Source organism: Streptomyces sp. NPDC096132 (assembly GCF_044763345.1).
In the GTDB taxonomy this organism is placed as follows: Bacteria; Actinomycetota; Actinomycetes; order Streptomycetales; family Streptomycetaceae; genus Streptomyces.
The window spans coordinates 97681-150611 of sequence record NZ_JBIWGA010000024.1; the positions used below are offsets into that span (position 1 = coordinate 97681).

Below are 52931 nucleotides of genomic sequence, written 5' to 3' on the forward strand. Positions count from 1 at the left end.
ACTCCCACCGGATCACGGCAGCTCCCACCGGCCGGCGCAGCGACTCCCACCGGATCACGGCAGCTCCCACCGGCCGGCGCAGCGACTCCCACCGGATCACGGCAGCTCCCACCGGCCGGCGCAGCGACTCCCACCGGATCGCGGCAGCTCGCGCCGAGCTGCGGCCGCGCTCGCGCCGGACGGTCGCAGCTCCTGCCCGGCCGCGGCCGCGCCTGCCGGACCACCGCGGCTCGTGCCTGACACGCCGAAGGGGCGGCCGCCCCCGTGCGGGGAGTCGTGTCAGACCTTCAGTGTCCTGATCGATGTCGGCGCGTGGTCCGGCTCGGTGGCGAGTTCCTCGAACTCCACGATGTTGGCTATGTCGTTGGTGACGCTCATCGAGATGTTGGTGACCCGTTCCAGGACGGCCTCGACGACGACCGGCACCCGGAACTCCGCCGCGAGCTTCCTGGCCTGCTCGAAGGCGGCGCCGAGTTCGTTCGGGTCGGTCACGCGGATCGCCTTGCAGCCGAGGCCCTCGGCGACCTTCACATGGTCGACGCCGTAGACGCCCAGCTCCGGCGAGTTGATGTTCTCGAACTCCAGGTTGACCTGGAAGTCGATGTCGAAGGCCCGCTGCGCCTGGCGGATCAGGCCCAGGTAGGCGTTGTTGACGAGGACATGGACGTACGGGATCTTGTGCTGCGCACCGACGGCCAGCTCCTCGATCATGAACTGGAAGTCGTAGTCACCGGAGAGGGCGACGACCTGCGCCTCCGGGTCGGCCTTGGCGACGCCGAGCGCCGCCGGGACCGTCCAGCCCAGGGGGCCCGCCTGGCCGCAGTTGATCCAGTGGCGCGGCCGGTGGACGTGCAGGAGCTGGGCGCCGGCGATCTGCGAGAGGCCGATGGTGGTGACGTACCGGGTCTCGGGGCCGAAGGCCTTGTTCATCTCCTCGTACACGCGCTGCGGCTTGATGGGGATGTCGTCGAAGTGCGTACGGCGCTGGAGGGTGGCCCGCTTGTCCTGTGCGGCGGCCGCCCACGCGGAGCGGTCGGGGAGCGTGCCCGCCGCCTTCCGCTCCCTCGCGGCCTCCACGAACAGCTCCAGTGCCGCCCGGGCGTCGGACGCGAAGCCGTAGTCGGGGGCGAAGATCCTGCCGATCTGGGTGGGCTCGATGTCGACGTGGACGAAGGTGCGGCCCTTCGTGTAGACGTCGAGGCGGCCGGTGTGGCGGTTGGCCCAGCGGTTGCCGATGCCGAGGACGAAGTCCGACTCCAGGAAGGTCGCGTTGCCGTAGCGGTGCGAGGTCTGCAGACCGACCATGCCGGCGTTCAGTTCGTGGTCGTCGGGGATGGCGCCCCAGCCCATCAGCGTCGGGACGACCGGAGTGCCCGTCAGCTCGGCGAACTCGACGAGGAGTGCGCAGGCGTCGGCGTTGACGACCCCGCCGCCCGCCACGATCAGCGGGCGCTCGGCGGCGTTCAGCATGCCGAGCGCCTTCTCGATCTGGGCGCGGGTCGCGGCCGGCCGGTAGACGGGCAGCGGCTCGTACGTGTCCGGGTCGAACTCGATCTCCGTCAGCTGGACGTCGACCGGCAGGTCGATCAGCACCGGGCCCGGCCGGCCGGAGCGCATCAGATGGAAGGCCTGCTGGAAGACACCAGGGACCTGGGCCGCCTCCAGCACGGTGACCGCCATCTTGGTCACCGGCCCCGCGATCGAGGCGATGTCGACGGCCTGGAAATCCTCCTTGTGGATCACCGCGGTCGGGGCCTGGCCCGTGATGCACAGGATCGGGATCGAGTCGCCGATGGCCGAGTACAGACCGGTGATCATGTCGGTGCCGGCCGGACCCGACGTGCCGATGCAGACGCCGATGTTGCCGGGGTGGGTGCGGGTGTAGCCCTCGGCCATGTGCGAGGCGCCCTCGACATGGCGGGCGAGGGTGTGCTGGATGCCGCCGGATGCCTTGAGCGCCGCGTAGAACGGGTTGATCGCCGCGCCGGGGACACCGAACGCGGCGCTGACGCCCTCGCGCCTGAGGATCTCAACTGCCGCGCGGGCAGCGGTCATTCGAGCCATCGAGTACTCCTGCTTCGGCTGTCGGAATCGCTCTCCCGTCGCGCCCCGCGGTGAGAACCGATCTGTGCCCAACTTTCCGTATAGTGGAAATTCTTTTCTGCTATCTGGAAGCAATGTAAGTGGGTGCGTGAACGTCGTCAAGAGACGGACAAGCGGGGGCCGAAGGAGGACGATGGGGCCATGTCCGAGAGCGTGCCGGTGCGCTGCCCGGCCTGCCGGAGCGAGCGCCACTTCACCGCGCCGTCCTACCCGTGCGCGTGCGGCGCCCCCGTCGCGGCGGTGCTCGACGCGGGGGCGGCGCCGACGGCCGTCGTGCACCGCGCCTGGGACGAGGACTGGGTCACCCTGCGCTGCGGCTCCTGCGGCCGCCACGGCCAGTGGCCGCACCCGGAGTTGGGCTGCCCCTGCGGGACGGTGCTACGGCTCCCGCTGACCGAGCCGCCGGGACCCGGGCGCGCACCGGACACCTCCGCGAAGCCGGGCACGGAACCCGCGCCGGTGTCCGGCCGCCGCGCCTTCCGTTCCGTGGCCATCCGTACCGCGCTCGACGCGGTCACCGCCGCTGCGCTGTATCTGCGCTGGCTGGGCTACGGGGACGTCCGGCGGGCCGATCAGCGGCCCACCGCCGGCATCGGTCTCGCCGCCCGTGGGCTGCTGGCGCAGGTGGACCCGAGTGTGTGTCCGGCCGCGCTGCGGGACGTGGAGTGTCTGTGGCTGACGGCGATGACCCGGTCCGCCGACTGCGTGTACTTCTCCCTCGCCGGGTACGGCGACGACGCCCGCGCCGGCGCCGACCGGCTGCGCGTCCCGCTCTTCGTGCTGGACCTCACGGGCACCCCGCAGCCGGTGAACGCGGCGGCCGCCGCCCTCGACGCCAGGGGCGCCTGAGGCGGCGGCCGACGGCGCTCAGACGCCGTACCTCTCCCGCAGTTCGATCTTGCGCACCTTCCCGGAGACCGTCATCGGGAACGCCTCCAGGACCTGGAGCCGGCTGGGGATCTTGTAGTGCGCGAGCCGCCCCTCGCAGTAGGTGCGCAACTCCCCCAGCGTCAGCGGGTCCGCCGCGTCGCACGGGATCACACAGGCGAGGACCTCCTCGCCGTAGCGCTCGTGCGGGACGCCGACGACCTGGACGTCCTGGATCTTCGGGTGGCCGTAGAGGAACTCCTCGATCTCGCGCGGGTAGATGTTCTCCCCGCCCCGGATGATCATGTCCTTGATACGGCCGACGATCTCCAGATAGCCGTCCTCGCGCATCACCGCCAGGTCCCCGGTGTGCATCCAGCGGCCCGCGTCGATGGCCTCGGCGGTCTTCTCCGGCTCGTTCCAGTATCCGAGCATCACGCTGTAGCCGCGGGTGCACAGCTCCCCCGCGCCACCGCGCGGTCGGGTCGCGCCGGTCACCGGGTCGACGACCTTCACCTCGATGTGCGGCAGGACCCGGCCAACCGTGCCCGTGCGGTGCTCCAGGTCGTCGTCGCGGCGCGTCTGGGTGGAGACGGGCGAGGTCTCGGTCATGCCGTAACAGATCGACACCTCGTGGGTGCGGTAGGCCGGGTTGATGTTCACCATGATCGCGCCGATGCGGGCGGTGGCGTACTGGACCAGGACCCTCCCCCACTGCCTTAAGGGCGTGGGAGGTGCCCCCACGGACAGTTGACCGCCCAGATGCCCACCCGGTCGCCCTTGGCGACCCCGCTCGCGAGCAGCGCGTACGCCAGCTCGTCGACGTCGGCGGCGAAGCGGGCGTAGGTCCAGCGCCGTCCCGAGGGCACGTCGACCAGCGCCTCGCGGTCCGGCCAGGCGGCGACGGCCCTGTCCAGGTTGGCCCCGATCGTGTCGCCGAGCAGGGCGGTACCGCTCGTCCCGTGCGTGTAGGAGCCGCTCGTCCCGTGCGTGTACGAGCCGCCCGTCACCGGAAGTCCTCCTCGCGGTACTCGTCGGCCGAGCCCGCCGCCGTCGCCTCGCGCAGCTCGATCCGGCGGATCTTGCCACTGACGGTCTTGGGGAGCGGGGCGAACTCCAGGCGGCGGATGCGCTTGTACGGGGCGAGGACCCCACGGGAGTGCTCGAACAGCACCTTCGCCGTGTCCGGGCCCGGCTCCCAGCCCTCCGCCAGGACGATGTACGCCTTGGGCACGGCCAGGCGCAGCTCGTCCGGTGCGGGGACGACGGCCGCCTCGGCCACGGCCTCGTGCTCCAGCAGGGCGCTCTCCAGCTCGAACGGGCTGATCTTGTAGTCGGAGGCCTTGAAGACGTCGTCGGCGCGTCCGACGTAGGTGATGTAGCCGTCGGCGTCGCGGGCGCCGATGTCGCCGGTGCGGTAGTAGCCGCCGGCCATCGCCTCCGCCGTACGGTCGGGGTCACCGTGGTAGCCGGTCATCAGGCCCACCGGCCGCACCGACAGGTCCAGCGCGATCTCTCCCTCGGCCGCGCCGGGCGCGCCCGAGACCGGGTCGAGGAGCTCCACCCGGTAACCGGGGCTCGGCCGGCCCATGGAACCGGTCTTCAGTTCCTGTCCGGGGCTGTTGGCGACCTGCACGGCCGTCTCCGTCTGTCCGAAGCCGTCCCGGATCGTCACCCCCCAGGCCCGCCGGACCTGCTCGATGACCTCGGGGTTCAGCGGCTCACCGGCCGCCACGACCTCCCTCGGCGGGGTGCGCAGCTCGGTGAGGTCGGCCTGGATCAGCATCCGCCACACCGTCGGCGGGGCGCAGAAGGAGGTGACGCCCGCACGGTCCATCTCCGTCATCAGCCGGGCCGCGTCGAAGCGCGTGTAGTTGTGGATGAAGACGGTCGCCTCCGCGTTCCACGGGGCGAACAGGTTCGACCAGGCGTGCTTGGCCCAGCCCGGCGAGGAGATGTTCAGGTGCACGTCACCCGGCTTCAGCCCGATCCAGTACATCGTCGCCAGATGCCCGATCGGGTACGAGGTGTGGGTCTGCTCGACCAGCTTGGGGCGGGCGGTCGTACCGGAGGTGAAGTACAGCATCAGGGGGTCGTCGGCGAGGGTGGGGCCGTCGGGGGTGAAGTCCGCGGGGGCGTCGTACGCGGTCTCGTAGGGCTGCCAGCCCTCGGGCGCGCCGCCGACGGCGATCCGGGTGTAGTCGCCCGGGACCTCGTCGAACTTGCCGGTGTCCTCGGACCGCACCAGGACGTGGCGGACCCGGCCGCGCTCGACCCGGTCGCGCAGGTCGGCGGGGCCGAGCAGCGGGGTGGCCGGGATGACGACGGCGCGCAGCTTCATCGCGGCCAGGGCGGTCTCCCACAGCTCGGCCTGGTTGCCGAGCATGACGAGGATCCGGTCCTCGGCGGCCACCCCGCGCCCGCGCAGCCAGTTCGCGACCCGGTCGGAGCGCTCGGACAGCTCGGCGAAGGTCAGCCGGGTCTCGGAACCGTCCTCCTCCACGATGTGCAGGGCGGTGCGCCCGTTGCCCTCGGCGATGACGTCGAACCAGTCGAGGGCCCAGTTGAAGTGCTCCGGGCGGGGCCACTCGAAGCCTTCACAGGCGGCCTCGTAGTCCTCACGGTGTTCCAGCAGGAAGTCCCGGGCTCTGCGGAACAGCTCCGTCGCCGTCGTCATCTGCGTCGTCCTCCTCGGTGCCGGACCATTGCCGGGCGGCTCTCTGACATCGTGTAATCCGTGATGCAGGTCTCACTACCCCCGAACGGGGGGAGTGCGGCGCCCAGAGGGGGCTGTGTGGAGCATCCCCTGGAAAACACCAGCCACGCGGAAAGGGCGAGGACGTGGCAGCAGACCCTGACGGGAGGGCGGAGATTCGCGGTGCGCCGGCGCGACTGCGGCGGACGACGGGGCTGCCGGTCGCCTTCGGCGGCCTGGTCGAGCCGGGGCGGGCCCGGATGCGGATCAGCGAGTTCAGCGGTGCGGCCACGCTCGCGCTCAGCGGGCTCGCGGTGACCTCCGGGAACGGGCTCGGCGGGAAGGCGGTCGCGCTGGCCCGCCCGTGCGCCGTGACCGACTACGCCCTCTCCCGCCAGATCAGCCACGAGTACGACGCGGCCGTCGCCGAGGAGGGGCTGCGCTCGATCCTGGCGATCCCCGTGGTGGTACGGCGCCGGGTGCGCGGTGTGCTGTACGGCGCCCTGCGCACCGCCCAGCCTTTGGGTGACCGCACTCTGAACGCGGCCGTGGACGTGGCACGGGACGTGGAGCAGGCGCTGGTCGTCGAGGACGAGGCACGCGGGCTGCTGTCGGCGGCCCCGCCGCGGCCCGCCCCCGACGCGGGTCCCGGCCCCGGCTGGGAACAGGTGCGCGAGGCGCACGCGGCCCTGCGGGCGCTGGCCCCGAGGATCGGTGACCCGGCCCTGCGCGCGGAGCTGCTGGACGCCTGCGGCATGCTGACCCCGCGCCCCGGCGACCAGCGGATCACGCTCGCGCCGCGTGAGCTGGACGTCCTGGCCTGTGTGGCGGCGGGGGCGACGAACGCGGCGGCGGCCATGGGGGTCCCCCCATGCCCTTGAGGCTATGGGGGAGGCTGGGGCTGGGCCCGGAGACCGTCAAGGGGTACCTGCGGTCGGCGATGCGCAGGCTGGGCGCGCACACCCGTGGTGAGGCGGTGGCGGCGGCCCGTCGGGCGGGGTTGCTGCCGTAAGCGGACGCGGGACTGTTCCTGTCGGTAACAAGGCCGTGGAAGAGTGCTCCCACACCCCTCGCGACACCCGGCGCCGAGGGCGGACGGTCCGTTCGGATCAAGCCAGGAAGGAGTCCCCACGACAACTACCCATTCATCCGCCGCAGCAGTGAATTTCCCTATGCGTCACGTTGTTATATCCCTCACCACGCCGTCCCTCCGAATTTCAAAGCCCCGTTGCCTAGAATTTGGCCCGAACACGACACTTGGAGGGGAGCGGTGACCGTGCGACGGGACTTCAAGGAGCCTGCCAGATGCCGCCCCGACCTGGTCATCGGCAGGTCGGAGCTGTTCACCTCCGCGCGTGACCAGCTGGCCCGCGGCGGCAGTGTGCTGCTCCACGGCCCCGCCGGAATAGGAAAGTCGACCGTGCTGCGGGCATTGGCCGCGGATTACGGCGACGCGGCGCGCACCGTGTTGCGCTGCTCGGCGACCGAGTCCGAATCCCACCTCCCCTTCCTGGCCCTCGCCGACCTCTTCGGTCTGGTCCTGGACGAGATCTCGGACAAGCTGCCGACGGCCCAGCGCACGGCCCTGGAGTCGGCGCTCACCGGCCGCGGCGAGTCCACCCTGCAGCGCGACGGGCTCGCCCTGCGCCTGGCCGTACTGTCCGCCCTGCGCGCCCTCGCCGCGTCCGGCCCCGTCCTGCTCGTCGCCGACGACCTCCAGTGGCTGGACTCGGCCAGCGCCGAACTGCTCGGATTCGCCGCCCGCCGCCTCGGCGACACCCCCGTCCAGCTGCTGTGCGCGGTCCGCACCGAGGGCCAGGAGTACGACCGCCATCTACGCGCGTCCCCTCCGGACACCCTCGCCGTCCGGCTGAACCCGCTCTCGCGCGCCCAGGTCTCCGCGCTGCTCGACCACCGCGGCTACACCGACCTGCCCCGCTCCACGGTCCGGGAGATACACCGCACCAGCGGCGGCAACCCGCTGTTCGCCCTGGAGCTGGGCCGCGCGCTCGGCGAGAACCCGACCCCGCCGCGCCCCGGCGAGCCGCTGCCGGTGCCGACCTCGCTGCGCGCCCTGGTGCTCAGCCGCCTCGACATGCTCTCCGACGACGCCCGCCGCACCCTGCTGGTGGCCAGCGCGGGCGCCCGCCCCACCCTGGCCCTGCTGCACGCGGCCGGCCGGGAGAACGCCGAGGCCGAGACCGCCCGGGCCGCCGAACTCGGGCTGCTCGCGACCGAGCCCGAGGGTCCCGCCGTACGGTTCGCGCATCCGCTGATCTCGGCCGCGCTGTACGCGGAGGCGCCCGCGCAGGAGCGGAGGGCCGCGCACGCCGCGCTGTCCACGGCCGCCTCCGACCCGATCGAACGGGCCCGCAACCTCGCCCTGGCGACCACCGGCACCGATCCGGAGGTGGCCGCCCGGCTCGCCGAGGCCGCCGCCCTCGCCCGCGACCGCGGCGCCCCCTCCGTCGCCGCCTCGCTCGGACTGCTCGCCGCCCGGCACACCCCGCCGGACGGCACCCCTCCCCCGGACGAGCACCGCCTCCAGGCCGCCGAGGACGCGATCACGGCCGGTGAGGTCGACCTCGCGCGGGACATCGCGCGCGAGGTGCTGACCCGGGCCACCGTGCCCGCCGACCGGATCCGCGCCTGGGAGGTGGTGATCGAGGCCGCCGGGCAGGCCCTCGGCGACGTCGACGCCGTCTTCCCGCAGGCCCTCGCCGACGCCGGCGACGACCCCCGGCTGCTCGCCCTGGTCCACTACCACCTCGCCTGGCGCAAGCTGATCGTCGAGGGCGACTTCTCCGAGGCCCGGCAGGAGGCCGCGCACGCGGCGGAGCTGGCCGCACGCGGCGGCGACCGGCGCACCGAGCTGATGGCGCTGTCCTTCCAGGCCTCCACCGAGACCCTGATGGGCCATCCGAACGCGCCCACCACCATCAAGCGGGCCCTGAAGGAGCCTCAGGACCCGTATGTGGCGTGCCATCACAACGGCGTCGGCGCCGCCCGCTTCCGCTGGCTGCTGATGAGCGACCAGCTGCCCGAGGCCCGCACCACCATCACCGCGCTGCTGCGCGAGGTGCGCCGGCGCGGCATGGTCGAGAGCGAGGTGCACTTCCAGCGCTTCCTCGCCGAGGTCGAACTGCGCTCCGGGCACTGCGGGCGCGCCCTCGACCTGTCCCGCGAGAGCCTCCGGCTGGCCCGCGACTCCGGCATCGGCCTCGGCGCGTCCGCGATGCTCGCCTCGCTCGCCGAGGCCTCCGGCGGTGACGTGGACCGGGCCCTGGCCCTGGCCCGGGAGGCGGCGGAACGCGCCGAGGAGGACGGCGACCAGATGTACCTCTCGCGCGCCCTGGCCGCACTGGGCCACGCCCAGCTGGTGGCCGGGGACGCGGCGGGCGCGGTCGGCTCGCTGCGCCGGGTACGGGAGCTGGAGGTGGGCCTGCGCATCACCGACCCGGCGCGCGGCCGCTGGCACGGCGACCTCGCCGAGGCCCTGGTCCGGGTGGGCGAACCGGGCGAGGCGCAGGACGTCATCGACGTCGCCCGTGAGCACGCGCTGCGGCTCGGCCGGGAGAGCGTGCTCGCCGTACTGGACCGGGCGGAGGCCCTCGTCCGGGCGGCGCAGGGCGACCACGAGGGGGCGCTGGCCCGGCTGACGTCCGTTCAGGACCGGCTCGCCAAGCTGGGGTACGGCCTGGAGGAGGCGCGGGCGGCGTTCGCGCTGGCCCGGCTGCGCACCGGACGGCCCGGTCCGACCTCGTACGACGAGGCGGCGCGGCTGTTCCGGCGGTGCCGGGCTTTGCCCTGGCTGCGGCAGGTGGACGCGGCGGCCGCGGAGGGTGCCGCCGAGCCGGTGCCGGTGCTGCCGCAGGCTCCCGCCTCCGACGCCCTCGAGGGTCTCGCGTCGATGGAGCGTCAGGTCGCCGCGCTGGTGATGGAGGGCGCGACCAACCGGGAGATCGCCGCACGGCTGTTCATCAGCGTCAAGACGGTCGAGGCGACCCTGACCCGGGTCTACCGGAAGCTGGGGATCCGCTCCCGGGTGGACATCGTCCGACTGGCGGCGGGGCGTCACGCGAAGTGAGCCACGCGGGGGTTAACTGCCGTACGCGGGTTGACGGAGGGCCCCCGCGGGTTGACCGAGGGTTTTCCCTGCCCCAACGCCCCTAGGGGGTTCCCTCATTGGGAGGAGGGTGTTCCGGCCCCTAGCGTTTGGGATGTGCCGCTCGCCCGGGCACACGGGGGTCGGTCCCGCGACCCCCGTGCACCACCCCCCACACCCGCGCGACCCCCCACCGGCAAATCCCCCACGAGGAGACGCATGTTCGGGCTCAACCGCGCCAAGAAGGCCGCAGCCGTCGTCGCTGCCACTGCGGCCGCCGCGGCCACCGCACTGCTCAGCGCCCCCACCGCTGTCGCAGCCCCCCAGCCGATCGTCGGCGGCACGACCACGACCACGACCGCCTACCCGTTCATGATGCAGATCACGGACGCCTCGCAGAACCAGTTCTGCGGCGGCACCCTCGTCTCGGCGACCAAGGTGGTCACGGCGGCCCACTGTATGGTCGGCGAGACCACGAGCAGCGTGCGAGTCGTCGGCGGCCGCACCTACCTGAACGGCACCAACGGCACGGTCAGCCGGGTGAGCAAGATCTGGATCAACCCGGACTACACGGACGCCACCAACGGCGACGACGTGGCCGTCCTGACCCTGGCGACCTCGATGCCGTACACCACGGCCTCGTACGTCTCCTCGTCCCAGACCAGCGTGTACGCGGCCGGCACCACGGCCCGCGTCCTCGGCTGGGGCACCACCTCGGAGAACGGCAGCTCCTCCAACCAGCTGCGGACCGCGACCGTCCCGATCGTGTCCGACTCCAGCTGCCGCAGCTCCTACGGTTCGAGCTTCGTTGCGACCGACATGGTTTGCGCCGGATACACGTCCGGTGGCGTAGACACCTGCCAGGGCGACAGCGGCGGTCCCCTGCTCATCGGGGGCGTCCTGGCAGGGATCACTTCTTGGGGCGAGGGCTGCGCGGAGGCCGGTTACCCGGGTGTGTACACCCGGCTGACCACCTTCTCCAGCCTCGTCACCGCGCAGGTCAACTCGTAGTGACCGCGTGACCAGGAATTCCTGAGCACCCCTCAGGTGATCGACCAGGGGGCGCTGCGAGCCTCCACGAGCGGCCCGCAGCGCCCCCTTTCCATGCCCGCGAACAGGTCATCGCGGTCACCGCGGTCACCGCGGTCACCGCGGCCCTACGACGGTCCCGAACCGGATGTCGTACGGCGTCCCCGGGTGCATCGCGCGCAGCATCCGCTCCGCCTCCTCGGTCACGTCCTCCCGCTGCCCCTTGGCCAGCCGATCGAAGGACTCGACGACCAGGACGTCCCCCTCCAGCTTCCACACACCCGCCAGGAAGCCGTCGACGAGGAGGGTCCGGTAGGCCTGGTTGCCCTGCCAGCTGCGGCCCCGGTGCCGGGGCGGCACGACCCGGCTGCGGTCGGCGTGGGAGAGCAGAAGGTTGTCGAACTCGGGGAGGAAGCGGGGCGGGGCCGGGGTGTCGGGGTCCGGGCGGGGGGCGTCCGGCAGGTCGAACAGCTCGGTGCCCTGCTCGTCCCGGAAGGTGAGGAGCCTGGGGCGCAGCCGCTCGAAGACCTCGCGCAGCCGGGTGAGTCCGGCCCAGGTCTGCATGTCCTTGACGGAGGCCGGGCCGAAGGCGGCGAGGTAGCGCAGGGCGACGTCGTCCGGGGCGGGAGCCGGTGCGGCGGGCCGGCCGAGCCAGTGCTCGGCCGTCGTGAGCGCGACCTGTCCGCTCCTCCCCCACAGTCCGCGCGGGGTCACCTGGACGAGCGGCAGCCGACAGCGGGCGGCGACGGCCAGGGACTGCGGGTCGGCTTCGGGCCACTCCGCGGACAGGGCCTCGCGCAGCTGCTTCATGGTGCGCGGCTCGGCCTCCACGAGCTCCCGGGCGAGGGCGGCGAGCCGGTCGAGGTCGACCCCGGCGAGCCCGTCGCGGAAGTTCGTCAGCTCACGGTCGCGGGCGGGCTGGACCAGCGGGCGCAGAGTGAGGCAGTCGTCGGCGGTGTGGGTGTGGATGGTGGACCGCATGGTGACGATCCGCACCACCTCACGATCCGCCATCGGCGCCGACAACTGCTCGGGCACGAACCCGTCGAGGCGCGCGGCGAGCGCGTAGTACGGCGGCTTGACGTTCTGCGCCTGAAGCCCGAGCAGGTGCTCCACCGCCGCCTTCACCGACACCACGGCGGGCCGCAGGAGCAACTGCCGGTCGAGGGTCGCTCGGTTCAGAACGCGGTCGGAGAGCACGGGACCGCCTGCGGACGTCGTCTTCGTCATGCACGGCAAGCTAGCGGGGGTTGCGGACAGGGGCCGTCCGCAACGCAGAGGGGGCCCGCCCGGGCCCTGGGGAGGCTGCCAGGGATGCCGTATGCCCGGTATATCCTGCCCCGTGATCACGCGGACGTAGGGTCGACGCCGAGACCGAGAGGCAGCCGCGATGTCCGATCGCTCCCGTTCCCGGAAGTCCGTCTGGCGACGCACCGTGCCCCCGCCGGAGTCGCCCCGGCCCAGCACGTCGGCGTCGGCGGCGCCGGAGCCGGCGGAGAACGGTGAGGTCGCGAGTGTCGTCCAGGCGGTGCTCTACCGCGACGGCGTCCGGGTCTATGCCCCGGCCGGGCTGGCGGAGACGTACCGTGCGCTGCGCGAGCAGCCGGCCGGTATGGCGTGGATCGGGCTGGCTCGCCCCACCGAGGGGGAACTGCACTCCCTGGCCGCCGAGTTCGACCTGCATCCGCTGGCCGTCGAGGACGCGAAGGAGGCCCACCAGCGGCCCAAACTGGAACGTTACGGCGACACCCTCTTCGTCGTGCTCCGGGCCGCCCGCTATCTCGACGCCCCCGAGGAGATCGACTTCGGCGAGCTGCACGTGTTCGTCGGCCCCGACTTCGTCATCACGGTCCGCCACGGCGCGGCTCCGGACCTGTCGGCGGTCCGCACCCGCATGGAGGAGACCCCGGAACTGCTGAAGCTCGGCCCGGAGGCGGTCCTCTACGCGATCCTGGACGCGGTCGTCGACGGCTATGTCCCGGTCGTGTCGGGCGTCCAGAACGACATCGACGAAATCGAGACGGAGGTGTTCCGCGGCGACCCGGAGGTCTCCCGCCGCATCTACGAACTCTCCCGCGAGATGGTCGAGTTCCAGCGCGCGACCCGCCCCCTGGTCGGCATGCTGCACGGCCTGATGGCCGGCTTCTCCAAGTACGGCACGGACGAGGAGCTCCAGCGCTACCTCCGCGACGTCGCCGACCACGTCACCCACACCAGCGAACGCGTCGACGGCTTCCGCCAGGCCCTCTCCGAGATCCTCACCGTGAACGCGACCCTGGTCACCCAGCAGCAGAACGCGGAGATGCGGGCGCTCGCGGAGGCGGGGTTCGAGCAGAACGAGGAGATCAAGAAGATCTCGTCCTGGGCGGCGATCCTGTTCGCCCCGACCCTGGTCGGGACGATCTACGGGATGAACTTCAGCCACATGCCGGAGTTGCACTGGGTGCTCGGTTACCCCTTCGCGATCGTTCTGATGGCGGTGGTGTGCACCAGTCTGTACGTCGTCTTCAAACGGCGGCATTGGCTCTGACCAGGACCTTTGGACCCTCGAGCGAGTAGCGCTCAGGAAGCGTCCGCGGTGGCCGTCCGAGGCGCCTGCCGGGACCGGGCCCGGGCCGTCAGCGGGAGTCCTTCGAAGGTCTGATCGGCGACGCGCTCCAGCGCGACCACGTCGAACCCGGCCCTGGCCAGTACTTCCATGCCCCGGTTGACCGCCATGAGCAGGTGACTGATTCCCCGGACGTCCGCCTCGGGATCGAGGTCGCCCTGCCGCTGCGCAGCCTGTACGCACCCGGTCAGCGATCCCTCGATCCTCCCGAGGGCCCGCTCGACACGCGCACTGGCCTGCGGATCATGCTCGGCTCCCTCGACGACGAAGCCGGTCACCATGCAGCCGAGCCGGTCGGGGTCGTCGTGCACGACTCGCGCCGACATCACGAGGTACGCGTGCAGCCGTTCCAGAGCGGTGTCCTCGGGGCCTTCGAGTACGGCTGCCCACGCGGCCTCGATCCGGTCGCAGTACGCCTCCAGCGTCCGCAGGTACAGCCGGCTCTTGTCGCCGAAGGCGGCGTAGAGGCTGCCGCGGCCCAGCCCGCCGGCCTTGGCGATGTCGTCAACGCTGGTACCGGCGTATCCGGTACGGCGGAACTGTCGCTCGACGGCCTGTACGACCTCGTCCTTGTCGAATCCCGGTGGGCGCCCCATGACGGCCAGCCTACAGGCCGCACCACCATTCTTGACATTCCGTTCCAGAACTTCCTACGGTTCCTGACAGAACGGTCCAGAACTCTGGTGTCCGTCACTCACGGCATCCCGCGAATCCCGCAGAACGGATGAGACGCATGTCCTCGCAAGATCAAATGGCCCCTCCGCCGACCCAGAGGGGAGGCGGAGGCACACCCTCGAACGCCCGTCCGGCTCTCATCCTCGCCGTGCTGGCCATGGCGAGCTTCCTCGGCCAACTCGACGTGTGGATCACCAACGTCGGCCTGCCGAACATCGGGCAGGGCGTCGGCTCGACCTCCTTGTCGGACCTGAGCTGGGTCCTCAACGGCTACGCGATCGTCTTCGCCGCCCTCCTCGTCCCCGCGGGGCGCCTCGCCGACCGCTTCGGGCGGAAGAACGGCTTCCTGCTCGGCATGGGCGTCTTCGTGGCGGCGAGCCTCGGCGCGGCCCTGTCCGGCGACGTATGGGTGCTGGTCGTCTTCCGCGCCCTCCAGGCGGTGGGCGCCGCCCTGCTGACCCCGGCCAGCCTCGGCCTGGTGCTGACGAGCGCTCCCGCGGACAAGGTGGAGCGGTACGTCAAGATCTGGTTCACCGCGGGCTCGCTGTCCGGGGTGTGCGGACCGATTTTCGGCGGGCTGCTGGTCCAGGCCTCCTGGCGGTGGCTGTTCCTGGTGAACATTCCCGTCGGGCTGCTCGCCATCGCGATGGCCGCCCGGCTCGTGGCCCATGTCAGGGACGAACAAGACGCCCGCATCCCCGACATGCTCGGCGGCGTCCTGTTGATCGTCATGGTCGGCGCCCTGGCTCTCGGCGTGGTGAAGGCGCCCGACTGGGGCTGGTCCGACACCCGCGTCGTCACGTCCCTGGTCGTGGCAGTGGTCGGGCTGACGGCGTTCCTGCTCCGCTCGTCACGGCACCGGGTCCCCGTGGTCGACCTTTCTCTCTTCCGCGACCGGATCTTCGCCTCGGCGAACCTCGCCGGCATGCTGCAACTGGCCTCGTTCGCAAGCCTTTTGCTGTCGACGATCCTCTGGCTGCAGACCCACTGGCACTACTCCGCCATCAAGACCGGCTGCGCCAGCCTTCCCGGCCCCGTCGGCTTCGCGCTGGCTGCCACCGCCAGTGAAACCCTCCAGCGCCGATTCCGGATCCCGGCCGGCGTCATCGCGGCGGCCGGCAGCGCGATCGCCTCGGCCGGCATCCTTCTCTTCGCCGTACTCCTGCACGACGACCCGAACTACGCTTCCGGAGTCCTCCCGTGCTGGCTGCTCTTCGGGTTCGGCGCCGGCCTGGCGCTCCCGACCGTCGTCTCTTCCGCGACGGTCGGCCTGCGCCCCGAACAGGCCGCCACGGGCAGTGCCATCGTGACCATGTCGACCCAGATCGGCTCGGTCGTCGGCATCAGCATCCTGGTCGCCATGCTCGGCACCGCCTCCGGTGGAGCCTCGCTGGAGACCTACCGTCACGCCTGGCTGGTCACGATGGCCCTCATGGCCGCCGCGGCTGTCGTGTCCCTGGCCGTATCGCAGAAGAGGGCGGTGGCAGTCCGATGACGGCACCCGTTCCGGCTCAGGCTTCCCGCGCCGCGGCCCCCGGCAGTGGGCGGGCCCGATGGCTCGGCCTTCTGGTGGTCTGTCTCGGCGTCATGATGGCCTTCGTCGACGTCACCTCCACCATCTCGGCCCTGGGCGACATACAAACCGACCTGCACGTCACGGCGAGCACACTGGTGTGGATCACCAGCGCGTACAGCCTCGCTGTCGTGAGCTTCGTGATGTCCGCCGGGACCTTCGGCGACCTCGTGGGGCGTCGACGCGTGTTCAGCCTGGGGGCCGCCGTCTTCCTGGCCGGCAGTCTGGTCGCCGTTTTCGCCGACAGCGCCGGCATGCTCATCACCGCACAGGCGATCGCGGGCCTCGGCGGCTCAGCCGTGTTGCCGACGAGCCTGGCGATCGTCAGTGCCACCTTCACCGACCCGCACGAGCGCACCGCCGCGATCGGCATCTGGGCCGCGTGCTCCGGAGTGGGCCTGGCCGTCGGCCCGATCCTCGCCGGAGCCCTGCTCGAACATTTCTCCTGGCACGCCGTCTACATCGCCAACATCGTCATCGCCGCCGCGGCCCTCCTCCTGGCCCCGGTCTTCGTGGCCGAGTCCAGGCACCCCACCCGCAAGCTCGATCTCGCGGGCCTCGTCCTGGGCACGGTGATGACGGCCTCGGCCACCTACGCGATCATTCAGGGGGGCGCCACCGGATACACCGAGGCGCCGATCATCACCATGTACGTGGTCTTCGCCGTGTCACTGTTCCTGTTCGTACGCGTGGAACTCCGGCACCCCGACCCCATGCTGGACCTGAGGCTCTTTCGGAGCGCGTCCTTCTCGGCCGTCATGGGCGTGGCTGCCGTCAGCGTTTTCGGACTGGTCGGTGTCGCCCTGCTCAGCGTGCTCTACATGGAACGTGTGGGACAGACCGGTCCCCTCGACGTCGGCGTGCGCCTGCTGCCGCTGTTCGGAACGTTCCTCCTGGTCACCGTGGTGGCCGCCCGGGTGCTGGTACGCCGGGTCGGACTCACGCTCCTGATCACTGCGGGCCTGGTCCTCATCGGAGCCGGATCTCTCGCGCTGCTCGCGACCGACGCCTCGGGGGGTTACGGGGCGATGTGGCCCGGGCTGCTCGTGGCGGGCATCGGCGCGGGGCTGCTGACGGCGCCCTCGACGGCCGCCGCGGTCAACAGTGTCCCGCCACAACAGGAGGGCATGGCGGCGGCAGCGGTGAACATGGCTCGCCAGCTGGGAACGGTGCTCGGCCCCAGCGTGCTCGGCACCGTCGTCACCAGGCGCTTCCCCCGGAACCTGCGTGACCGTCTCGTCGAGGCGGGCATCCCCTCGCCACAGGCCGACAGGATCGTGGAGGGCGCGTCACACGGCGGCGGCGCGGCAGACCTCCCCGCATCCCTGGCCCGCGTGGTGGGAACGGCGGCACCGAGGGCGTTCACCGATGCCGTGCACTTGGGCAACGTCATGGGCGGGGTCGTACTGATCGTCATGGCCGTGCCTGCGGCGCTGTTCGTCCGCCACAAGGTGCACAGCCCCCGGACGTCCCCAACAACGTCGCCCCGAACAGCTGGTGTTGATCACTGACCGCCTCCATCAACCCGGCCTCGCAAGCGAACTGAGTACCGGTCACATGGAGGGCCGGACCAGCGGGCGACGCCATGATCCACCGTCAGGCCGCTTGAGGCCGGACTGAAACCGTACGCCTGACGCCCCGTGTCGGCGTGCGCGCGAAAGAGAGTCACCGCCATGGCCAAATTCCTGCTCAGCATCCACGTGCTGGCGGCGATCCTGCTCATCGGACCGGTCACCATCGCGGCGAGCCTGTTCCCGCGTTACGCACGCCAGGCGCTGGCCGACGGACCCGGGCAGCAGTCGGCCGAGGGGGCGGTCCGGCTGCTGCACCGGATCTGCCGGGTCTACGCCGTGGCCGGCATCTCCGTGCCGGCCTTCGGTATCGGCACCGCCCAGGTCATGGGTGTGATGGGCAGCGCCTGGCTCATCGCCTCCACGGCTCTGACAGCGGTGGCCGCCGTCCTGCTGGGCATCGCGGTGCTCGGCACCCAGGACGACGTGGTCACCCGGCTCGACAAGCCCGACCGGACGTCGACCGCCGCGGATTCGCTGATCGCCCGACTGCCCCATCTGTCCATGATCACCGGCCTGTTCGCCCTCGCCTGGCTGATCGTGGTGGTGCTGATGATCGTCCGCCCGGGCTCGACGACAGGTGCGTAACGGATCAGCCATCGCGGTGAACTCCGCGCACCACGGTGGCTGTTGACGTGTCTAAGATGCGCCCGTGCACCAGAGTGGACTCTCGGGTTCCGTAGAAGGCCCGCGGCGACTCGCTGATCCCCACCGCGCGCAAGCCGCGCCCGGGGGCCTGGCGAGCCGCTGGAGCGCGGGGTGGCTCAAAAGGCACCCGTGGGCGGTCGGCCACGAGTGGATCCAGCGTGAAAATCTTGAGCACAAATTACACACATCCCCTCTTCTTCATACTGGCCCCGATGGTCTAGATTGACCGTGCTTCAGCCGTTCGGACACACGGTCGATCGCTAATGATCTATAGGTTCGGTGCCACGGAAAGCCAGCTTTCGCGTCCCCGGCGCCGGACGTGGGGGTGATCAACTCTTCGGGCCCGAGAGGGCGCTTCGGGTGCGGGGAGCACCCGAGGTGACGGGTTCCCACGGACACCTCGAGAGTCCGGCAGGACATGCAAGTCCGCTGCCGCCGGGATGAGTTGTTCAAGTAACTCTCAAGTAGCTATCAAACAGACGGAATTGGCATGCGCGGGGAGGCGGGGGCCTCCCGAGGGGAGGAGCAGCGCGGCACGCGGAGGGGGCGGGGGCCTCCCGAGGGGAGGAACAGTGCGGGGGGCGGGGGCCTCCCGGGGGGAGGAACAGTGTGGGGCGAACACGTCGAACCACTGGGGACCTGGGGGGGTTCTGTGCAGCAAGGGGGATTCGTCGACCCGTATCCGTCAGCGCGCGGGCATCTGGCGAACGGGGCGATCAGCCGGCCCGCGACCGACTGGGAGCAGCGGTACCGCCGTACCGTGATCATCAGCGACACCGCTGCCACCGCCTTCGTGGTGATGGGGATCGGCAACTTCTTCGGGGCCCGGGACGCGGCCAACTGGCACGAGAAGTGGATCATTCTCGCCTTCGGCACCCAGCTGCTGGTGCTGGGGACGCTTGCGGTGAGCCGGTCGTGGGCTCCGGCCGTGCTCGGCCAGGGTGCCGAGGAATTCCGCAGGCTCGGACGCTCACTGTTCATGGCGACCGTCGTACTGGCGCTCGGCGGGATCGCCCTCACCTCGCGCAACATCAAGCTCTGGATCTTCGTCGCGATCCCCACGATGGCGATCGTCACCATGATCGAGCGGTATCTTCTCCGGCTCTCGCTGCACAAACAGCGGAAGGAAGGCCGGTGTCTGAGACCGGTGCTCGCTGCCGGGAGTCCAGCCACCGTGCACGACCTGATCACCCGGACCCGCAAGTTCCCGCACCTCGGCTGGCGGGTGGACGCGGTGTGCACGACGGACGGTCCCGGGCTCGACGGTGACCTCCTGGACGGAGTGCCGATCGTCGGCCGGCTGTCGGACGTCGCCAAGCACGTCCACGGCGACGGCTACCGTGTCGTCGCGGTCACACCGGACCCGCACTGGTCCCCGCACCGGCTGCAGCGGCTGGCCTGGAACCTCGAAGGCACCGAGGCCGAGATGGTCGTGGCCCCCGTGCTGATGGAGGTGGCCGGCCCGCGGCTGCACGTCGACGCGGTGCTCGGGATCCCGCTGCTGCGCGTCAGCATGCCGACCTTCTCCGGGGGCCGCCGGGCGGTCAAAGGAGTCGTGGATCGGGTAGGCGCAACGTTTCTGCTGGTGCTGTTCGCGCCGCTGATGGTGTGCGTCGGGCTGCTCGTGCTGGCGGACAGCCGGGGTGGGGCGTTCTACCGCCAGCGCAGGGTCGGCAAGGACGGCCGCGAGTTCACCATTCTCAAGTTCCGCACCATGGTCGCCGGGGCCGACGGGGCACGGGCCGAGCTGGCCGACCGCAACGAGGGCGCCGGCCCGCTGTTCAAGCTCCGCCGGGATCCCCGGGTGACCCGGGTGGGAGCGGTGCTGCGCCGGTACTCGATCGACGAGCTCCCGCAGCTGTTCAACGTGCTCACCGGATCGATGTCGCTCGTCGGCCCGCGGCCTCCGCTGCCGGAGGAGTCCGCCGCGTACGGCCCGGACATCCGGCGGCGGCTGCTGGTCAAACCCGGACTCACCGGCCTGTGGCAGATCAGCGGACGCAGCGACCTGTCGTGGGAGGAGGCGGTCCGGCTGGACCTGCGGTACGTGGAGGACTGGTCGCTCGCCCTGGACACAGTGATCTTGTGGAAGACGCTGCGTGCGGTGCTCTACGGACAGGGGGCCTACTGATGCGCGGGGGTCTGCAACTCAACGGTCCCGCCGACGCGCGGACCGCAGGCCGCAAGGGCCTGACTGGGGGGAGGAACGGGTCATGAGAGTCAGCGTTTTCGGGCTCGGCTACGTGGGCTGCGTGTCGGCCGCGTGCCTGGCCAGCATGGGTCACGAGGTCATCGGGGTGGACGTCAACCAGGTGAAGGTCGACCTGGTCAACGACGGCAAGGCCCCGGTGGTCGAGGAGCGGATCGGCGAGCTCATCGCCGAGGTCGTGCGGACCGGGGCGTTGCGCGCCACCGGCGACGTCCGCGAGGCGATCATGGGCAGCGAGGTGTCGCTGGTCTGCGTGGGCACGCCGTCGGAGCCCAACGGCAGCCTGTGCACCACGTACTTGGAGCGGGTCACCGAGCAGATCGGCGCCGCGCTGGCCGAGGGGGCGGGGCAGGGGGGCCGGCACACCGTCGTGTTCCGCAGCACCATGCTGCCGGGCACCTGCCTGAACCTGCTGGTGCCGATCCTGGAGAAGTACGTCGGCGGCACGGCCGGGGTGGACATCGGGGTCGCGGTCAACCCGGAGTTCCTGCGCGAGGGCACGAGCGTGCGGGACTTCTTCGACCCGCCCAAGACCGTCATCGGCGAGCTCGACCCGGCGAGCGGCGACACGGTGAGGGCGCTGTACGAGGGCCTGCCCGGCGAGGTGTTCCGGGTGCCGGTCCCGACGGCCGAGGCGATCAAATACGCGGACAACGCGTTCCACGGCCTCAAGATCGGCTTCGCGAACGAGCTGGGCGCGGTGTGCCAGGCGCTCGGGGTGGACTCGCACCAGGTGATGGACGTGTTCCTGGCCGACCGCAAGCTGAACATCAGCCCCGCCTACCTGCGGCCCGGCTTCGCCTTCGGTGGCTCCTGCCTGCCCAAGGACCTGCGCAGCCTGGTCCACGCGGCGCAGCGGGCCGACGTCTCGGTGCCCATCCTCTCCCATGTGCTGGCCTCCAACGCCGATCATCTGCAGCGCGCGGTGGACCTGGTCGAGCGCACCGGCAAGCGCCGGGTGGGAATGTTCGGGCTGTCCTTCAAACCCGGCACCGACGACCTCCGCGAGAGCCCGCTCGTCGAGCTGGCGGAGAGGCTCTTCGGCAAGGGGTACGACCTGAAGATCTACGACGCCAATGTGAGCCTGTCCCGGCTGCTCGGCGCGAACCGCGAGTACATCGAGAGCCGGCTGCCGCATCTCGCGCAGCTGCTCGCGGACTCCGTCGACGAGGTGCTCGAGCACGCCGAGGTGTGCCTGGTCGGGACCAGGGATCCGGCCGTGGTGTCGTCGCTGCCCCATGCGGGCGGACCGGTGATCGTCGATCTCATCCGCCTTCCCGACGCCGAGGCGCGCCGGGCCGAACCGGGGTACATGGGCCTTGCTTGGTGACACATCGTTCGGTGACACGGCCGGCGGCGACCGGCCGGACCGGCGCGCGCTGATCCTGGTGGAGAACCTGTCGGTGCCGTTCGACCGGCGGGTGTGGCAGGAGTGCACGACGCTGCGCGACGCGGGCTGGACGGTGCACGTCATCTGTCCCCAGGGGAGCAAGCGGGACACGGAACCGGAGGCGGAGATCGACGGGGTGCGGATCCACCGCTACCCGTTGCGCGCGGCCACCGGAGGGCCGGCCGGTTATCTGCGGGAGTACGGATCGGCGTTGTGGCACACCGTCCGGCTGGCCCGCAAGGTCGGCCCGGTCGACGTGGTCCACGCCTGCAACCCGCCCGACCTGCTGTTCCTGCCGGCCCTGTGGCTGAAGCGGCGCGGCGCGCGGTTCGTCTTCGACCAGCACGACCTGGTACCCGAGCTGTACCTCTCCCGGTTCGACCGCGGCAAGGATCTGCTCTACCGCGCCGTGTGCGCGCTGGAACGGCGGACCTACCGGGCCGCGGACGTCGTGCTCGCCACGAACGAGAGCTACCGGGACGTCGCGGTGCGCCGTGGCGGCCGGCGGCCGGAGGACGTCTTCGTGGTGCGCAGCGCGCCCCAGGTCGACCGGTTCCAACCGGTGCCGCCCGAGCCCGAGTTGAAGCGCGGCAAGCCCCATCTGCTGTGCTACCTGGGCGTCATGGGCCCGCAGGACGGCGTCGACTACGCCCTGCGCGCCCTCGCGAAGCTGCGCGACGAGTGCGGGCGGACCGACTGGCACGCGGTGTTCGTCGGCTCCGGCGACGCCTTCGACGCGATGGTGGAGCTGTCCCGGCGACTCGGGCTCTCGGAGCAGGTTCAGTTCACCGGGCGCATCCCGGACGCCGATCTGGTGCGCTACCTGTCCACCGCGGACGTGTGCCTCTCCCCCGACCCGCGCAATCCGCTCAACGACGTGTCGACCATGAACAAGGTCCTGGAGTACATGGCGATGGGCCGGCCGATCGTCTCCTTCGACCTGAAGGAGGCGCGGGTCTCCGCCGGTGACGCCGCCGTCTACGCGCCCGCCAACGACGAGGCCGCGTTCGCCGAGCTCGTCGCGCTGCTGCTGGACGATCCGGAGAGGCGGGCCCGGATGGGCAAGATCGGCCAGGAGCGGATCAGCGGACCGCTCTCCTGGCGGAACTCGCAAGCGTCGCTGCTCGCCGCCTACGCCGCTGCCTGCCGTGAGCACACCCCGGTGTCGGCAAGCGCCCCGGACCGCGCAGGGAAGAGGCAGCGCAGTTGAACGATGACGCCATACGCCTGGTCACGATCGGGCGGATCCTCCGCCGGCGCCGGCGGCTGCTCACCATCCTCGCCCTGGTGGGTGCGCTCGTCGGCTACGGCGCCTCTGTACTGTTTCCGCCGCGCTACACGACGTCGGCATCGGTGCTGCTGCCGGGGACGTGGGAGGAGCGCGAGCTGCTGACGCAGACGGAGGTGGCGACCAGTTCGGTGGTGGTCGACCGCGCGGCCGCCACGCTCGGCTGGACCGGGGTGAGCGGCAGCGACCTGCGGGATCAGGTCAGCGCCAAGGCCACCGACGGGAACATCATCAAGATCTCCGGCACGGCCGACACCCCGGACCGCGCACAGCGGCTCTGCGACCAGGTGGCCAAGGAGTTCGTCTCCTACGCCACGCGGATCGCGACCGAGAGCGGCGACCCCGGAGCGGCGGAGGAACTCGCCGCACTGCAGCAGTCGGTGCGGGACACCAGCCGCCGCATCAGCGATCTGGCCGACGCGGCCGATCCGGGGCAGACCGTGGAGAGCGTGCAGACCCGCACCGAGCTGGAGCAGCTGCGCACCGCGCTGCGGGAGGCCATCACCACGCTGAAGCAGGCCGACCCGGCCGACTCCGAGGCGAAGAACATGGTCGTCATGGGGTCGGCGCCCCGGCCGACCGGCGAGGCACCGCCCACGAGGACGCAGCTCATCGCCGGCGGGGCGCTGCTGTTCTTCCTGTTCGCGGTCATCGGGCATCTCACCGCCGCGCGGATGAGCCGTCGGCTGCGCGGCGAATCGGAGATCACCGCGGCGCTGGGCTCGGAGCTGCTGGGTACCGTCGACGTACCGGTCGAACGGCCCTTGCACCGGCCGAGAGGCAAGGGCCCGCGGGCTTGGATGCGGCGGCTGCTGGGCCTCGACGTCCGGTGGGACATCCCGACCCCGCAGACGTCCGGCGACGAGGCCAGCAGACAGATCCGCTACCGGCGGGTGTGCTCCCGTCTCCGGGACGGGCTGCCCGCCCCGCGGCGGCTGCTGGTCGTCTTCCTCGAGGGTGACGAGATCGCCCGCCGGGCCGCCGGGCAGCTCGTCGCCGACGCCGGGAGCGATCCGCTGCTGCGAGCTGTGGCGGTTTCGGTGTCCCGGCCGATGGTGCCGGACCGCGACCACGAGGCCGGTGCCCTGGTCGTGCTCAGCGCCGGCAGCTGGACCGCCGGGGAGCTCGCCGGTGTCGCCGAGGGGTGTGCGGACGCCAAGCACGCGGTCGTCGGCATCGTCCTCGCCGGTCCGGTCCGTGCGACGCGGTCGGCCGACCACCCCCGGCATGCCGCCGTACCCGCGCTCGCGGCCTTCGACGGCGAACTGGACGACGCGACGGGAGTCACAGGGTGACGACGAGTACGACTCCGGAGTCGTCGGCCGCCGCTCCGCTGCTTGATCTGCAGTCCCTGATGGCGGCGGTGCGCAGGCGGCGCCGCCTGTGGTGCTCCCTCGCGCTGCTGGGGCTGCTCGTCGGCGCGACGGTGGCTTTCCTGCTGCCGCAGCCGCCGACCGCGGTGACCAAGGTGCTGGTCGCGCATGAGGAGGACCAGCCGAACGACCCCGGAACGCTGATCCGCACCGACGTCGCGCTGCTGCAGACCACGCGGATCGCCGACCAGGCCCTGAAGTCCCTCAAGTCCCGGGAAGACGCCGAGGACTTCATGCAGGACTACAGCGGTACCGGTCTGACCAACAACATGCTGCAGATCACCGTGACCGGTGACAGCGACGCGGAAGCGGTGGCACGCGCCGAGGCGTTGGCCGATGCGTTCGTCACGGACCATGTGAAGCGGATACAGGAGGCCGCGCACGCCGAGGCCAAGGCGCTGCTCGACCAGCGGGACCAGCTGAAGGACCAACTGGCCCAGGTCAACAAGGCGATCGGAGACGGAACCGAGGCGAACGGGCCGGAGTCGTCGGCGGACCTGGAGTCGCTCTACGCCCGCCGGGCCGAACTCACCTCGCAGATCACCGATTTCGGCCAGCGCGCCGGAGAGGCGAGCATCGGCACGCCCCGACTCGTCGCCGGCACGCAGATCGTGGACGCCCCGCACGTGGTGCGGCAGTCCCTGCCCAGGGCCGCTGCCACCGACGCCGCGATCGGGCTCTTCCTCGGGCTCTTCCTCGGGCTCGCGGTGGCCGCGGTCGGCGCGGTGGTGGCGGACCGTCCCGTGCTGCGCCGGGAGATCGCCGCGAACCTCGGCGCCTCGGTCATCGCGGAGCTGCCCCACCGGTCGGCGGGGCGATGGCAGCGCCGCCGGGTCCGGGCGGCACGCGAACGGCTCACCACGTCCCTGGCCCGCCACGTGCGCGGCTCGGCGGAACCCGTGTCGCTGCTGGAACTGGGCTGCGCGCGCAACACGAGCGCGGTCGCACTGGACCTCGCCAGGGCACTGGCGGAGGAGGGGCCGGTGGTCGTCGTCGACGGTCTGCCCGGCCGGCAGCTCGCCCGCCGCCGCCCGAAGCCGGGCGACCCGGCCGTGGTCACCGGCGAGCGTGCCGCGGCCGGGTCGCACCAGGAACGCCGGCTCGGCGTCGGCTCGGTGACGCCCGGCACCGCGTGGACCGACCTCCAGTACCTCGGCACCCGGACGGTACTGGTCGTGCGTGCCGGGCACGGCAGCGCCGCATGGCTGCACACCGTGGCGCGGCAGCTCACGGACCAGCACATTCCGGTGATCGGTGTGGTGCTGATCGACCCCGATCCGCGTGACCGGACCGACGGCACGCTGTGGGACGGGCCGCACATCGCGCTGCGGGGCAACAGCGAGCGGCCGGCCCGGCAGAACGGTGGGGGTACCTCCCACGCCGTTCAGGCCGTGGGAGAGGCCCCACGGCGGACGGAGCGGCTGCCGATGTGGGCCGCCCGAGTCCCGGACAACGACCAGGAGGCGCGGTAGGACATGTGTGGCATCGCAGGCACGTACCGATGGCCGGACGGGAAGGTCGTGACCGACCGGCTCACCGATACCCTCGCCCACCGCGGTCCGGACGGGGCGGGCCGGTACAGCCACCCCGCCGGTGACGGCGAAGTGCACCTCGGACACCGCCGGCTGGCCATCATCGACCTGTCCGAGACCGGAGCCCAGCCGATGGCCTCGGGCGGCCTCGTGCTGACGTACAACGGCGAGCTCTACAACGCGCCCGAGCTGCGTGCCGAGCTGGCAGCCGCCGGGGTGCGTTTCCGCGGTACCTCGGACACCGAGGTGCTGCTGGAGGCCTGGCGGCGCTGGGGCACGGAGTGTCTGCCCCGGCTGCGCGGCATGTTCGCGTTCGGGATCTTCGACGAGCGGACCGGCGAGCTGGTGCTCGCCCGCGACCAGCTCGGCATCAAGCCGTTGTTCCTGCTCCGGCGCGGCGAGGGGCTGATGTTCGCCTCCGAGCTGAAGGCGCTGGCCACCGCGACCGGCGGGTTGCTGGAGGTGGACCACGCGGCACTGGTGGCCTCCCTGCTGTACTACTGGGTGCCGGACTCACGGTGCGCGTTCCGCGAGGCGGAGAAGCTGCCGCCGGGGAGCTGGCTGAGGTGCCGGCCCGACGGCCGGGTGGAGCGCGGCCGGTTCTGGGACCTGAAGGACGTAGCCGCCGAGGGCCGGGAGCGGGCCCGGGCCGGTGAACAGCCGGACATCGCCGCCGTGGTCGAGGAGTCGACCCGTCGCCACCTGCTCTCCGACGTACCCGTGGCGACCTTCCTGTCCGGCGGTCTCGACTCCAGCTACCTGACCGCGCTGGCGGCCCGCCACCAACCGGGGATCTCCGCCTACACGATCGGGTTCCGCGCCGAGGACGCCAGGTTCGAGGCGATGCCGGACGACCTGCGCTACGCCCGGCAGGTGGCCCAGCGGTTCGGTGTCGACCTGCACGAGATCGAGATCGCCCCGAACGTGCTCGACCTGCTGCCGCACATGACGCACCACCTGGACGAGCCGATCGGCGACCCCGCCGCGATCAACACGTTCCTGATCTGTGTGGCCGCCCGGGAGGCCGGCGTCAAGGTGATGCTCTCGGGGATGGGCGCCGACGAGCTGTTCGCCGGGTACCGCAAGCACCTGGCCAACCTGCTCGCGCTGCGCTACCAGCGCGTCCCGCGGCCCGTGCGGCGCGGGCTGTCCCGAGCCGTGGACCGGCTGCCGGTCGCCTCGGCCCGGCGGGGGTACCGGTCGGTGCGCTTCGCGAAGCGGTTCCTCTCCTTCGCCGATCTGCCGGAGGAGACCGCGTTCCGGCGCAGCTACACCATGTACGACCGAGGCGAGCTGCTCGCCCTGGTCGATCCGGACCTGGCGGGGACGGTCGACGACGTGCTGACCGAGCATGCGGACGTCTACCAGGACAACGACCTCGACGACTTCGTCAACCGCATGTGCCTGGGCGACGCCCGGATGTTCCTGCCGGGCCTGAACCTCACGTACACGGACCGGTCCAGCATGGCCGCGTCGACCGAGGTCCGGGTGCCGTACGTGGACGTCGAGGTGGTCAGGGCGGCGTTCGCCGTGCCCGGTGACCGCAAGATCGTCGGACGGCAGGGCAAGGCCGTCCTCAAGGAGGCGGCCACCTCGGTCCTCCCCCGGGAGATCGTGTACCGGCCCAAGGGCCTGTTCAGCGCCCCGCTGCGCGCCTGGATGAGCCGGGATCTGGCACCGCTGGTGCGCGAGGTGGTGAACGACGGTGTGCTCGTCCGCTCCGGGTTGCTGCGCCGCGACGCGCTGGCGCGGATGGTCGCCGAGGACGCCGCAGGGCAGCGGGACTTCTCCAAGCATCTGTGGCATGTGCTGACCCTCGAGTACTGGTATCGCGACGCGACCTCTGGGTCCGGCCAGAGCACTCGGCAAACGGCTTAGGAATCAGGGGGTTCGGGTGAAACAGGTTGTACAGAACTACAAGAGCGGCGAGCTGGCGGTGCTCGACGTGCCGGTGCCGGGGTGCAAGCCGGGCGGTGTGCTGGTCCGTAGCGCCTACTCGCTGATATCCACCGGGACCGAGCTCATGAAGGTGTCCGAGGCCGGCATGTCGATGCTGGGCAAGGCCCGCTCCCGGCCGGACCAGGTGGCCAAGGTCATGCAGAGCGTGGCCACCAACGGTGTGCCCGCCACCTACCGCAAGGTGATGGGCAAGCTGGACTCCTACACGCCGCTCGGCTACTCGCTGTGCGGGGTCGTCGAGCAGGTCGGCGCCGGGATCGACGATGTGAAGGTCGGCGACCTCGTGGCCTGCGCCGGCAACGAGCACGCGTTGCACGCCGAGCTGAACTGGGTGCCGAAGAACCTCTACACCCCGGTGCCGGACGGCCTCGCGCCCCGGCACGCGGCCTTCGGCACCGTCGGGTCGATCGCGCTGCAGGGCGTCCGCCAGGGCGAGTCACGGCTCGGCGAAGTGGCGCTGGTCATCGGCCTCGGGCTGATCGGGCAGCTGGTGGTGCAGCTCCTCGCCGCCTCGGGAGTCCGCGTCGTCGGGGCCGACCCGGACCCGGCGCGCTGCGAGCTCGCCGAGCGCCTGGGCGCCGCGGCCTGTGGTGATCCCGCGTCCGCGGCCGTGGAGACCGCCGTCGCCGAGCTCACCGACGGCCATGGCGTGGACCAGGTGTACCTGGCCGCCGGCGGCGGCAGCAACCAGCCCGTCGAACTGGCCGCCCGGCTCTGCCGGGACCGCGGCCGGGTCGTCGACATCGGCAAGTGCCGCCTGGACCTGCCGTGGAACGCGTACTACGAGAAGGAACTCGACGTCCGGTTCTCCCGCAGTTACGGCCCCGGGCGCTACGACCCGGAGTACGAGCTGGAGGGGCGCGACTACCCGATCGGCTACGTGCGCTGGACCGAGCGCCGCAACCTGGCGTGCTTCCTCGACCTCGCCGCCCGCGGCAAGGTCGACGTGGAGCCCCTGATCTCCCACGTCGCCGACTTCGACGACGCCGTCGAGACCTATCAGCGCCTGAAGGACGGCGACCTGAAGGCCATCACCGCGCTGTTCCGGTACCCCGAACAGGCGGGGGAAGCGGAGGAAGCGAAGGCCCCGGCGGTGGCCGTGCCCGCGGTGGCTGTGCCCACTCGAAGCATGAAGCCGAGCCGGGCCGGCGCCACCAGGACGCCGGTGAAGCTGGCGTTCGTCGGCGCCGGGAACTACGCGACGTCGATGTTGCTGCCGCACCTGGCACAGCGCGACGGCGTCGAGTTGTCGACCGTCGTCACCACGACCGCGCTGTCCGCGGCCAACGCTCAGCGCAAGTTCGGCTTCGCCGAGGCGACCACCGACCTCGACGCAGTGCTCGGCGACAAGTCCATCGACGCGGTGTTCGTGGTCACCCGGCACAGCTCGCACGCCGAACTGACCCGAAAGGCACTGCTGGCCGGCAAGACGGTGTTCGTGGAGAAGCCCCTGGCCCTCACCGAGGACGAGCTGGCCGGCGTCCTCGCCGCGGTGGAGGAGTCCGGCAACGACCGGCTGCAGGTGGGCTTCAACCGCCGGTTCGCGCCGCTGCTGCAGGAGGCCAGGGAGCGGTTCGGCGCCCGGACCGGCCCGGCGAGCCTGCGCTACCTGGTCAACGCGGGCCAACTGCAGCACGGCAGCTGGTACCTCCAGCAGGGCAGCGAGGGCTCACGGTTTGCCGGCGAGGGCGGCCACTTCATCGACACGGCGAGCTGGCTGCTCGACGCCGACCCGGTCTCCGTCTACGCGGTCGCGCCCTCCGGCAACGAGGACCTGCAAGTCGTCCTGCGCTACCCGGACGGGTCCATCGCCACCATCAGCTACGTCACCACCGGCGCGCCCGGCTTCCCCAAGGAGACGCTGGACCTGGTCGCGGACGGGAAGGTGCTGCGGCTCGACGACTTCGTCCGTGCCTCGGTCTACGGCCGCAAGCGGTGGGTCAGTTCGCGGCTGCCCAAGGCCCGGGACAAGGGCCAGAACGCCGAACTGGCCGCGTTCGTCAAGGCCGTGCGGACCGGCGGGCCGATGCCGGTGCCGCTGGAGTCGCTGGTCGCCACCACGGCGGCCACCCTCGCCGTGCAGGCCGGCCTGGCCGGCGGCGCGCCGGTGACGTTGGCGAGGGCCCTGTGACCATGAGCGCGGGCTGGTACCTGCGGCGGCTGTCCCGGATGGGGCCGCGGGAGGTCGGCGGCCGGGTGGGCGACGCGGTGCGCAGGCGGCGGTGGCGGTCGGTGCGGCCGCACGGCCCGAGCGTGACCGGCGCCCACTTCACCGCCGTACTGCCCGCGGGGACGATCGCCGCGGTGGCGCCGGACGCCGCGAAACGTCTCATCGCCGAGGCGGACCGGCTGATGGCCGGGCACGTCGAGTACTTCGGGGTGGTCCGCGACGACCTGGCCGACCCGGACTGGTGGTACGACCCGAAGACCGGGCGCCGGGCTCCCTGGGGCTACGCCTTCGACGTGCCGTACCGGAACGAGGACGCGGTCGGGGACATCAAGCAGATCTGGGAGCTGTCCCGGCACCAGTACCTCACCGTGCTCGCCGCCGCCTACGCGATCACCGGGGACGAGCGGTACGCCGAGCGCGTGGCCGCGCACCTGCGGTCGTGGTGGGCGGGCAACGCGCCGCTGCGCGGAGTGCACTGGGTCAGCGGCATCGAGCTGGGGATCCGGCTGCTGTCCTGGGTGTGGATCCGCCGGCTGCTCGACGGCTGGCCGGGCGTGGCCGCTCTGTTCGAGGGCAACCCGGTGGCCCTCGGCCAGATCTGGCACCACCAGCGCTGGCTGGCCGCCTTCCCCAGCCGGGGATCTTCGGCGAACAACCACGTCATCGCGGAGGCCGCCGGCCAGTTCGCCGCGGCCTGCGCGTTCGGGTGGTTCCCCGACTCGGCGCGCTGGCGGGCCGACGCGCTGCGGTCGCTGGAGCGGCAGTTGCGCGGCAACACCTTCGGTTCCGGCCTCAACCGCGAGCTGGCCAGCGAGTACCACGGACTGGTGCTGGAGCTCGGTCTGGCCGCGGTGGCCGAGGCGGACGCCGCGGGCGTGCCGGTCCCCGCGACGGTCCGGCTGGTGCTGCTGCGGATGACCGACGCCCTCGCGGCCGTCGTGGACAACCGGCTCCGCCCGCCGCGGCAGGGGGACTCGGACGACGGGTACGGCCTGGTCGTGGACGGTGCGGGCACCGACCGCTGGGGCTCCCTGCTGGCCACCGGGGACGCCGTCTTCGGCCGGCTCGGCTGGTGGCCGGCGGTGACCGGCACCGACGTGCGCACCCCGCTGCTGGCCGCGCTCATCCGGCCGTACGCGAAGGACGGAACCGGACCGGCCGTGTCCCGCCCGGTGAGCAGGCCGGCCCATTTCGCCGACGCGGGCATGACCATCCTGCGCGGTCCGGCGGAGAACACGGAGATCTGGTGCCGCTGCGACGGGGGCCCGCACGGCTTCCTGTCCATCGCCGCGCATGCTCACGCGGACGCGCTGTCCGTGGAGGTCCGGCACGACGGGGTCGACGTTCTCGCCGACCCGGGGACGTTCTGCTACCACGGGCAGCCCGAGTGGCGGCAGTACTTCCGGTCGACCCTCGGCCACAACACCCTGCAACTGGACGGCGGTGACCAGTCCGTCTCCGGCGGCCCGTTCCTATGGACCCGGCATGCCCGCACCCGCGTCCTGGTCGCGGACACGTCCGCCACCGGGGGGACGGCCCGCTGGTGCGCCGAGCACGACGGCTACGAACCCTCCGCGCACCGCCGCCAGGTGGAACTGACGGCCGCGAGCCGGGAGCTGAGGATCGTCGACGAGGTGCGCGGCCCGCGCCGGGCCGTGCGGCTGGCGTTCCACCTCGGCCCGGCGATCACCGCGGACCTGGTGGGGAACCGGGCGCGGCTCACCTGGACCCGGGGCGGCGAGGACCGCTCCGCGGCGCTCGATCTGCCCGAGGAGCTGAACTGGTGTGCCCACCGCGGCGAGAGCGACCCACCGCTGGGCTGGTACTCCCCCGGCTTCGGACGCAAGGAACCCGCCACCGTGCTGATCGGCACCGGCTTCACCGCCGGCACTCAGGGGTTCACCACCGTACTCGGGTTCCACGGTTAGGCAGGGGGGAGGACACGTGGGCATCAAGTGGCGGCACCGGCTCTGGCCGGCGGCACCGCTGGCGCTGGCCCTGCTGGCGGCGACCGGCTGTGACAGCAGCACGACGGACGCGGCGCCGAAGCCGACCCCTGGGCCCTCCACCTCCGTGGCCCGCGTGTGTGCCAAGCCCGCGGCCGGGCCTGCGAAGGCGCCGGCGGGCGCGGTGACGGTCGACCCGGCGGTGCCCGGCGATCTGGCCGCGAAGACCGAGAACAGCCCCCCGCACACCACCTTCTGGCTCCGGCCGGGCAAGCACACGCTCATGTCGGACGACTACGACCAGGTGATCCCCAAGGAGGGGGACGTCTACCTCGGCGCGCCCGGCGCGGTGCTCGACGGTCGCAAGAACAACCAGTACGCGTTCGGCGGCACCGCCCGCGACGTCACGATCCGCTACCTGACCGTGCAGGGGTTCGTCGCGCCCCGTGACGAGGGCGTGGTCAATCACGACTCGGCCGACGGCTGGGTGATCGAGCACGCGACGATCCAGAACAACTCCGGCGCCGGGCTGATGGCCGGCGCCCGCCAGCAGGTCCGCGCCAACTGTCTGCGCGACAACGGCCAGTACGGCATGAACGCGTACCAGGCCGCCGACGCGATCAGCGGCCTGGTGGTCGAGGGCAACGAGATCGTGGGCAACAACAAGGACGACTGGGAGCGGCGGCGGCCTGACTGCGGCTGCAGCGGAGGCGTCAAGTTCTGGGCCGTGAACGGCGCCGACGTACGCGGCAACTGGGTGCACGACAACCGCGGAACCGGGTTGTGGGCGGACACCAACAACAACGACTTCCTCATCGAGGACAACCTGATCGAGGACAACGACGGTGCCGCGCTGATCTACGAGATCAGCTACAACGCGGTCATCCGGAAGAACACGATCCGGCGGAACAACTGGGTCGAGGGCCGCGCCAACGCCGCCGGCGGCGACACTTTCCCGTTCGCGACCGTCTACCTCTCCGAATCCGGCGGCGAGCCGCGGATCCGGGCCCGCACGGACAAGATCGAGATCTATCGGAACGTGCTGGAGAACAACTGGTCCGGGATCACCCTGTGGGAGAACGCCGACCGGTTCTGCAACAGCCCGGCCAACACGTCGTCCGGTGACTGCACGTTGCTGGTGAAGAACACCGACCGCTGCGTACAGCCGGCGATCGCCAAGGCACCGCTCTACTCCGACTGCCGGTGGAAGACCCAGCGGGTGGACATCCACGACAACCGCTTCGTGCTGGACAAGTCCGCCGTCGGCTGCACGGTGAAGTGCGACCGCATGGCGGTGCTGTCCAACTACGGCACCTATCCGGACTGGTCGCCGTACCAAGGCGAGCGGGTGGCCTTGGCGATCACCAGCGAGCAGCACAACCGCTGGTATGACAACGTCTACGTCGGACCGTGGACCTTCGTCGTCCACGACGCGAGCCGGACGGTCGACGTCAAGCAGTGGCGGCACACGCCGTACCGGCAGGACGCGGGCAGCACCTTCCGCGCAGGGGGCGGTGGTTGAGATGGGCACGAACCACACGTCGAAGATCGTCGGGGTGGTCTGGGGGCTGCTCGTCCTCAACACCCTCGGCTCCGCCGGGGCGACCATCATCCCGCTGCCCCGGTCCCTCATCCAGATGGTCACCATGGGCTCGCTGGTCGCCGCGTTCGCGCTGGCGCTCGTGGTCAACCCCCGGGTGCGCATCCGGCCCAGCGCCTACGTGTTCCTGCTCACCCTGCTGCTGGTGCCGAGCCTGATCTCCAGCGTGGGTCAGGAGGCCGGGTTCGGCGCGCTGTTCCGCTGCGCCCGGCTGGCTCTCTTCACCGGCACGCTGTGGCTGCTCAGCCGCTGGTGGGACGGCGGCACGACGTTCGTCCGGCACCACATCCGGATGTACTTCGTGGTGCTCGGGTCGGTGGCCGCCGGCCTGGTCATCTCGCCGGGCACCGCCCTGTCCGGGGTCTACGGCGGGCGGCTGGTCGGCGTGTTGTGGCCGCTCACCCCGCCGCAGATCGGACAGTACGCCGCGGTGATCATCGGGCTCACCGTACTGCTGCTCCTGGGGCGCCGGACGGACCGGACCAGCGCGGCGGTGGTCATCGTGCCCTCCCTCGCCCTGCTCGCGCTGACCCATACCCGGACGGCCACGGTCGGCCTGCTCATCGGGCTGGTGCTGGCGATCGGCTCGCTCATCCTGACCAGCGCCGCCGCCCGCCGGTTCTTCACCTGGGCGGTGCTGTGCGCGACGATGGCCGCGGTGGCGTTCAGCTCCGCGCTCCAGGCGTGGTTCCTGCGCGGGCAGAGCCAGGAGAACTTCGCCAGCCTCACCGGCCGGGCCAAGGTCTGGCACGCCCTGCTGGCGGCACCCCGGACGACCTCGCAGTACCTGTTCGGCATGGGCTTGGGCGACAAGTCGTTCGACGGGCTCCCGATCGACAACAGCTGGCTGGCCGTCTACAACGAGCAGGGCGTGACCGGCATCGCCCTGGTGGCGGCGATCATCGCCGTGCTGGGCGGCGTCGCGCTGCTGCGGCCGCCGTCGCTCTCGAGGGCCTGCGCGATCTTCCTGATCAGCTACTGCGGGATCGCGTCGTACACCGAGGCCGGGCTGGGCGACGCCTCCCCCTATCTGCTGCATCTGGCCCTCGCCGCCTCGCTGCTGGCGACTCCTGCCGGGGCCGCTCCCCTTTCGACGCCCGTAGTCCCACGCCAACGCATCCCGCGATGGGCCCAGAGATCGGAGGTGAGCTGAGCATGCACGGCCTTCACGTCCTGGTAGTGCACAACCGCTACGCCTCGGCGCAGCCGAGCGGAGAGAACAAGGTCGTCGACCAGGAGGTGGCGCTGCTGCGCGGGGCGGGCCACCGGGTCGAGGTGTTCGAGCGGCGCAGCGACGACATCGCCGCCCGGTCCCTGCTGGGCAAGGTGGCGGTACCGCTCCTTGTGCCGTGGAACCCGGCGGTCCGTACGGAGCTCGCCGCCCGGCTTCGCACCGAGCGGCCGGACGTGGTGCACGTCCACAACGTCTTCCCGCTGCTGTCGCCCGCGGTGCTGGCTGCCTGCGCCGACGCCGGCGTGCCCGCCGTCGCCACGCTGCACAACTACACCCAGGTCTGCCCGCCCGGCACTCTGCAGCGGGACGGCCGGCCGTGCACCGAGTGCGTCGGGTCCGCGCCGTTGCCCGCCGTCCGGCACGGCTGCTACCGGAACTCCCGCCTGGCGACGGTGCCGCTCGCGGTCAGCCTGTCGGTCAACCGGCGGCGGTGGTGGTCCGGCGTGGAGCGGTTCTTCTGCATCTCCGCGGCGCAGCGCGACGTCCTGGTGCGGGCCGGCTTGCCGGCCGAGCGGCTGGCGGTGAAGCACAACTTCGTGCCCGACCCGGACGACCGCCGGGAGGGTGACGGCGAGCATCTGCTCTACCTCGGCCGGCTCGCGGAGGCCAAGGGCGTACGGCTGCTCATGGCCGCGTGGGACGAGATCGCCGCCGGCGGCGGTGTGGGCGTGCCGCTCGTGATCGCCGGCACGGGGCCACTGGAGCCAGAGGTGACCGCCTGGGCGGCGGGCCGGGACGACGTGCGGTACGTCGGCCTGTACGACGCGGCGGAGTGCCGGAAGGCCGTCGCGCGGTCGGTCGCCGTGGTGGCCCCCTCCACGTGGCTGGAGGCGTTCGGCCTGGTGGTCGTGGAGGCGATGGCGGCCGGGGTCCCGGTCGTCGCCGCCGGTCACGGCGCCTTCGTCGAGCTCGTCGAGGACGGGGTGACCGGGCTGCTGCACCGGCCGGGCGAGCCCGCCTCGCTCGCGTCCTGCATACGCCGGATCGCGGCCGAGCCCGCCCGCAACGAGGAGATGGGAAAGGCGGCCCGGCGCCGCTACGAACAGGGTTTCAGCCCGGCGGTCGGCCTTGACCGCCTGGTTGACGAGTACCGCGCCGCGATCGCGGCGCGGTCAGCACCGGCTCGCGGCGAGGACACCCGCGCGAGCAGGGGGGATGGGGACAGTAGATGACACGATGCCGACTGTGCGGCTCGGAGGCGATGGAGAGCGTCGTCGACCTCGGGGCGACGCCACCATGTGAGAGCTTTCTCGCCGCGGACCAACTGGATCAACCGGAACCCTCGTACCCGCTGCACCTGCGGGTCTGCACCGACTGCTGGCTCGCACAGATCCCTCCGCTGATCACACCGGAGGAGACGTTCAAGGAGTACGCGTACTTCTCCTCGTACTCGACCTCCTGGGTGGAGCACGCGCGCACGTTCGTCGCCGACGCCGTACAGCGGATGGGTCTCGGCACCGACGCCTTCGTGGTCGAGGTCGCGAGCAACGACGGGTACCTGCTGCGGCACGTGGTGGACCGGGGGATCCGCTGCCTCGGCATCGAGCCGTCGGTGAACGTGGGCGCCGCGGCGCGGGACGCGGGTGTGCCCACGCTCACGGAGTTCCTGAGCCCCGACACCGGCTCGGCCGTCCGCGCCGAGCACGGCCCGGCGAACCTGGTCGTGGCCAACAACGTGTACGCGCACATCCCCGACGTGGTCGGGTTCACCCGGGGGCTGCGCGCCCTGGTCGCCGACGACGGCTGGGTCTCCATCGAGGTGCAGCACCTGCTGACCCTGATCGAGGAGAACCAGTACGACACGATCTACCACGAGCACTTCCAGTACTACACGGTCGCGTCCGCGATCCGCGCCCTTGCCAGCGGCGGGCTCGCGCTCGTGGACGTCGAGCTGCTGCCCACGCACGGCGGCTCCATCCGGCTGTGGGCCCGGCCGGCCGAGGTGGCCGGCGAACCGACACAGCGGGTGGCCGACGTGCTGGCCCGGGAGAAGGCCGCCGGGCTGCAGGAGCTGTCCGGGTACACCGAGTTCTCCGCCCGGGTGGCCAAGGTCCGCCGGGACCTGCTGCGGTTCCTCATCGACGCGGCCGAGCGCGGCGAGACGGTCGTCGGCTACGGCGCCCCGGGCAAGGGCAACACCCTGCTCAACCACTGCGGCATCCGGCCCGACCTGCTCGCGTACACGGTCGACCGCAACCCCTACAAGCACGGCAGGTTCACCCCGGGCACCCGCATCCCCGTCCTGCCGCCCGAGCAGATAGCCGCCGACAGGCCCGACTACGTCCTCGTCCTCCCGTGGAACCTGCGGGCCGAGCTGGTCGAGCAGCTGTCCTTCGTGCACGACTGGGGCGGCCGCCTTGTCTTTCCCATCCCGGAACTGAGCATTGTCGAGGCCGCGTCTCGAAAGGTCACAGCATGAAAGTCGTACTGTTCTGCGGCGGTTACGGGATGCGGATGCGCAGCGGCGCCGCGGACGACGTGCCCAAGCCGATGGCGATGGTGGGCCCGCGACCGCTGATCTGGCATGTCATGCGCTACTACGCGCACTTCGGGCACACCGAGTTCATCCTGTGCCTCGGGTACGGGGCGCACCACATCAAGGACTTCTTCCTCAACTACGAGGAGACGACGTCCAACGACTTCGTGCTCCGGGGCGGCAAGACCGAGCTGCTGTCCACCGACATCGCCGACTGGACGATCACGTTCGCGCAGACCGGCATCGAGTCGCCGATCGGGGAGCGGCTGCGCCGGGTACGCCACCACCTGGACGGCGACGAGATGTTCCTCGCCAACTACGCCGACGTGCTCACCGACGCCCCGCTGCCGGAGATGATCGAGAACTTCGCCCGGCGTGACGCCGGCGCGTCGATGACGGTGGTGCCGCCGCAGTCCTCGTTCCACTGTGTGGACCTGGGCGAGGACGGCCTGGTGGGGGGCATCACCGCGGTGAGCGAACTGCCGCTGTGGGAGAACGGCGGCTACTTCGTGCTCCGTCAGGAGGTCTTCGACCACATCCCGGAGAACGGGGACCTGGTCGCCGACGGATGCGCGCAACTGGCCAAGCGGGGCCGGCTGGTGGCGTACCAGCACCGCGGCTTCTGGAAGCCGACCGACACCGTGAAGGAGCGGGCCGCGCTCGACGAGGCCTACGCCCGGGGCGACCGCCCGTGGGCCGTGTGGGAGCGCGACGGCGTGAGTACCGGAGCGAGAGCGTGATCCGGCTCGGGGCCGGACCCCTGGACCGGATCGTCGCGGTGGGCGCGCACTGCGACGACATCGCCATCGGCGCCGGCGGCACGCTGCTGACGCTGTGCCACGCGCGACCGGGTATCCGCGTCGACGCGCTGGTGCTCTCCGGCGGCGGCACCGACCGGGAGCAGGAGGAGCGGGCCGCGCTCGCCGCCTTCTGCCCGGGCGCCGACCTGCGGCTGACCGTGCTGAAACTGCCGGACGGGCGGATGCCGGCGCACTGGGAGGAGGCCAAGGCCGCGGTTGAGGAGCTGCGCGGGCAGACCGAGCCGGACCTGGTCCTCGCCCCGCGTACCGACGACGCGCACCAGGATCACCGCGGCCTGGCGCAGCTGATACCCACCGCGTTCCGCGACCACATGGTCCTCGGCTACGAGATCGTCAAGTGGGACGGCGATCTCGGCCGTCCGTCGGCGTACCAGCCGCTGTCGCCGGAGATCGCCGAACAGAAGGTGCACCTGCTGCAGGAGCACTACGCCTCGCAGCGGCACCGGCCCTGGTACGACCGGGAGGCCTTCCTCGGCCTCGCGAGGATCCGCGGTATCGAATGTCACGCCCGCTACGCCGAGGCGTTCGCCGTCACCAAACTCACGCTCCAGCTGGGGGGATGAACCATGCGCGTACTGCTGACCGGGCACCAGGGCTACCTGGGCACCGTGATGGCCCCGGTCCTTACGGCCGCCGGGCACGACGTCGTCGGCCTGGACGCCGGCCTGTTCGCCGACTGCGTGCTGGGCGAGCCGCCCGCGGACCCGCCGGGTCACCGGGTGGACCTGCGCGACGTCACGGCCGACCACGTGGCCGGGGTGGACGCCGTGATCCACCTGGCCGCGCTGTCCAACGACCCGCTGGGATCGCTGGCGCCGGAGCTCACCTACGACATCAACCACCACGCGTCCGTACGGCTGGCCCGGCTGGCCCGCGACGCCGGAGTGCGGCGCTTCCTGTACGCGTCCACCTGCTCGGTCTACGGCGCCGCAGGCGGCGACGACCTGGTGACCGAGGACGCCCCGCTGCGCCCGGTGACGCCGTACGCGGAGTCCAAGGTGCGGGTGGAGGACGACCTGCACGCGCTGGCCGACGGCGACTTCACCCCGGTGTTCATGCGCAACGCCACCGCCTTCGGCTACTCGCCCCGGCTGCGTGCCGACATCGTGCTGAACAACCTGGTGGGCCACGCCCTCCTGTCCGGCGAGGTCCTCGTGCTCTCCGACGGCACCCCCTGGCGCCCGCTGGTGCACGCCGCCGACATCGCACGGGCCTTCGCGGCCGCGCTGGTCGCGCCGCGGGAAGCGGTGCACGACCGGGCGTTCAACATCGGCAGCGAGACCAACAACGTCACGGTCGCCGAGATCGCCGAGCAGGTCGCCGAGGCGGTGTCCGGCGCGAAGGTGGTGATCACCGGCGAGACCGGTGCCGATCCGCGGTCGTACCGCGTGGACTTCTCCCGGTTCCGGGCCGCGATCCCCGGCTTCGACTGCGAGTGGACGGTGAAGCGGGGCGCCCTCGAACTCGCCGACGCCTACCGGGAACACGGGCTGACCCGCGAGGCCTTCGACCAGCGCTTCACCCGCCTTGCCGTGCTGCGCGCCGCGTCCGAGGCCGGCACCGTCGACGACACCCTGCGGTGGCGCCGGTGACCGAGCACGGCGCGGAGATGTACGCCCTGGTGGAGCGGCTGTACCCGCTCTGCCGGAGCATCACCGGCGACGGTGTGCGCGCCACCCTGGACATCGTCGGCGAGTACATCCCGCTGGACGTGCACGAGGTGCCGACCGGGACGCAGGTGCTCGACTGGACGGTGCCGCAGGAGTGGAACATCCGGGACGCGTACATCGCCGACCCCGCGGGCAACCGGGTCGTCGACTTCGCCGCGTCCAGCCTGCACGTGCTCGGCTACAGCGTGCCGGTGGCGAAGACCATGCCCCTGTCCGAGCTGCGCACGCACCTGCACACCCTGCCCGACCAGCCGTCCTGGGTGCCGTACCGCACCAGCTACTACAAGCCGGACTGGGGGTTCTGCCTCGCCCAGGAGACCCTGGACGCGATGCCGGACGGCGAGTACGAGGTGCGCATCGACTCCACCCTCGCCGACGGCCACCTCACCTACGCCGAACACGTCGTGCCCGGTCGGGTCTCGGACGAGGTGATCGTCTCCTGCCATGTCTGCCACCCGTCGCTGGCCAACGACAACATGGCCGGCGTCGCGGTGGCGACGTTCCTGGCCAAGGCGCTGGCCGAGGAGACGCCGTACTACACCTACCGGTTCGTCTTCGCACCCGGCACCATCGGGGCGATCACCTGGCTGGCCCGCAACGCCGAGCGGGTGGAACGGGTCAAGCACGGGCTGGTGCTGGCCTGCGCCGGCGACCCGGGCTCCTTGACGTACAAACAGAGCAGGCGCGGCGACGCGGAGATCGACCGGGTGATGCGGCATGTGCTGGCCGCGTCCGAACGCCCGCACCACATCGCCGAGTTCACCCCGTACGGCTACGACGAGCGGCAGTTCTGCTCGCCCGGGTTCAATCTGGGCGTGGGCTCGCTCACCCGGACCCCGTACGCGGGCTACCCCGAGTACCACACGTCGGCGGACAACCTCGATTTCGTCTCCCCGGAGGCGATGGCGGACACCCTCGCCGTCTGCCGCGAGGCGTTCGCCGTCCTGGACCGTGACCGGCGGTACCTGAACCTCAGCCCTTACGGCGAACCACAGCTGGGCCGACGGGGGCTGTACGACGCGCTCGGCGGCCGCAGTGACACCAAGCAGGCCCAGATGGCCATGCTCTGGGTACTCAACCTCTCCGACGGCGAGCACAGTCTGCTGGACGTCGCCGAGCGGTCCGGGCTGCCGTTCGACACCGTCGCCACCGCGGCCGCCGCCCTCCACGGCGCCGGGCTGATCAAGGCGTGATGCCGATGACCACCGAGAGGGAGAATCCGCAGACAACGGCGCCACCGCCCGGATCCGCCAGGCGGGCCCTCGTCGGCCGGCTGTCCTGGGGACTGGCCGACCAGGCGGCCTCCAGCCTGTCCAACTTCGCGGTGGGCATCTACGTGGCCCGCTCGCTGGGGGTGACCGCGTTCGGTGTGTTCAGCCTGGCGTGGGTGACCTACGGTGTGGTGCTCAACGTCTCCCGCGGGCTGGCCACCGACCCGCTCGTGGTGCGCTTCAGCGGCGTGTCGGACGCGTCCTGGCGGGGGGCGGTGGTCCGCTCGTCGGGTACGGCGCTCGGCGTCGGCGCCGCCCTCGGCGCGGTGTGTCTGGTGGCCGGGCTGGGTCTCGGCGGCCGCCTGGGGCCCGCGTTCGCCTGCCTCGGCGTCGTGCTGCCGGGGCTGTTGCTGCAGGACGCCTGGCGGTTCTCCTTCTTCGCCGCCGGTACCGGGCGTAAGGCGTTCGTCAACGACCTCGTGTGGTGCATCGCGCTCGTCCCGGCCATGGTCGTGGCGGCCCGCGTGGGCAGCGTGGCCGCGTTCGTGCTCGCCTGGGGCGCGTCCGCCGCGGTGGCCGCCGCGTACGGCTGCCTCCAGTCCGGCATCCGGCCCCGGATGACCGGGGCGCGCGGGTGGCTTCGCGAGCAGCGCGATCTCGGCTACCGGTACCTGGTCGAGAACGTCAGCCTCAGCGGCGCGAGCCAGCTGCGGGCGTACGGGCTCGGCGCGATCGTCGGGGTCGGCGCGGTGGGTGCGGTGCGGGGCGCCGAGCTCCTGATGGGCCCGTTCCTCGCCCTGCTGATGGGGCTGTCCCTGGTCACCGTCCCGGAAGCGGCACGGGTGCTGCGGCAGGCCCCGGACCGCCTCGGCACGTTCTGCCTCCGGCTGGGCGGCGGGCAGGCCGCCGCCGCGCTGCTCTGGGGCGGGGCGCTGCTGCTGGTGCCCGACCGGCTCGGCGAGCTGGTGCTCGGCGGGGTCTGGCACTCCGCCTCGCGGCTCATTGCGGCGATCACCTTCGGCGTCGCGGGCGCGGGCCTCGGCACCGGCGCGGCGGCCGGGCTGCGCGCGCTCGGCGCGGCCCGGCGCAGCCTGCGCTGCCAGCTGTTCGCCTCTGCCTGCTATGTCGGCGGCGGGCTCGGCGGGGCGGCCTTGGCCGGCACGGTCGGTTCGGCCTGGGGCGCCGCTGCCGCGAACGTCAGCGCCTCGGCCCTGTGGTGGCTGCAGCTGCGGTCCGCCCTGCGCGAGCGCGACCAGAAACCCCTACGTGAAGTGAAGTGAGGACGCCATGACCGCCCATCCCCGGTTGAGCATCGGGCTGCCCGTCTACAACGGCGAGGAGTATCTGGCCGAGTCGCTCGACGCCCTGCTCGGCCAGACCTACGAGGACTTCGAGCTGGTCATCTCCGACAATGCCTCGACCGACGGGACCGAGGACATCTGCCGCAAGTACGCCGCGCGAGACGCGCGCATCCGTTACATCCGGCTGTCCCGGAACGTGGGAGCCACGCCGAACCACAACTATGTCTTCACCCAGTGCCGCGGCGAGCTGTTCAAGTGGGCCTCGCACGACGACCTGTACGCCCGGGACCTGCTGCGGCGCTGCGTCGAGGCGCTGGACGAGCGTCCGGACATCGTCCTCGCGCACTCCGGCCAGGCGGTCATCGACGGCGACGGTCAGGTGAAGGTCCCGTACGAGTACGGGCTCGCCACCGACTCGCCGCATGCGCCGGAGCGCTTCCGCAGTCTGCTGTTCGAGCCAGGCGGCGACGACTTCTACGGCGTGCTGCGGGCCGACGTGCTGCGCCGGGTGAAGCCGCTCGACAGCTACCACCACGCGGACCGGACGTTCGTCGCCGAGATCGTCCTGCAAGGTCCCTTCCACCAGGTGCCGGAGCTGCTGTACTTCCGCCGCGACCACCCCACCCGCGCCGAACGGGCCAACCCTTCGAAGCGCTCCCGGTGCGTCAACCTGGACCCGCGCCGGGCCGGCCTGCTGCACCCGACGCCCCGACTGCTCGCCGAGTACGTCTTGGGCTTCGTCTCGGCGGTCCGGCGGGCGCCGTTGTCCCTGGCCGACCGGCGCGAGTGCTACCGCCACCTGGCCGCCTGGATGACCAGCCGGGCCCGGCCGGGCGTCGGCGAGCGGGTCGAGGACCGCGCCCCGGTCGACCCGGACCGGATCACTGTTTCCGTCGACGCCCTCGTCGCCGGTCGTGAAGGGAGCCAGGCATGACGTCTGCACACCGGACCCCGGTGCGGGTCGGGCTGTTCGGCCTGCTCGGCGCCGGCAACTTCGGCAACGACGGGCAGCTCGAGTCCATGCTCACCTACCTCCGCACCGAGCACCCGGAGGCGGTCGTGGACGCGTTGTGCAGCGGGCCCGAGGTCGTCGCGACCCGGTACGGGATTCCCACGACGCGGATGCACTGGTACCGCGGGGAGTACCGGACCGCGTCACGTCCGGGCGCGATCGCGGCGAAGGGGCTGGGCAAACTCGTCGACGCTGTCCGTACCGCCGCCTGGGTGCGTCGCCACGACGTGGTGATCGTGCCGGGCGCGGGCGTTCTGGAGGCCACGCTTCCGCTGCGGCCGTGGGGCTTCCCGTACGCGCTGTTCCTCCTCTGTGCGTCCGGCCGGCTGGTGGGCACCCCGGTCGCGCTGGTCGGCGTCGGTGCGGACGCGATCGGCCACCGGGCGACCCGGACCCTCGTGCGCTGGTCGGCGAGGCTTGCCGCGTATCGGTCGTACCGGGACGCCGGGTCCCGGGACGCGATGCGGGCGATGGGCGTGGACACCGCGCGCGACGGGGTCTACCGAGACCTCGCGTTCGCCCTGCCGACGCCGCGGGCGAGTGCGCCCTCCGACCCGCCGGGCTCGGTCTGCGTCGGCGTCATGGCCTATCACGGCAGCAACGACGACCGTGCCCGGGCCGAGGAGATCCACCGCCGCTACCTCGCCGGGACGACCCGGTTCGTCCGCGCGCTGGTCGAGGAAGGCAGGCCGGTCCGGCTGCTGACCGGCGACGAGCTCGACGAGCCGGTGGTCGCCGCGATCCTCGACGCGGTGGACTCGCCGCTGGTCACCACCGCCGAGGCGGCCTCGCTGGACGACGTGATGAAGGAGGTAGCGGCTGCCGACACCGTGGTGGCGACCCGCTTCCACAACCTGGTCTGCGCGCTGAAGGCCGGCACGCCGACGCTCGCGGTCGGCTACTCGGCGAAGAGCGGCGCGCTCATGGATCAGATGGGACTCGCCGCTTACTGCCACCCGGCCCGCGAAGTCGACGCCGACCGGCTGCTCGAGCAGTTCCGGGAGCTGGAGAAGAACTCCGCGGACCTGCGGCAAACGCTCGCCGAGCGGAACCAGGTCGCCGCCCGCCAGATCGAAGCCCAGTTCACCGAGTTGACCGCGGCCCTGTTCCCGGCGACCGGCCACGCCGGGGCCCGCGCCCGGCAGGAGGCGCCATGAAAGCGACCGAAGTCCCCGCGATCGAGGGCGCGTTCCTCTTCGAGCCGACGCCGTACGCCGACGAGCGCGGCTTCTTCTGCCGCACCTTCGACGCCGACGTGGTCCGCTCGGTGGGCCTCGACCCGGACGCCTTCGTCCAGGACAGCCTGTCCCGCTCGGTCCGGGGCGTGCTGCGCGGCCTGCACCTGCGCTCCGGCGCCGGCGAGGCCAAGCTGGTGCGGTGCTCGTACGGGAGGATCTTCGACGTCGTCGTGGACCTGCGGCCTCACTCGCCGACGTACCTGGGCCGGGCCTTCTTCGAGCTCTCCGGCGAGACGCAGAAGACCGTGTACATCCCGGCGGGATGCGCGCACGGCTTCCAGGCTCTTACCGAAACCACGGACATCTCTTACCGTATCGACCGTCAGCACGATCCGTCAGAGGACGTGACGATCGCCTTCGACGACCCGGAACTCGCCATTCCCTGGCCGTTGCCGGTCACATCGATGTCCCAGCGGGACCGGCAGGCGCCGAGCCTCGCCGAGGTCCTGAAGCAAAGAGGAAGCTGAGGTCGCGTGGCCACCGAAGACACCGAAGAGCCCAGCCTGCCCCGGTCGCGGACGGCGAACGAGCGGCTGCACGCCCTGATCCCCGGGGGCGCGCACACCTACGCCAAGGGCGACGACCAGTACCCCGAGAACCTGGCCCCCGTCATCAGCCACGGCCGTGGTGCCCACGTGTGGGACGTCGACGGCAACCGCTACATCGAGTACGGCTCCGGTCTGCGGTCGGTCAGCCTCGGCCACGCCCACCCACGCGTGGTCGAGGCGGTGCGGCGGGAACTCGACCGCGGCAGCAACTTCGTCCGGCCGTCCATCGTGGAGGTCGAGGCCGCGGAACGCTTCCTGGCCACGGTGCCGACCGCCGAGATGGTCAAGTTCGCGAAGAACGGCTCCGACGCCACCACCGCCGCGGTGCGCCTCGCCCGCGCCGCCACCGGGCGCCCGCGGGTGGCCCTCTGCGCCGACCATCCGTTCTTCTCCGTCGACGACTGGTTCATCGGCACCACACCGATGTCCGCCGGCATTCCGGCGGCGACCAACGACCTCACCGTGGCCTTCCCCTACGGCGACCTGGCCGCCACGGAGGAGCTGCTCACCCGGTACCAGGACGAGGTCGCCTGCCTGATCCTCGAACCCGCCACCCACACCGAGCCGCCGCCCGGGTACCTCGAGGGCCTGCGCGAACTGGCCGACCGGCACGGCTGCGTACTGATCTTCGACGAGATGATCACCGGCTTCCGCTGGTCCGAGGCGGGCGCCCAGGGCCTGTACGGCGTCGTCCCCGACCTCTCCACCTTCGGCAAGGCGCTGGGCAACGGGTTCGCCGTCTCCGCGCTGGCCGGGCGCCGCGAGCTGATGGAGCGGGGCGGACTGCGCCACTCCGGCGACCGGGTGTTCCTGCTGTCCACCACGCACGGCGCGGAAACGCACTCCCTGGCCGCCGCGATGGCCGTGCAGACCACCTACGCCGAGGAGGGCATCACGGCGCGGCTGCACGCCCTCGGCGAGCGGCTGGCCGCCGGTGTCCGCGACGCCGCGGCCGCCATGGGCGTCGGTGACCACATCGTCGTGCGGGGCCGGGCCAGCAACCTGGTCTTCGCCACCCTCGACGAGAACCTGCAGCCGTCGCAGGAGTACCGCACCCTGTTCCTGCGCCGGCTCCTCGTGGGCGGGGTGCTGGCCCCGTCGTTCGTGGTGAGCAGCGCGCTCGACGACGCCGACATCGATCACACCGTCGACGTGGTGGCCCAGGCATGTGCGGTGTACCGGAAGGCACTGGACGCCGCCGACCCCACCCCCTGGCTGGGCGGACGACCGGTGAAGCCCGTGTTCCGCCGCTTGGCGTGACGTGACGTCAGCGACGCGCCGGCCGACCCGCGTCGGCCGTCCGCTCGACCAGCCGGTCAGCCGTACGGTCCACCAGCCACGCGGTCGCCGGTGTCACCGCCAGCGCGGTGCACCAGCCGCCGAGGACGTCGGTCGGGTAGTGCGCGCCCAGGGCGACCTGCGTCCAGCCCATGGCGGCGCCGGCGACCAGCGCCGCGGCGAGCACGAGTGACGTGCCGGCCGGCCTGCCGAGACCGAGCCGGCCGGTCGCGGGCAGCGCCACCACGAGGGCGAGCGCGGTGAGGAAAGCGGTGTGGCCGCTCGGGTAGGACAGGTTGCCCTCGCCGTGGATGGTGCGTCCCACCACGTGCTTGAGCAGCGTCGCCGTCCCCACGGTCGTGCAGACGCCGGCCACGACGAGCACCGCCGCCCGAGGACGCCGAAGCATCAGGCAGCCCGTCACGGTGGCCAGGACCAGCGTCGCCGCTCCCACGGGCTCCCCCAGGAAGTCCGTGGCCAGAGCGACGTACCGCCACGGCGGCCCCACGCCGTCCACCGCCGCCCCGATCCGCGCGTCCACCCTGCCGGGCTCGCTGTGGCCGGCGTACCGGACCCCGAGCGCGACGACCACGAGCGCGGCGAGGGCCGCGACGCCCCCGAGCCACCCGCGCAGCGATGCCGGCAGCGCCGCGGGCGCGGACCGGCCGGAGCTCTTCTCCCTGTGGATGCGATGCACCTCCCCCGACGCCGCCCCCGAGCCACCTGCCACCCTAACCAGGGACGGCGCCGGCACGCAGCCCCCAACTGTCCCGGCGACGGCGTCAACCGTCCTGGCAGGCCCTGGCCTTGAACTCCGCCATGGAAACGGTGACCGCGGATTCGTCGCCGTCGTCCGAGACCTCGTCGTACCGGATCATCCCCGGTGTGAGCCGGTCCCGGTCGATCGAGGTGAAGGAGACGCTGCTGGAGGACCACGAGTTGTCCTTGGTCCAGCCGTAGAGGGCGTACGTGGTCCCGGCGGTGAGCGTGGTGAGCGGTGTGGTCGTGGTCCAGCCGGCGGACGGCGCGTCGAGGGGCCAGATGGCGAGTCCCGCCGTGAGGGGGTGGTCGGCGGTCCATGAGCCGACCGTGGCCTCGTCGTCGTCGACGTCGGCGTCCGTCACGTAGAGGGTCGCTCCGTCGATCTGATGGCCGCAGACCATCATGACGCCGAGCAGCCGTCCGTCGGCGGTCACGGAGATGCCGGCGACGGCGTCCTCGGGAACCGTGCATCCGGAGGTGGTGGTGAGGGCCGCGCCGACAACGACAGCAGCCACGAAGCGCCGGAACACCGGCCGTGAAACGACCACTCGCATACAGCCCCCTGCCCCCGCGCGGTTCAGAGAACCATACGGGTCAATGTCAGATGCGTGACTCCGCTGGGCGAGGAGATGGCCTCGACCTCGTAGTTTTTCTCGAGGCCCTCCAGTCCGTCCCAGAGGCGTACGCCCCGGCCGAGCAGGATCGGGACCACCACGACGTGCAGGTGGTCGATGAGCCCGGCGGCGATGAAGTCGCGGATCACGGTGGCCCCGCCGCCGATGCGTACGTCCTGGTCACCCGCGGCCTCGCGGGCCGCCTCGAGCGCCTCGGCGGGCGAGGCGTCGAGGAAGTGGAACGTCGTGCCGCCCTCCATCTCGATCGACGGGCGCGGGTGATGAGTGAGGACGAAGGTCGGTGTGTGGAACGGCGGGTTGGGCCCCCACCACCCCTTCCACTGCGGATCCTCGTGCCAGCCCGGAGGGCCGAACTTCCCGGCGCCCATGATCTCGGCGCCGATCCCGGGCGTGAACTGCCGCACGAAGACGTCGTCGAGGCCACGGGTACCGCCGGGCCGGCCGGTCATCCGGTGCCACCACCGGGTGGCGAACATCCACTCGTGCAGCCTTTCGCCGGCGTGGCCGAACGGCGCGTCACGGCTCAGCCCCTCACCGGTGCCGAAGCCGTCGAGAGAGAGGGAGAAGTTGTGGACGCGGGTGAGCGACATGGACGCCATGATGTACCGACCGGCCGCGGCGTGTCCGGGAGGTCGTTCCCGGACACGCCGTGGGCCTGGACTTGCGGCCGTTCGACCTACTGGGTGGTGCGGTAGGCGCGTTCCACCGTCTGGACCAGGGTGTTGCCGTCGCGGTCGGTCAGGCCGACTCGCAGGGGTCCAGCTGTCCTCGGACACCTTCGCCGAGCTGAACGTCCACCGCGCCCGTACCCGGGTGGAGAGCGAGAACAGCTCGGGGTCCCGGGAGGCGTCGAGGGTCAGCTCGTAGCGGCCGGCGTCGGCGGGCACGGAGTACTCGGCCTCGAACAGCGGATCGCCCTCGGTGGAGATCGAGCGTGGTGTCCTGGTCCAGCCCGACCGCCGGAGCCAAGAAGGGATCATGGCTGTCGAGGCTGCATCCGCCGTGTGACCGCACCGGGGCCGGACGATAACGGAGCCGCAACGGCGTCGCGGAGGGGCGGCGTCCGGGAGGATGCCGGTGTGCGGCACGTACGGGAGCCCGGCGGTCCACCGTGGCACCCCCGGCTGGCTAATCTGCACACGTGACGACTGAGTTGACCCTGCTGCCCCGAGTCGCCTGCCGCGGACGGGAGGTCACCGCGCCCCGGCTGCGCGGGCTGCTGGCGCTGCTCGCGGAGGATCTGCGCGCCGGCTGCAGCACGGGGCGGCTGGTGGAGGGGCTGTGGCCGGACGAGCTGCCGGAGCGGCCGGGCAAGGCGGTGCAGGTCCTGGTGTCGCGGCTCAGGGCGCAGATGGGTGCCGAGCTGGTCGTGAGCACGCCGACGGGGTACCGGCTGGCGCTGAAGGAGACGCAGGTCGACTCTTCCGCGCTGCTGCGGTACGAGGCGGCGAGCGCCGGGCGCGCCAGGGCGGGGGATCAGGAGGGCGCCCTGGCGCAGGCCGAGGCGGGGCTGGCGCTGTGGGACGGGAGCGTGGGCGCCGGGGCGGGCGAGGAGCTGCGCGATCCGGTGGTGGCGCTGCGGGCCGATCGGGTACGGGTGTTCCGTTCGCTGGTCCGGTTCCGGGCGCTCGCGCTCGCCCGGCTCGGACGGCGGGAGGAGGCCGCGGCACCGCTGGCCGAGCTGGTCCGGGAGCTGCCCCGGGACGAGGAGGTGCTGGCGGAGCTGCTGCGCTGTGAGGCCGCCACCGCGGGCCGGGCCGCGGCACTGACCCGGTACGACGCCTACCGGCGCGGGCTGCGCGAGGAGCTGGGGACCGAGCCGGGGCCCGGACTGCGGTCGGTGCACCAGGAGTTGCTGCGCGCGGAGGTGCCGCCCGCCCGGCACGGTGTGCCGCACGACCCGAACCCGCTGCTGGGGCGCGACGCCGACATCGCCGCCGTGGCCGGGCTGTTGCGCGAGGCCCGGGTGGTGACCGTCGTGGGGCCGGGCGGGCTGGGCAAGACCCGGCTGTCGCACGCGGTGAGCCGGGCGGCCGAGCAGCCCGTGGTGCACTTCGTCAGCCTCGTCGGTGTCCTCGCCGACGACGACGTGGCCGGTGAGGTGGCCTCGGCCGTCGGTGCCGGGGAAGGCCGGCAGTTCACCGGCGGCACGGACGTGGTGGGCGGCATCGTCGGCACGCTGGGTACCGGCCCCGCGCTGCTGGTGCTGGACAACTGCGAGCAGGTGGTCGCCGGCGCGGCCGCGCTCGTGCAGGAGCTGGTGTCGCGGTCGAAGGAGGTGCGGGTCCTGGCCACCAGCCGGGCTCCGCTGGGGCTGACCTCGGAGTTCGTGTACGCCCTGCCGGAGCTGTCGCCGGCGACCTCGGTCGAACTCTTCGGGCAGCGGGCGCGGGCCGCCAGGCCCGGCGTGGACCTGCCGGCCGACCGGGTCGCCGAGATCTGCCGTCACCTGGACGGGCTGCCGCTGGCCGTGGAGCTCGCCGCGGCCCGGGTGCGGGTGCTCTCCGTGGCCGACATCTCGCGCCGGCTGCAGGACCGTTTCGCACTTCTGCGGGGCGGCGCCCGTGACGCACCCGAGCGGCATCGCACGCTGCAGGCCGTGGTCGAGTGGAGCTGGAATCTGCTGGAGCCCGACGGGCGGGCGGCGCTGCGGGCGTTGTCGGTGTTCCCCGGCGGGTTCACCGAGGAGGCGGCTCAGTACGTGCTCGGCGAGACCGGGGACGCGCTGACGCTGCTGGAGCAGCTGGCCGGTCAGTCCCTGATCCAGGTGGGCGACAGCCCTTCCGGGGTGCGCTTCCACATGCTGGAGACGCTGCGGGAGTTCAGTGCCGCCCGGCGCGCCGAGGCCGGCGAGGAGGAGGCGGTGACCGGCCGGTTCCTGGTCTGGGCCCGGGACTTCGGGCGGGCGCACCACGACGTGCTGTTCAGCGGCGGTCGGGAGCGCCCGTGGATCCGTATCCGGGCCGAGCAGGACAACCTCGTCGTGGCCCTGCGGTACGCGCTGGTCCGCTCCGACGGGCCCACCATCGCGGCTCTCACCGCGGCGCTGGGCTCGTTGTGGGCCACCGGCTCCACCTACGCCCGGCTCGCAGCCCTCGCCGACGAGACCGGCGGGCCGCTGTCCCATTTCCGCCCCGGACCCGGCCATCCCGAGTACTCCGTGGACGTCGAGGCGGCCCGCAGCGCGGCGACGGTGTGCACGGCCAGCCTCTTCATGGGCCGCGGCCCCCACGCCGTACGCCATCTCGTCACGCTGCGCCGGCTGCCGCCCGCACCGCCGGACACGCTGGCGCGGGCGCTGGCCGTCGTACTGTGCGCCTTCCCGGAGATGCACCCGCCGCGGTACACGCGGCTGCGGGAGCTCTGCGACTCGGACGCGCCCATGCTCGCGGGCATGGCGGCGGGCGTCGCCAGTTACGTGTGGGAGGCCGAGCACGAGGTGGAGCGCGCGCTGGTGTGCGCCCGCCGGATGCTCGACGCGCTGGGGTCGCTCGAGAACCCGGCCATGCGGCTGCTCGGTCATGGGCGGATCAGCGACCTGTGCCTGAAGTCCGGGCACGGCGCGGAGGCGTACGAGCATCTGCGGGCCGCGCTCGGCGCGCTCGACGAGGCCGGAGACTGGTCGGACTCGATCGGCGTCCGCTGGGGGCTGGTGCTCGCCTGTCTGCAGCGCGGTGAGGTCGACGAGGCGGAGTACTGGCTCGGACTCGCCGCCCGGGACGAGCAGCCGGAGTCCGCCGAGACCTTCGGCACCGATCTGCCGGCCCGCGCGGAGGTCGCACTGGCCCGCGGGCTGACCGAGGTCGGGCTCGGACTGTGGCGCCAGGCGGTGGAGCGGGTACGGGAGGGCAGCCTGCTGTATGCCGGCGATCCGTTCGTGGATCCGTGGTCACTGGAGATCCAGTCGGCCGCGCTGGCGGCGCACGCGCAGCGCGGCCGGCTCGCGCCGGTGGCCGGGCTGGCCGGGCAGCTGCGGGACCGGCTGCTCGGGATGCTGTCCGGCCCCTCGGGCGACGGCTCTCCGGCGGAACTGCCGGTGTGCGGCACGGTGTTGCTGGCGCTCGGCTTCGCCGGGCTGGCGGAGGGAGACCCGGCGGCGATACGGCTGGTGGCGCTGGCGGAGCGGATGCCGGTGATGCGGGAGTTCCCCACCCTGTCCGCGGCCCGGTCCCGGCAGGCGGCCGAGGACGCCGACAGGGCGGCGTACGCCGAGGCGAGATCGGCGTACGCCGCCCTGGGGCGGGAGGAGTTGCGGGCGGCCGCACTCCGGGAGCTCAGCGCTGCGGCTCGCGGGTGAACTTCGCCTTGGCCCACAGGTAGCCCAGCAGCGACAGGCCCAGGCCCCAGGCGACGGCCAGCACCGCGTTCCTCGTGCCGATCCCGCTGCCCAGCAGCAGCCCGCGCAGGGTCTCGATGAGGGGCGAGAACGGCTGGTACTCGGCGAACCAGCGGAACCAGCCCGGCATGGCGTCCACCGGCACGAACGCGCTGGACAGGAACGGCAGCATCACCAGCGGAGTGCCGATGTTGCTGGCCCCCTCGGGGTTGGGGCTGATCAGGCCGATGCCGACGGCGAGCCAGGTCATCGCGAGGCTGGTCAGGGCCATCAGGGCGGCCGCCGCGAGCCACTCCACCGGGGAGGCGTCCGGCCTGAAGCCGATGGCCAGTCCGATGGCGAGGACCAGCACCAGAGCCGACATCGTCTGGATCACGCTGCCGATCACATGGCCGATCAGCACGGAGGCGCGGGAGATCGCCATGGTGCGGAACCGGGCCATGATGCCCTCGGTCATGTCGGTGCACACGGCGACCGCGGTGCCGAGCGAGGTCATGGCCACGGTCAGCAGGAGGATGCCGGGGACGAGGTAGGCGACGTAGTCGGCACGGTCGGCGTGACCGCCGTTGATGCCGGCGCTCATCACGTTGCCGAAGACGTACACGAACAGCAGCAGCAGGATGACCGGGGTGAGCAGGAGGTTCAGGGTGAGCGAGGGGTAGCGGCGGGCGTGCAGGAGGTTGCGCCGCAGCATGGTGAGGTTGTCGCGGAGGGCGTAGGAAGGGATGCTCATCGGACGGTCTCCTTCTCGGCGGACTGGGCGGGTACGGCGTTGCCGGTCAGGGCGAAGAACACGTCGTCGAGGTCCGGGGTGTGCACGGACAGTTCGTCGGCCTCGATGCCGGCGGTGTCGAGCCAGTCGAGGACGGCGCGCAACTCGCGCTGGGTTCCGTCGCTGGGGATCTGCAGGGTCAGCGCTTCGTCATCCCGGGTGGTCTCGCGCAGTGCGCCGGCCGCCCGCTCGTACGTCACGGGGTCGGAGAAGCGGAGCCGTACGTGGCCGCCGGGGACGAGCCGCTTGAGCTCCTCGGCGGTGCCCTCGGCGGCGATCCCGCCGTCGTGGAGCAC

The 52931-nt window shown here is 71.9% G+C and carries 38 protein-coding genes and 2 pseudogenes; 30 read left to right on the forward strand and 10 right to left on the reverse strand.

The annotated features are described in order from the left end of the window. Positions 1-279 precede the first annotated feature (279 nt). Positions 280-2064: a glyoxylate carboligase gene (gene gcl, locus ACIRF9_RS40220; protein WP_403832976.1), complete on the reverse strand. Its 1785-nt coding sequence runs from the start codon at positions 2062-2064 to the stop codon at positions 280-282. Positions 2065-2244: 180 nt separating this feature from the next. Here gcl and ACIRF9_RS40225 point away from each other — a divergent pair, with 180 nt between their 5' ends. Beyond that, positions 2245-2952 (forward strand): hypothetical protein, encoded by a 708-nt coding sequence (locus ACIRF9_RS40225; protein WP_403832978.1) that lies wholly within the window; start codon positions 2245-2247, stop codon positions 2950-2952. 18 nt (positions 2953-2970) lie between these two features. Here the strand turns inward: ACIRF9_RS40225 and ACIRF9_RS40230 are convergent. Then, positions 2971-3980, reverse strand: a pseudogene (locus ACIRF9_RS40230) (AMP-binding protein). Further along, entirely contained in the window at positions 3977-5647 is a 1671-nt protein-coding gene (locus ACIRF9_RS40235; protein ID WP_403832980.1) for an AMP-binding protein, read from the reverse strand. Before ACIRF9_RS40235 ends, ACIRF9_RS40230 begins: the two are co-directional and overlap by 4 nt. A gap of 164 nt (positions 5648-5811) precedes the next feature. Here ACIRF9_RS40235 and ACIRF9_RS40240 point away from each other — a divergent pair. From ACIRF9_RS40240 to ACIRF9_RS40250, 3 genes and pseudogenes are all read left to right on the forward strand, one after another. Then, positions 5812-6677, forward strand: a pseudogene (locus tag ACIRF9_RS40240) (LuxR C-terminal-related transcriptional regulator). A gap of 258 nt (positions 6678-6935) precedes the next feature. Further along, on the forward strand, positions 6936-9752 hold the full coding sequence (locus ACIRF9_RS40245; protein ID WP_403832982.1) for an ATP-binding protein: 2817 nt from the start codon (positions 6936-6938) through the stop codon (positions 9750-9752). Between the two features lie 237 nt (positions 9753-9989). Continuing rightward, positions 9990-10781 (forward strand): S1 family peptidase, encoded by a 792-nt coding sequence (locus tag ACIRF9_RS40250; RefSeq protein WP_403832984.1) that lies wholly within the window; start codon positions 9990-9992, stop codon positions 10779-10781. 135 nt (positions 10782-10916) lie between these two features. On the opposite strand, the gene ACIRF9_RS40255 is transcribed toward ACIRF9_RS40250, so the two are convergent. Further along, positions 10917-12029, reverse strand: a complete 1113-nt coding sequence (locus tag ACIRF9_RS40255) for a winged helix DNA-binding domain-containing protein (RefSeq protein WP_403832985.1) — start codon at positions 12027-12029, stop codon at positions 10917-10919. A 160-nt stretch (positions 12030-12189) separates the two neighbouring features. Here ACIRF9_RS40255 and ACIRF9_RS40260 point away from each other — a divergent pair, with 160 nt between their 5' ends. Then, a complete protein-coding gene (locus ACIRF9_RS40260; protein ID WP_403832988.1) occupies positions 12190-13329 on the forward strand; it encodes a magnesium and cobalt transport protein CorA in 1140 nt (379 codons plus the stop codon). Between the two features lie 32 nt (positions 13330-13361). On the opposite strand, the gene ACIRF9_RS40265 is transcribed toward ACIRF9_RS40260, so the two are convergent. Then, positions 13362-14003: a TetR/AcrR family transcriptional regulator gene (locus ACIRF9_RS40265; protein ID WP_403832991.1), complete on the reverse strand. Its 642-nt coding sequence runs from the start codon at positions 14001-14003 to the stop codon at positions 13362-13364. 236 nt (positions 14004-14239) lie between these two features. On the opposite strand from ACIRF9_RS40265, the gene ACIRF9_RS40270 reads away from it, so the two are divergent. The 24 genes from ACIRF9_RS40270 (at position 14240) to ACIRF9_RS40385 (ending at position 46112) form a co-directional block, all read left to right on the forward strand. Continuing rightward, positions 14240-15577, forward strand: coding sequence for an MFS transporter (locus ACIRF9_RS40270; protein ID WP_403832994.1), 1338 nt, complete (start codon positions 14240-14242; stop codon positions 15575-15577). Continuing rightward, positions 15574-17166 carry an MFS transporter gene (locus tag ACIRF9_RS40275; RefSeq protein ID WP_403832997.1) on the forward strand — a complete coding sequence of 531 codons (1593 nt, stop codon included), beginning with the start codon at positions 15574-15576 and terminating at the stop codon, positions 17164-17166. The genes ACIRF9_RS40270 and ACIRF9_RS40275 overlap by 4 nt, the downstream gene beginning before the upstream one ends. 162 nt (positions 17167-17328) lie before the next feature. Beyond that, a complete protein-coding gene (locus ACIRF9_RS40280; RefSeq protein ID WP_403832999.1) occupies positions 17329-17814 on the forward strand; it encodes a DUF2269 family protein in 486 nt (161 codons plus the stop codon). A 712-nt stretch (positions 17815-18526) separates the two neighbouring features. After that, positions 18527-20005, forward strand: coding sequence for a sugar transferase (locus ACIRF9_RS40285; protein ID WP_403833002.1), 1479 nt, complete (start codon positions 18527-18529; stop codon positions 20003-20005). An 82-nt stretch (positions 20006-20087) separates the two neighbouring features. After that, entirely contained in the window at positions 20088-21413 is a 1326-nt protein-coding gene (locus ACIRF9_RS40290; protein ID WP_403833004.1) for a nucleotide sugar dehydrogenase, read from the forward strand. Further along, complete coding sequence (locus ACIRF9_RS40295; RefSeq protein WP_403833006.1) at positions 21403-22683, forward strand: glycosyltransferase family 4 protein; 1281 nt, start codon at positions 21403-21405, stop codon at positions 22681-22683. The genes ACIRF9_RS40290 and ACIRF9_RS40295 overlap by 11 nt, the downstream gene beginning before the upstream one ends. After that, positions 22680-24056: a Wzz/FepE/Etk N-terminal domain-containing protein gene (locus tag ACIRF9_RS40300; protein ID WP_403833009.1), complete on the forward strand. Its 1377-nt coding sequence runs from the start codon at positions 22680-22682 to the stop codon at positions 24054-24056. Before ACIRF9_RS40295 ends, ACIRF9_RS40300 begins: the two co-directional genes overlap by 4 nt. Further along, entirely contained in the window at positions 24053-25606 is a 1554-nt protein-coding gene (locus tag ACIRF9_RS40305) for a Wzz/FepE/Etk N-terminal domain-containing protein (RefSeq protein WP_403833012.1), read from the forward strand. Before ACIRF9_RS40300 ends, ACIRF9_RS40305 begins: the two co-directional genes overlap by 4 nt. Positions 25607-25609: 3 nt before the next feature. Then, entirely contained in the window at positions 25610-27544 is a 1935-nt protein-coding gene (gene asnB, locus ACIRF9_RS40310) for an asparagine synthase (glutamine-hydrolyzing) (protein ID WP_403833014.1), read from the forward strand. Between the two features lie 16 nt (positions 27545-27560). Next, on the forward strand, positions 27561-29756 hold the full coding sequence (locus ACIRF9_RS40315; RefSeq protein ID WP_403833016.1) for a bi-domain-containing oxidoreductase: 2196 nt from the start codon (positions 27561-27563) through the stop codon (positions 29754-29756). Positions 29757-29758: 2 nt separating this feature from the next. Continuing rightward, positions 29759-31723 (forward strand): alginate lyase family protein, encoded by a 1965-nt coding sequence (locus ACIRF9_RS40320; RefSeq protein ID WP_403833020.1) that lies wholly within the window; start codon positions 29759-29761, stop codon positions 31721-31723. Between the two features lie 16 nt (positions 31724-31739). Continuing rightward, positions 31740-33263: a right-handed parallel beta-helix repeat-containing protein gene (locus ACIRF9_RS40325; protein ID WP_403833023.1), complete on the forward strand. Its 1524-nt coding sequence runs from the start codon at positions 31740-31742 to the stop codon at positions 33261-33263. A 1-nt stretch (position 33264) separates the two neighbouring features. Continuing rightward, entirely contained in the window at positions 33265-34494 is a 1230-nt protein-coding gene (locus tag ACIRF9_RS40330) for an O-antigen ligase domain-containing protein (RefSeq protein ID WP_403833025.1), read from the forward strand. Between the two features lie 2 nt (positions 34495-34496). Beyond that, positions 34497-35747, forward strand: a complete 1251-nt coding sequence (locus ACIRF9_RS40335; protein ID WP_403833027.1) for a glycosyltransferase — start codon at positions 34497-34499, stop codon at positions 35745-35747. Then, a complete protein-coding gene (locus tag ACIRF9_RS40340) occupies positions 35744-36994 on the forward strand; it encodes a class I SAM-dependent methyltransferase (RefSeq protein ID WP_403833029.1) in 1251 nt (416 codons plus the stop codon). Before ACIRF9_RS40335 ends, ACIRF9_RS40340 begins: the two co-directional genes overlap by 4 nt. Further along, positions 36991-37791, forward strand: coding sequence for a glucose-1-phosphate cytidylyltransferase (locus ACIRF9_RS40345; RefSeq protein ID WP_403833032.1), 801 nt, complete (start codon positions 36991-36993; stop codon positions 37789-37791). The genes ACIRF9_RS40340 and ACIRF9_RS40345 overlap by 4 nt, the downstream gene beginning before the upstream one ends. Then, the gene (locus tag ACIRF9_RS40350) at positions 37788-38435 is read left to right on the forward strand and encodes a PIG-L deacetylase family protein (RefSeq protein WP_403833034.1); all 648 of its coding nucleotides are present in this window, start codon (positions 37788-37790) and stop codon (positions 38433-38435) included. The genes ACIRF9_RS40345 and ACIRF9_RS40350 overlap by 4 nt, the downstream gene beginning before the upstream one ends. 3 nt (positions 38436-38438) lie before the next feature. Next, positions 38439-39464, forward strand: a complete 1026-nt coding sequence (locus ACIRF9_RS40355; protein WP_403833035.1) for an NAD-dependent epimerase/dehydratase family protein — start codon at positions 38439-38441, stop codon at positions 39462-39464. Further along, positions 39452-40735 carry a DUF4910 domain-containing protein gene (locus ACIRF9_RS40360; RefSeq protein WP_403833038.1) on the forward strand — a complete coding sequence of 428 codons (1284 nt, stop codon included), beginning with the start codon at positions 39452-39454 and terminating at the stop codon, positions 40733-40735. Before ACIRF9_RS40355 ends, ACIRF9_RS40360 begins: the two co-directional genes overlap by 13 nt. A 5-nt stretch (positions 40736-40740) precedes the next feature. Further along, entirely contained in the window at positions 40741-42033 is a 1293-nt protein-coding gene (locus ACIRF9_RS40365; RefSeq protein ID WP_403833040.1) for a hypothetical protein, read from the forward strand. 7 nt (positions 42034-42040) lie between these two features. Further along, a complete protein-coding gene (locus ACIRF9_RS40370) occupies positions 42041-42988 on the forward strand; it encodes a glycosyltransferase family 2 protein (protein ID WP_403833043.1) in 948 nt (315 codons plus the stop codon). After that, on the forward strand, positions 42985-44223 hold the full coding sequence (locus ACIRF9_RS40375; protein WP_403833045.1) for a polysaccharide pyruvyl transferase family protein: 1239 nt from the start codon (positions 42985-42987) through the stop codon (positions 44221-44223). Before ACIRF9_RS40370 ends, ACIRF9_RS40375 begins: the two co-directional genes overlap by 4 nt. After that, a complete protein-coding gene (gene rfbC, locus ACIRF9_RS40380) occupies positions 44220-44771 on the forward strand; it encodes a dTDP-4-dehydrorhamnose 3,5-epimerase (protein WP_403833048.1) in 552 nt (183 codons plus the stop codon). The genes ACIRF9_RS40375 and rfbC overlap by 4 nt, the downstream gene beginning before the upstream one ends. Positions 44772-44777: 6 nt before the next feature. Further along, positions 44778-46112, forward strand: a complete 1335-nt coding sequence (locus ACIRF9_RS40385) for a glutamate-1-semialdehyde 2,1-aminomutase (protein ID WP_403833051.1) — start codon at positions 44778-44780, stop codon at positions 46110-46112. A 7-nt stretch (positions 46113-46119) separates the two neighbouring features. Here the strand turns inward: ACIRF9_RS40385 and ACIRF9_RS40390 are convergent, their stop codons facing one another. From ACIRF9_RS40390 to ACIRF9_RS40400, 3 genes are all read right to left on the reverse strand, one after another. After that, on the reverse strand, positions 46120-46827 hold the full coding sequence (locus ACIRF9_RS40390) for a phosphatase PAP2 family protein (RefSeq protein WP_403833053.1): 708 nt from the start codon (positions 46825-46827) through the stop codon (positions 46120-46122). A gap of 85 nt (positions 46828-46912) precedes the next feature. Next, positions 46913-47407 carry a hypothetical protein gene (locus ACIRF9_RS40395; protein ID WP_403833055.1) on the reverse strand — a complete coding sequence of 165 codons (495 nt, stop codon included), beginning with the start codon at positions 47405-47407 and terminating at the stop codon, positions 46913-46915. Between the two features lie 62 nt (positions 47408-47469). Further along, positions 47470-48117, reverse strand: coding sequence for a dihydrofolate reductase family protein (locus ACIRF9_RS40400; RefSeq protein WP_403833057.1), 648 nt, complete (start codon positions 48115-48117; stop codon positions 47470-47472). Between the two features lie 551 nt (positions 48118-48668). Between ACIRF9_RS40400 and ACIRF9_RS40405 the strand changes: the two genes are divergently transcribed. Continuing rightward, complete coding sequence (locus tag ACIRF9_RS40405; RefSeq protein WP_403833060.1) at positions 48669-51824, forward strand: ATP-binding protein; 3156 nt, start codon at positions 48669-48671, stop codon at positions 51822-51824. On the opposite strand, the gene ACIRF9_RS40410 is transcribed toward ACIRF9_RS40405, so the two are convergent. Beyond that, the gene (locus tag ACIRF9_RS40410; protein WP_403833062.1) at positions 51802-52596 is read right to left on the reverse strand and encodes an ABC transporter permease; all 795 of its coding nucleotides are present in this window, start codon (positions 52594-52596) and stop codon (positions 51802-51804) included. The two genes, ACIRF9_RS40405 and ACIRF9_RS40410, sit on opposite strands and share 23 nt — an antisense overlap. Beyond that, positions 52593-52931, reverse strand: a 339-nt coding sequence (locus ACIRF9_RS40415; RefSeq protein ID WP_403833065.1) for a DUF4162 domain-containing protein, incomplete at its 5' end; no start/stop codon positions are given. The genes ACIRF9_RS40410 and ACIRF9_RS40415, both read right to left, overlap by 4 nt.

Bases quoted from the DNA above. Each gene is read 5' to 3' on its own strand.
- gcl (WP_403832976.1), bottom strand. From the start codon at position 2,064: ATGGCTCGAATGACCGCTGCCCGCGCGGCAGTTGAGATCCTCAGGCGC.
- ACIRF9_RS40225 (WP_403832978.1), top strand. From the start codon at position 2,245: ATGTCCGAGAGCGTGCCGGTGCGCTGCCCGGCCTGCCGGAGCGAGCGC.
- ACIRF9_RS40235 (WP_403832980.1), bottom strand. From the start codon at position 5,647: ATGACGACGGCGACGGAGCTGTTCCGCAGAGCCCGGGACTTCCTGCTG.
- ACIRF9_RS40250 (WP_403832984.1), top strand. From the start codon at position 9,990: ATGTTCGGGCTCAACCGCGCCAAGAAGGCCGCAGCCGTCGTCGCTGCC.
- ACIRF9_RS40255 (WP_403832985.1), bottom strand. From the start codon at position 12,029: ATGACGAAGACGACGTCCGCAGGCGGTCCCGTGCTCTCCGACCGCGTT.
- ACIRF9_RS40260 (WP_403832988.1), top strand. From the start codon at position 12,190: ATGTCCGATCGCTCCCGTTCCCGGAAGTCCGTCTGGCGACGCACCGTG.
- ACIRF9_RS40265 (WP_403832991.1), bottom strand. From the start codon at position 14,003: ATGGGGCGCCCACCGGGATTCGACAAGGACGAGGTCGTACAGGCCGTC.
- ACIRF9_RS40270 (WP_403832994.1), top strand. From the start codon at position 14,240: ATGGCGAGCTTCCTCGGCCAACTCGACGTGTGGATCACCAACGTCGGC.
- ACIRF9_RS40275 (WP_403832997.1), top strand. From the start codon at position 15,574: ATGACGGCACCCGTTCCGGCTCAGGCTTCCCGCGCCGCGGCCCCCGGC.
- ACIRF9_RS40280 (WP_403832999.1), top strand. From the start codon at position 17,329: ATGGCCAAATTCCTGCTCAGCATCCACGTGCTGGCGGCGATCCTGCTC.
- ACIRF9_RS40290 (WP_403833004.1), top strand. From the start codon at position 20,088: ATGAGAGTCAGCGTTTTCGGGCTCGGCTACGTGGGCTGCGTGTCGGCC.
- asnB (WP_403833014.1), top strand. From the start codon at position 25,610: ATGTGTGGCATCGCAGGCACGTACCGATGGCCGGACGGGAAGGTCGTG.
- ACIRF9_RS40320 (WP_403833020.1), top strand. From the start codon at position 29,759: ATGAGCGCGGGCTGGTACCTGCGGCGGCTGTCCCGGATGGGGCCGCGG.
- ACIRF9_RS40330 (WP_403833025.1), top strand. From the start codon at position 33,265: ATGGGCACGAACCACACGTCGAAGATCGTCGGGGTGGTCTGGGGGCTG.
- ACIRF9_RS40335 (WP_403833027.1), top strand. From the start codon at position 34,497: ATGCACGGCCTTCACGTCCTGGTAGTGCACAACCGCTACGCCTCGGCG.
- ACIRF9_RS40340 (WP_403833029.1), top strand. From the start codon at position 35,744: ATGACACGATGCCGACTGTGCGGCTCGGAGGCGATGGAGAGCGTCGTC.
- ACIRF9_RS40345 (WP_403833032.1), top strand. From the start codon at position 36,991: ATGAAAGTCGTACTGTTCTGCGGCGGTTACGGGATGCGGATGCGCAGC.
- ACIRF9_RS40355 (WP_403833035.1), top strand. From the start codon at position 38,439: ATGCGCGTACTGCTGACCGGGCACCAGGGCTACCTGGGCACCGTGATG.
- ACIRF9_RS40365 (WP_403833040.1), top strand. From the start codon at position 40,741: ATGACCACCGAGAGGGAGAATCCGCAGACAACGGCGCCACCGCCCGGA.
- ACIRF9_RS40370 (WP_403833043.1), top strand. From the start codon at position 42,041: ATGACCGCCCATCCCCGGTTGAGCATCGGGCTGCCCGTCTACAACGGC.
- ACIRF9_RS40375 (WP_403833045.1), top strand. From the start codon at position 42,985: ATGACGTCTGCACACCGGACCCCGGTGCGGGTCGGGCTGTTCGGCCTG.
- rfbC (WP_403833048.1), top strand. From the start codon at position 44,220: ATGAAAGCGACCGAAGTCCCCGCGATCGAGGGCGCGTTCCTCTTCGAG.
- ACIRF9_RS40400 (WP_403833057.1), bottom strand. From the start codon at position 48,117: ATGTCGCTCACCCGCGTCCACAACTTCTCCCTCTCTCTCGACGGCTTC.
- ACIRF9_RS40410 (WP_403833062.1), bottom strand. From the start codon at position 52,596: ATGAGCATCCCTTCCTACGCCCTCCGCGACAACCTCACCATGCTGCGG.